This window comes from Cupriavidus sp. (assembly GCF_057315035.1).
Genome location: NZ_DBHKYV010000031.1, coordinates 57,672 through 99,545, shown reverse-complemented (window position 1 = coordinate 99,545; position 41,874 = coordinate 57,672). Strand labels below are relative to the sequence as shown.

The window sequence follows — 41,874 nt, the reverse complement described above, 5'->3', positions numbered from 1 at the left end:
ACCCGTGTGAAAGTAGGTCATCGCCAGGCTCTTATACCCAGAACCCCCAAGCCCAAAAGCTTGGGGGTTTTGCTTTTGCGCGAACGTTTTATCACGATGGTTTGCGGATTCTGCTGAAAACGCATCAGCGAAAGCGCTTTAAACGCGAATCGGAAACTTTCACTTCCGCCAGTTCGAGCTACAAGCCTACCCTGCGGTTGACGTCACGTTGCAGACCTTCCGTGACGCTACACCAACCCTGGAGAGCGGCGATGCCAGCACGGCTGGCGAAGGGGCCGATGCCATGATTCGATCTTCGCCAGGTGCTGCCCAGGACGGATCAGCCGATTTCCAGGGCTTTTCGCTCGTACGCAATGATCTGCTGTTTCGCCTGCAGCGCCGGCTCGGGCTGATTCCGGCGGCGGGGCTGGGCGTCGTCCGCCGGGCGGTGTTCTACAGCATGCTGTGCTGGCTTCCGCTGGTGATCTGGGCATGGTGGGCAGGGCGCATGATGCCCGGCGGGCCCGCTGAGCCGCTGCTCGGGCATTTCGGGGTTCATGTGCGATGCCTGGTTGCCATTCCGCTGATGATCATCGGCGAGGCGCTGGCACAGCGGCTGGTGCCGATCTGCTTCGCGCAGTTCATGCGCACCGGCACCGTCGACGAGGCGCTGATCCCCCGCTTTCGCGAAGTGATCGAGGCCGGTACGCGCCTGCGCGACCGCGTCTATCCCTGGGTCGTGATCGGCGGACTGGTGGTGGCCTGGACCGCCACCGTACTGGTATCGCCGAACCCTGACGAGATCTCCTGGGCCGGAGACGCTACTGGGCGCACGTTTGGTACCTGGTGGCTCCTGCTGGTGGTGCGGCCGCTGTTTTCCGTGCTGTTGCTGGCATGGATCTGGCGCCTGGCGCTGGCGGCCGTGGTGCTGGGCCGCATCGCGCGATTGCCGCTGCGACTGGTGCCAACGCATCCTGACCGCGTGGGCGGGCTCGGATTCCTGGCGCGGCTGCCGGTGGTCTTCGCACCGTTCACGCTCGCGGTGTCGTCGGTGGTGGCGGCGTCGTGGGCGCATCAGGTGGCCTACCACGACACGCCGGTGCCATCACTCTATATCCAGATGGCGGTGTTGGCCGTGGTGCTGATCTTGCTGGTGGCGATGCCCTTGCTCTGTTTCACACCGCTGCTGCTGCGTACCAAGAAGTTGGCCATGCTCGACTATGGCGTGCTGTTGTCCGAGCATGGACGGAAGGTGCAACGGCGCTGGCTGGCGGGTGAGCCCGGGCTCGATGACGACGCCATGCTCAACGCGCCCGAGTTGGGTGCCACGGCCGACACCCAGACGCTTTACGAGTCGGTGACGAGGATCCGTCCCGTCATCGTGAACAAAGGCGTGCTGCTGGCAATTGCAGTGCCCGCCGCGCTACCGATGCTGCTGCTTGTGGCCGCGCAGTATCCGGTCAAGGCCACGCTGCTCAAACTGCTTACGGTGCTGTTGTAGGGCAAGCATCGACCACGCAGCAAGCAATGGCAATGGCGGTGGCGGTGGCAACTTACCTGTGGCCGGTCGTCAGCATTCTCACTTTCACCTTGCGGCCCTTCACCTTGCCTTCGTTCAGTCGCTTCACCGCCTCGCGGCCAATGGCGCGGTCCACGGCGATATAGGTCGACATCTCCATCACGCTGATCTTGCCGATCTGCTCCTTCGTGAAGCCAGCTTCGCCGGTCAGCGCACCGAGGATGTCGCCGGGCCGGATCTTCTCCTTGCGCCCGCCCAGCATCTGCAGCGTGACCATCGGCGGTAGCAACCGCGCATCGCCTGACGGCGTCAGTTCGCCAAGCGCGTGCCACTCGAATTCGCCACCATGGTGTTGTTCGATGTTGCCCACGCGACCCATTTCGTCGAGGCTGACAAGGCTGAAGGCCCAGCCCGCCTCGCCGGCACGCCCGGTGCGGCCGATGCGATGGACATGGACTTCGGGGTCGGGTGTGACGTCGACGTTGATCACCGCTTCCAGTTGCGCGATGTCGAGCCCGCGCGCGGCCACGTCAGTGGCCACCAGTACCGAGCAGCTCCGGTTGGCAAACTGCACCAGTACCTGATCGCGCTCACGCTGGTCGAGATCGCCGTGAAGCTCAAGCGCGGCATAGCCCTGAGCGTGCAGCAGGTCGGCCAGATCGCGGCAACGCGCCTTTGTATTGCAGAAGGCGAGGGTGGTGCCCGGACGGAAATGGTCGAGCAATCGGCCGACAGCATTGAGCCGTTCGCCTTCCTCCACCTCGTAGAAGCGCTGGGTGATGGAGGCGGCGTCGTGCGTCTCCTCCACCTTCACCGTCTTCGGCTGGCGCAGGAAGCGTTGGGCGAGCTTGTCGATGGCAGCCGGATAGGTGGCCGAGAACAGCAGCGTCTGCCGGTCTTTCGGCGCGTGGCTGGCAATGAAGGAGATGTCGTCATGAAAGCCCATGTCGAGCATCCGGTCGGCTTCATCGAGTACCAGCGTATTGATAGTGTCGATATTCAGGCTGCCGCGATCAAGGTGATCGATGATACGACCCGGCGTTCCGACAATAACGTGCGCACCATGGACAAGGCTGTCCACTTGCGGCCGGATCGGCGAGCCTCCGCAAAGCGTCAGCACCTTGACGTTATCCTCGGCGCGGGCGAGACGACGGATCTCCTGCGTAACCTGATCGGCCAGTTCACGCGTGGGGCAGAGCACCAGCGCCTGTACGTCGAACTGACGCGCATCGAGGCGGTGCAGCAGCGCGAGCGCAAACGCGGCGGTCTTGCCGCTGCCGGTGCGTGCCTGGGCGATCAGGTCATGGCCAGCCAGCGCGAGCGGCAGGCTGGCAGCCTGGATCGGCGTCATGGCGTCGTAGCCGAGTTGGTCGAGGGTAGCCTGCATGGCCGCGGACAGCGGCAATGTGGCGAATGAGGTGGGGGAGGCGGAAGTCATGCCGGATTATAGATGCGCGGCCGCGTTTTGCCTGCTTCCCGGCAGCAAGGCAGTGGCGAAGGGTGGGCAGTCGCTGAAGGCGCGTCGGTTCTGTCAGCCCGAAGCGCGCGGATTGCGACTGCCTCATCATTCCTAGACCTGCGCCTGTCCACCGTCGACAAACAATTCCGCGCCGTTCACAAAGCTCGAATCGTCGGACGCCAGGAAGAGGGCTGCACCGGCAATTTCGTCGGGCTCCCCTACGCGCCCCATCGGGATGCGTGACGCGAGATAGTCCAGCAGGCCCTGCTGTTGGGTGGCATCCGGGCCGGCCAGTTCGACCAGGCCAGGCGTACGCGTGGCACCGGGGCTAATCGTGTTGACGCGAATGCCGCGGTCCTTCAGGTCAAGAATCCAGCTTCGCGCGAACGCGCGGATGGCGGCCTTCGACGCGGAATAGACGCTGAAGGCAGCGGTCCCCTCGATCGTCGTGGTCGAGCCGGCCAGAATCACCGAAGCACCCCTGGCGAGCAGCGGCAACGCTTTCTGCACGGTGAACAGCGTTCCCTTGACGTTGCGGTCGAAGGTGTCGTGATAGTGCGCCTCGGTGATGTCGCCAAGCGGCACCATCGTGCCGCCGCCGGCATTGGCAAACAGCACATCGAGCTGGCCCTTCTCGGCGCGGATCTGCTTGTAGAGCAGATCCAGCTCTTCTGGTTTCGACGAGTCCACACGAACGCCGGTGGCATTGCCAATGGCTGCGACAGCCTGGTCGAGCTCGGCCTGCCGGCGACCGGTGACAAACACATGGGCACCTTCGGCGGCAAAGCGCTTGGCCGTGGCCAGTCCGATGCCGCTGGTGCCACCGGTAACGAGTGCGATCTTGTTTTCGAGTCTGCGGGTCATGGTGATTCTCCTTGCCTGATTTCGGTCGATTGCGAATCGCGAGAAGCGATGGAGGAATAATATCGACCGGCGCGCCTTTTCGAAATAGAATTGATCGAAAACCATCGTTGCAAAAATGAAATGATCAGATTTCCGGATTTCGAAGGGTTGGCGATGTTCGCCAAGGTGGCGGAAGAAGGGTCATTTGCCGCCGCGGCCCGGGCCATGGGCGTGTCCGTGGCGACGGTGTCGCGCGGTGTTGCCCGGCTGGAGGAGAGACTTGGCGCGCGGCTTTTCAATCGCACCTCCCGGCAACTGGCACTGACGGAATTCGGGGCGACGATTGCCGAGAAAGCCGGCGACATCTATCGGCAGGCAGAAGAGGCCGAGAACGCCGCCAGGGAGATGTCGATTCAGCCTCGGGGGCTCGTCAGGCTTGCGGTGCCGATGTCCTTCGGGCTGCGCTGGGTCGCGCCGCTGCTACCGGCTTTCTTCCAGGCCTATCCAGAGGTCTCGATCGATCTGCACCTGTCCGATGCAACCGTGGATATCGTCGCCCAAGGGTTCGACGCGGCGTTGCGGATCGCCGCGTTGCCGGACTCGTCGCTGATTGCCAGACGCCTGTGCCCGATCTCCCAGATCGTTGTGGCATCGCCAGCGTACCTGGAACGCTTCGGCTACCCAGCCCACCCCCGCGATCTTGTCGGCAGACCGTGCCTGTCCTATGCCTACCGGGCGCGCAGCGATGTCTGGCGCTTCGTCAATGACGCGGGCGAGGAACACCCGGTCACCCCGGTCGGTCCGCTGCGCGTGACCAACTCGGAAGCGCTGTTGCCCATGCTGCTAGCTGGGCAGGCGATCGCCGAACTGCCGGAATTCATGGCCGGCGAGTATCTGGCCGATGGGCGGCTGGAGACGATCCTGACCGGCTGGAACCTGACGCGCGGCGGACTGTACTTCGTCACGCCATCGGCGCGAGCCCGGCCAGCCAAGGTCGCCGCGCTGGCCGACTACTTTGCGGAACACCTGTCATCGCCTGCATGGCTGGAGCGGCGGTGATCGATCCGGACTACTCGTCGCGTCCCCGCCCAACGCTACGTTGTGGCTTGCCGCCGCGATAGCAGCGGGGTTTCGAACGGGTCGCCGCCATCATTCAATCTCGACGACCACCTTGGCGCGCGCGGTACCTGCGGCAACGAGTTCATATGCCTGCTCCGCCTGCGCCATCGTAAAGCGGCGCGGATCGACCACCGGCCGTAACAGTCCGCTTTCCGCCAGCCGAGTGGCCTCGCGCATGATCTCGCCGTGATGGGCGCGCAGCTTGCCGCTGAGGAGCGGATACAGTGTGAATACGCCGGAGTAGGTGGCTTCCCGGAACGACAGCGGCGCCAGCGCATGTGTTCCCCAACCGAGCGCGCTGACCACGTGGCCGAAGTGCTTTACCGCGGCAAACGAGGCATCCAGCGTTGGTCCGCCGACCGTGTCGACGACCAGATCGAAGCCTTCACCCTGCGTGTGCGCGGCGACGTACGCTTCAACGGACTGCGCTCGGTAGTCAATGGGCGTTGCGCCAAGTTCGCTCACCAGGTCAAGATTCTTCTCGCTGGCCGTGGCGAAAACCGTGGCGCCCAGCGCGCTGGCCAGTTGCACCGCGATATGGCCGACGCCACCAGCACCGCCCTGGACGAGCACGGTCTGCCCGGCTCGCAGGTGGGCCCGATCGACGATACCGGCATAGGCCGTGATGAACGCCAGCGGCAGGGCCGCGGCTTCACGCATGGACAGATTCGACGGCTTGCGTGCCAGCAGATCGGCGTCGACGGCGGCGTACTGCGCGAGCGAACCTTGCATGCCGGCCACGCCGCCGGTCATGCCGTAGACTTCGTCGCCGGCGCGAAAAGCGCTAACGCCCGCACCAACCGCTTCCACTGTGCCGGCCATGTCAATGCCAAGCACGAGCGGCAGCGGATGCCGCGCATGCGCGGCGGCGCCCGCCCGAATCTTGGTGTCGAGCGGATTGAGGCCGCTGGCGGCAATGCGTACCAGCACCTGTCCAGGGCCGGGGTTGGGCTTGGCCAGCGTGGTTGGTTCGAGGGGGCCGTTGTAGTGGTTCAGCATCAGCGCTTGCATGGACATTGTCATCTCCTGAGTCTCCGTTTGGTCATCACGCCTGGAAATCTTGCTTTCCGCGTGTCGTTGGATTCATGATGGTTCATGCGGAATCGCATGGAAATCAACAATCCTGAATGGCAGTCAGTCAAAAATGCATGACCACAGACTTCAATGGAGCGATGTCCGGATCTTCCTCGCGATCGCGCGGGCCGGGACGCTCGGCGGCGCAGCGCGAGTGATCGGCCAGACGCAACCGACCATGGGCCGGCGCCTCAGGGCGCTGGAGGAAGCAGTGGGGCAGGCCTTGTTCCATCGAACCAGCGACGGCCTGGTGCTGACCGACGAAGGCAGCGCCGTCCTGGTCTATGCAGAGCGTATGGAGGAGGAAGCGCTCGGGCTCTCCCGGGCGCTGGCCGGGCAGGGCAATACGCTGACAGGTTCGCTGCGTGTCACGTCATCCGACTGGTTTGGCATGCATGTGCTGACCCCGGTCTTTGCCGCCTTCCTCAGGCAGCATCCGGACGTGTCGCTGGAACTGGTGACGGACTCCCGCCAGTACAGCCTTGCGCGCCGCGAGGCCGACCTGGCGTTTCGCATCACACCGTTCGAGGAGCCAGACGTCATCCAGCGCAAGCTGATGCACATGCAGTACGCGCTGTACGGACACCGGGATCTGGTGGCGCCCCATGCCGGCGACGGGCAGGGCGTTGCGCTCATCAGCATGGACACCGCCTTTGGCACGCTTCCCGACGTGACCTGGGCCGGGCGAATGCTACCCAGGGCACGCATCGCTTATCGCAGCAACAACCGCGGCGTGCAGGCACGGATGTGCGCCGAGGGCGGTGGCTTCGCAGTGCTGCCGTGCGCGCTGGGCGACGCGACGCCCGACCTGCGGCGCATCGATCTGGGCGAAGCACCGCCAGGGCGAGACGTCTGGTTTGGAATTCACCGCGACCTGCGCCGGCTTGCACGCTTGCGGGCGCTAGTGGATTTGACCGTGGCGCGGCTGGCGGATACCCGGTAGCTAACCAGGTTCGTGCGTCAAAAGCCGCGGTTCCGTAGCTGCTGGCTGCCTTCGCCGGGCGACCTCAAGGCATCACCGGAGGATGGTAGGAAAGCGTCGCGGCGAAAGCCCATAGCATGAACAGAACCAGCGGCGTATGCACCAGCAACTGGGTGAAGGTGAAGCCGACCACGTCCTTGGCCCGGATGCCGAGCACACCGAGCAATGGCAGCATCCAGAAAGGATTGATCAGGTTTGGCAGCGCTTCAGCGGCGTTGTAGACCTGCACGGCCCAGCCAAGGTGCACCTTCAGTTCGTTGGCGGCCTGCATCACGTAAGGTGCCTCGATGATCCACTTGCCGCCGCCGGACGGTACGAAGAAGCCCAGCACGGCGGAATACACGCCCATGACCGCCGAGAACGACTCCCTGGTCGCCATGGAAACAAAGGCCGACGCCAAGTGGTGCGACAGCGGGGCGCCGTCGCCGCCGGTTGCCTTGGTCAGGATATAGGCAATGCCGCCATACAGCGGAAACTGGATCAGGACGCCGGCCGTGGACGGCACCGCCCTGGCTACGGCACGCAGGAAGCGTTTCGGGCGCCAGTTCAGCAGCATGCCCAGCAGCAGGAACAGGAAGTTGTAGGTGTTCAGGTTGGAGATGGCGAGAATCGGATTCTTGGCGGAAAACTCCTGGTAGAGCCAACTCGCGCCCATGGCGACCAGAATCAACGTCAGGATCGGACTGTATTCCAGCCATTCGCCCGGCCGGGACGGCCGCGCGGCAAGTTCATCGGCATCGTTCAGGTCAACCCCCATATCGGCCGCCGTGCGGGCCCGCGCCTCGGTAGGAGCCGAGAAGTACGCCACCGCCAGGGACACTACGATCAGCACGGCCGTCATCGCCATTGATTGCCAGAGAAAGATCGTATCGGAGAATGGAATGACCCCGGTGATATCCAATAGCGATTTGGGCAGGCTGGCGGGATTGGCCTGTAGCTGCGCGGCGGAGGAGCTGAGTCCTAGTGCCCAGGTAGCCCCCATGCCGAGGTAGGCTGCCGCGCTGGCTGCCCTGTAGTCGACACGGAAGCCGCGGCGTCTGGCGATCGCGCGTACCAGCAAGCCACTGAAGATCAGGCTGATCGCCCAGTTGAGCAGCGACGTCGACAGGCTTACGAGTGCCACGAAGGCCACGGCGCCGCGCGCGGTGCGCGGCAAGGCTGCCAGGCGGTTGATCAGCATGGCTGCCGGCGGCGACACCGCCACCACATAGCCGGCGATCGCGACCACGGCCATCTGCATGGTGAAAGGGATCAGGCTCCAGAAGCCGTCGCCAAAGGCCTTCGCCACGGCCGGCGCTGGCGCGCCCACCATCATGGCGCCCAACGCCACCACGACCACGGCGATGGCCGCGAAGATATACGCGTCCGGGAACCACCGCTCGGACCAGTCGGTCACCCGTATCGCCAGGCGTTCCAGTGCGCCTTGCTGTCGCTTCCCGGCATCCGCGAATGCCATGCTTGTCTCTTTCATGCTGAACTCCTTGGCAGTTTCCGTCATCGTTCTAATCAATGGTTTGCCACGGCCTCGAAACACATGGCGGCCGCGGCCAGGTCTTCCAGCGCGGTTCCCACCGCCTTGAACACCGTGATCTCCTGCGCCGAGCACCTGCCCGCATGTCCGGCCCGGCACAGGACGGCCAGGTCGCCGCGGATGTCGTCGGCGCCGATCACGCCGTTGGCGATGGGCGACAGCAGGTCTCCGGCCTTGTGCAAGGCCTCGTTGGTATCGACAAACACCGAGGTGCCGTCGAAACACGCGTCATCGGCCTCTCGCATGGCAGGCGTGAAGCCCCCGATCAGGTCGACGTGGGTGCCGGGCCGGAGAAATGCCCTTCGGATCAGCGGCTCGGTGGACAGCGTTGCCGCACTGACGATATCGACTGCGCAGGTGTCGGCATCGATCCGGTCGACCACATGGGCATCGAAGCCGTCGGCGCACAGGCATGCAACCAGTCGATGGGCCTGGTCCGGGTCGATATCCCATACGGCGACGCGCCGGATCTGGCGCACGGTGCGATAGGCATGGGGAAGCAGGCTGGCCACGCGGCCGGCGCCCAGCACCAGCATCGAACTTGCATCCTTGCGGCTCAGGAAGGAGGCGGCAAGCGCCGACGCCGCGGCTGTGCGCCGGGAGGTGATCTCATTGCCGTCGATCAACGCCAGCGGCTTGCCTGTCTCCGCGCGGTACAGGATGTAGGTGGAGTAGAGTCCCGGCAGCTTGCGTCGGTGGTTACCGGGATAGACGCACACGGTCTTGACGCCCAGGTACCCGCTCGCCGCGTTCCACGCTGGCATCAGCAACAGCGTGCCGGGCTCGCCCGGCGCAGCGGTGACCGTATGGTTGTGCCGCAGCGGCACCTCGCAACCAGTCGCGAACGCGTCCTTCAGGACTGTGACAAGGCGGTCGAATGGCAGGGACGCCCGCGTGGTGGGCGCATCGATATTCAGCATGGAGATAGCTCTTTGAAAGAATGGGAATGGCGATTCATGCGTCAATGACGAGGTCGCTTGCAGGTACTGCCTGGCATGCCAGGCATACGCCGGGGTCATCGGGCGCCTCGCCATGCAGGTGGAGTACTGACCCGGATACGATCCGGACCGCACAGCTCTCGCACTGGCCGACCCGGCAGCCGCTGGGCAGCGCAATGCCCTGGCCCTCGGCGAAGCCAAGCAGGGGACCATCTTCGGAGCGCCAGGGATGCGTGATGTCTGACCTGCGGAACCGTACCTGGAAGGTTTGACCTGCCTCGATCCGTGGCGCCGTCGGCGAGCGAAAAATCTCCTTCTGGATATCGAAGCGCGGCACGCCCCTGGCGGCCAGCCCGGCGGCAAATGCCGTCATCATGGCGTCAGGCCCGCACATGTACACCAGCGGGCGCGAGGCCAGCAGCGCATCCGGCACAGCCGCCGCAGTGACACGCCCTTGCACCTGGAAGTCGCTCCCGAGGATGTCGCCATCCGCGGGAGCGGCATAGAAATTGATCACCGTGAGTGCCGGGATCAGTCCTTCCAGTTCGCGCAGCCGGTCCCTGAAGGCGTGCGTGGCGCCGCTCTGGTTCGCATACAGCAGCAGCATCCGGGGCGGTTCCTGTTGATCGACTAGCGATTCCAGCAGGTTGATGAACGGCGTGATGCCGATGCCGCCGGCGAGCAGGACCAGCGGTCTTGCCGTACGCGTCGGCATGACGAAGGTGCCGGAGGGCGCGCGCAGTTCGATGGTGTCGCCGACCGCCAGTTGTGTGTTGATGAAGGCCGAAGCTAAGCCAGACACCACCTCGCCGCTGGCCAGCCTGGCCCTCGCATGCCGCACGGCAATGGCATAGCTGCGGCGGTCCGTGACGGTCGCGGGTCCGGTCAGCGAGTAGGAGCGGACCACCTCCAGCCTGCCGGTGCCGACAAAGAACTTGATGGTCGCATGCTGACCCGGCAGGTAGTCCGGCAGCTTGCCCCCGTCGGCAGGCGCCATCTGGACCGCTGTTACGTCAGCGGTTTCCTTGACAAGGGCGACAATGCGGAACGGGCGATAACCCTCCCAGCGCCTGCGCGCTATATCGAACGCCGCGTCGCGTTCCACGTTGCAGCGGCAGGATCGCAGCGGAGAGGAACCGCTGACCGGATCCTGGCGGGTCGCATCGATCAGTGCGTTGAAGTTCGCGCTGTCCGGACCGAGCGCGGCGGTGGGCTGCTGCCCCATGGGATCGCATCCTTGCCACCATCCATACTCGCCCACCAGCACGGCCGGATGCAGCCCCGGCTGGATGCGTGCGGTAAATCTTGCGCTGCCGGCAGGCGTCGACACCCGGACAGGATCTCCCGTGCGGATATTCCTGGCCGCGGCGATTTCGCCGGACATATCGAGCTGCGGCAGCATTGCCTTGCGACGCAAGGACGTAACGGCGCGCTGCTGGCTGTGGCAGTAGTAGCCGTTCTTTGCCGACGTCATCAGATAGGGAAACGATCCACTTGTCTGTGCTGCGTCGTTCCATGCCGATTCCGGCAGGCCGGGCAGCGGCGGGTAGCCATGTCGGAGCAGTCGTTCGGAGTAGAGCTCGACCAGCCCGGTCGGTGTGTTGAAAGGCCGGGCGTCGGTGCCGACCGCGTACTTCATTTCCATGTCCTCGACCGGCACGCGTATCCCTTCCGGGGCGTTGCGCAGCGCCGCCACGGTCAGCCCGGTCGGCGCCAGCATGTGGTTCCAGCCTGCTTCAAGGCTGCCGCCGAAAAAAGCCTTGCCGAGCCCGATGCGCGTGGCCAGTGCGAACACGATGTCGTTGTCAGAGCGGGATTCGCCGCGTGGCGCGACCATGCGTTGGCGCAACTGCACGAGTTGCTCGGCTGCGGCGGACACCTCGAAGCCGATTCGCAGCCCCTCGCGCTCCCAGGGCGTATTCACCGGCAGCAGGATGTCCGCGTACCTGGCGCTAGGGTTTTCGAACAGGTCGCAATGCACGTAGAACTCCAGGTCGCGCAGGGCCTGCACTCCGTCGGCCACATCGGGCTGAGACAACAGCGTATTGGTCCCGAACGCAATCAGTGACGTGACCGCATAAGGGGCCTTGTTGGTGATCGCACGGTAGAGGTCCCGTGCCGTGACCCAGCCTTGCGCCGGCGGACCGAGCGGACGCGAATCGAGTCCCAGCGCCTTGCGCGCCTGATCCGGGCTCAGTAAGTCGAACCGGCTTACCGCATTGAACGGCGGCTTGCGATAGACGCGGTTGCCGCCGCGGCGGTCGAAGCTGCCCGTCAGCGCATACAGGCAGGCAATGGCGCGCTCCGTCTGCGTGGCGTTCTCATGCTGTCCGACGCCGGACCAGGCGTGGTACGCGATGCTGCCGGCCGCGCCGATCAGGCTTGCCGCGCGCCGGATATCGCCCTCCGCGATCCACGTCAATGCCGCCGCGCGCTCGACCGGATAGCGCGCGCACTCAGCCGCATATAAATCGAAGACCGGCTGGCACAGCAGGGTTTGCCCCTCGCACAGCAGGGTTTGCCCCTCGCCGCCGCTCATCGGCGGGATGGCATAGGTACCGCGCAGCGCGATGTGCCGTGCATCATCGACGGCTTTGCCGGCCGGCACCGCCATGCGTTGACGGGCGTCCCAGACCAGCAGGCTGTCCGCATCCGCCAGGCCGATGTCGCCCCCGCGCAGGAAGGCACCGTTGTCCTGGCGCACAAGTAGCGGGCCATTGGTCCAGCGTCTGACAAAATCGATATCGAATGCATTGGCTTCGATCATCAGGTTGGCCAGTGCCATGGCCAACGCAACATCACTGCCGGGCTTGACGCGCAGCCACTGGTCGGCGTCGTCCGCCAAGGCTGTCTGCCGCGGGTCCACCACGATGAGCCTTGCGCCGCTCGCTCGCCCGGCGCCGATTGCCTCGGCTTGCGACAGCCACGTATTGGTCGGGTTGTGACCCCACAGCAGGATCAGTCCGGCATTGCGGTAGTCCGCCGTCGGCATCCCGCAGCCAAAGGTGAAAGCGTGCGCGAAGTCCTTGTGCCAGTTGCAGATCTCGGTGGCGTAACAGATGTTCGGGCTGCCATAGAGGCGGACAAAGCGTTCGATCCAGTCGATGCTGTCCGACAGCGGTGTGCCGCTGGGTGTCGTCACTGCGAACGCGACGGACTCGGCGCCGCGCGTAGCGCGCGCGTGCACCAGGCGCGCGGCGATTTCATCGAGCGCCTCGTCCCAGGAAATGCGCACCCAGCCCGGATCGTCCGCCCCTTTCGGATTGGTCCGGCGCATGGGGTAGAGGACCCGATCGGCGCTGTGCACCAGTTCCGGAGCAGCCTTGCCCTTCAGGCACATGGCCTTGCCGGTGGGGTGGTCGCTGTCGGGGCGTACCGCGACCAGTGTGTCGCCGTCGATGACGTTGATCGTGCCGCAACGGGAACGGCACAACGTACAAAACCCCTTCTTTTCCACTTCGCTCATCGCCAAATCCCAGCAACTTGTCTTCGAGCTGGATGCTAGCTAGCATGGGGCGTTATAGCTAATTCATAGTTTTGACATTGCAATATCGGAAAAATCGATGCTGCCCACCCTGAAACAGATACAGCACTTCGTTGCAATAGCCGAAACCGGACAGGTGTCGCGGGCCGCACAGCGCTGCCACGTTTCGCAGTCTTCGATGACGGCATCGCTCAAGGCGCTGGAGGACGCAGTCGGCGCGCCGCTGTTCTCGCGGCACGCCGCAGGCGTAAGGCTGACAGCCGCGGGCATCCGCTTCCTGCGTCATGCGCAGCAGATCGACGTGGCCGTGCGCGAGGCAGTCAGTGCGGCCGCGGTTACTCCCGCGACGCTGACGGGCGTCGTCCGCCTGGGCGTTACCGAGACGATCACGGCGTATGTCCTGCCTAAGCTATTGCCTGCACTGGAGCAAAAATTTCCCCAGCTGGAATTGCAGGTTCTGGAGCGGCCGCGCGGCGATATCGAGGCGCATATTCAGGCCGGCAAGCTCGACCTGGCCTTGCTACTGGTTTCCAACCTGCCCGAGATGGATCACGTTGGCTGCGAAGCGCTGCTGCGGTCGGGGCGTCAGCTCTGGGGGCATCCGGATCATCCGTTGATGCAGCAGGAAGAGATCAGCCTGGCCGACGTAGCGCGGCACGACTACATCCTGCTCGACATGGACGAGCATATTGCCACCGTGATCAAGTACTGGGGGCAGTACGGGCTCTCGCCCAACGTGCGGCTGCAAAGCTGTTCGATCGAGGCCGTGCGCAGTCTGGTGGCATCGGGCCGCGGCGTGTCTATCCTGTCCGATCTCGTTTATCGACCCTGGTCGCTGGAAGGGCAGCGCATCCTGCGGCGCAGCCTCTCTGACAAGGTGCCATCCATGGATGTCGGATTGATCTGGCGACTCGATGCCGAAGCAGATCGGCAGACGCAGAGCTTGCGGGAATTCCTGCGGGTTGCGTTGAGGGAGACGCTGCGTTAGCAGCCTTTACGGCGCCACCATCTACTGGCTGAACGTTGCGACTACCAGCCATGCAGGCGGCTCCATTCGGAGATCTCACCTTGTTCGTCGAGCGCGTGGTAAGCAGGGAACTGCGCGCCGGTGGCGCAGGCGTGATTGGGCAGGATGCGCAGCAGCGAGCCGATCGGGAAGCGCTTGGCAATGTCCTCGTCCGCGGCACCATCGCGCGAGAGGATGCCATGTTCCTGATTTGCGCCACTGAGGATGTAGCCGGGAATCACCGTGCCGTCGAGTCCGCACACCTGACCGTAACCGAAGTCGTGTTGCTGTTTCTGCGTGCCACGATCGCGGCTCATGGCCATCCAGCCGGCGTCGACGATGGCCCAGCCTTTTTCGGCCTGATGTCCGATCACGGTGGTTAGCACGCTGAGCGCGATGTCCTCGGTCGAACAGACGCCCACGTTGCGCATCACGAGGTCAAAGAACACATAGACGCCGGCGCGAACTTCGGTCACGCCTTGCAGGTTGGTTGCCGAGAGGGCCGTAGGCGTCGAGCCTACGCTGACCACGGGGCAGGGCAGGCCGGCTTGCCGCAGGCGCTCGGCGGCGCGCACGCATCCGGTGCGCTCTTGCTCGGCCATCGCGGCCAGCGCCTCGGGAGTATTGAGCTCGTAGCTCGACCCCGCATGCGTCATCACGCCGCCCAGACGCGCGCCGCCTTCATGCAATACGGAGGCGACGTCGAGCAATGCCGGCTCATCCGGACGTATGCCCGAGCGATGGCCATCGGTATCGATCTCGATCCAGACTTCGAACGCTTCACCATGCGCCGCGCCAAAGGCGACGATGGCGCGCGCGGATTCCACGCTGTCAGTCAGGATCTTGAGGTCACAGCCCCGGTGACGCATCGCCAACGCTTGTGGCAGCTTGTTGGCCACCATTCCCACGCCGTAGAGGATGTCTGTCATGCCTTCGTCAAAGAAATGCGCGGCTTCCTTGAGCGTGGAGACGGTGATACCGCTGGCGCCTGCAGCGACCTGCGCGTGCACGACAGGCGAACACTTGCTGGTCTTGACATGCGGGCGGAAACGCACGCCGAGCGCCTCCATGCGTGCCTGCATGCGGTGGATATTCTGGTGCATGCGGTGCGTGTCGATGACTGCCGCGGGCGTTTCCAGGCTTGCCAGCGAAGCGGGGGAGTTGTTCATGTCTGCCTTCATATCTTCGGTCCAGAAATTGGCTGGCGCAGGTTGTCAGAGGCTCTCAATGTAGAGGCGATAGGGTGACCTGTGGTTAAATTTCAGAATATCAATCGTTAAGCTGAAGTGAATGATCCAGATCGAGGATTTGCGCCTGGTCGAGGCGCTGGCTCAGTCGCCTTCGCTCAGCGCTGCGGCACGCGCGCTGAATGTCACGCCGCCGGCCTTGTCTACGCGTCTGCGCAAGCTGGAGTCGACCCTGGGCCTCGCGCTCGCCACCCGCACTGCCCGCCGGCTGAGCCTGACGCCCGAAGGCGAACGCTTCGCGCGCGAGGGCGCGGCGCTACTGGCTCAGCTCAATGCGTTGCCTGAGTCGTTCCGCCGCGAGGACAGCCGGCTCACGGGCACGCTACGCATTGCCGCCCCCTTCGGCTACGGACGGCAACATATTGCGCCGCTGATGGCGCGCTTTGCGAAGGCCCATACGGGTTTGCGCCTGCAACTCGACCTGCGCGAAACCCCCTGGCCTGACCGGCACGACTCGGATGCCGTGATCCACATCGGCGCCGTGCGCGACTCATCGTGGATCGCTCGCACGCTGGCTCCGAATGCGCGCTGGCTGTGCGCCAGTCCGGCCTACTTGCGCCAACACGGCACACCCAAGGAGCCGCGTGACCTGCTCGCGCACTCCTGCATCTGCATCCGTGAGAACGACGAGGACGTGACGCTGTGGCGCTTTCGCCGGCGCGGTGCCGGCGCAGGACGGCGACCCTCGGCGCGGGAGACGGTGCGCGTCGTGCCCGCCTACACCAGCAATGACGGCAGCATTGCGCGCCAGTGGGCGGAGCAGGGTTTGGGGCTGGTGCTGCGTTCGGAATGGGACACGGCCGATGCTGTTGCGAAAGGCAGGTTGGTGCGCGTGCTGGCCGACTGGGAATTCGACAGCGCACCGGTGACATTGCTGGTGCCGACGCGACGCGGGCGTACGGCCCGCGTGCAGGCGCTGATGCAATTCCTGGAGGATCAAATATGCAAGAGGGGGTGAGAATTGAAAGTCAAACGTGTAGTTGCCAATTTTGAAGCCGTCGACTTGGCGCGTGCTCGCGCCTTTTATCAGGATGTTCTTGGCCTTGAACTCTTGATGGACCTCGGCTGGATTCGGACCTACGGCTTACACTCGGAAATGACCATTCAAGTAAGCTTCGCAGCAGAGGGCGGATCCGGGACGCCTGTGCCGGACCTGTCGATCGAAGTGGATGATGTAGACGAAGCGCACCGGCGTATGAGAGATGCGGGATTTTCCGTTGAGTATGGGCCGGTCGATGAACCGTGGGGCGTGCGCAGGTTCTTCGTCCGAGACCCATTTGGAAAGCTGGTCAACATCCTTGCTCATACGTGAGTGCCATACGCTGCTGTCCGCCCCGCGCCCGTAGTTATTGCGCGCTGATGCCCGCACGGCGGGCAATGGCGCGCATCTTCGGCAGTTCGGTTTCGATCTGCGCCTCGGCCTGCGCCGGCGTGCCGTAACGCGGCTCAAAGCCGGCGTCCAGCAGGTGCTTGCGCGTACCTGCGTCGGCCAGCGTATCGGCCAGCGCCTTGGTCAGCTTTTGCTTGACGTCGGCAGGCAGACCGCGCGGCGCGGTCAGTATCGACCATGCGTCGATATCCACGCCGGCGATGCCGGCTTCCGCAGCCGTTGGCACATCTGGTAGTTGTGCGGAGCGGCGCGCGGTAGTAACGGCGAGTGCCTTCACCTTGCCAGCCTTGATCTGCGGCGCGGCGGCGGTCACGGTGTCGATGGCCAGCGGAATCTGGCCACCGATCAGGTCGTTCATGGCCGGCGCGCTGCCTTTGTACGGCACGTGCACAAGCTTGATCCCGGCGTTGTACCAGAGCAGTTCGCCCGCGAAATGCGCGGTGCTGCCTTCGCCGAACGTTCCATAGCTGTATTTGCCCGGCTCGGCCTTGGCCTTGGCTACGAGCTGTTTCAGGTCGTTGATCTGCGCCTTGGGGTTGGCGATCAGTACCAGCGGCAGGCGCGTGGCAAAGCCAATCGGCTCAAAACTCTTGATCGGGTCGTAGGGCAGGTTGTTCTGCAGCGCCGGATTGATCGTGAAGGTTGTGGTACCCGCCGTGAGCAGAAGCGTATAACCATCGGGCGCGGCCTTGGCGACGTAACTGGCGCCGACGATGGTGCCGGCGCCTGCACGGTTTTCCACGACCACGGGTTGACCCAGACGCTCGCTCAGTTGCTTGCCCAGCAGTCGCGCGAGAACATCGGTAGCGCCGCCGGGCGGGAACGGTGCCACCAGGCGGATCGGGCGGCTGGGATAGGTGTCAGCCGCAGCGCTGCTGGTGGCGGCGACGGCCGCCACGCCAAAGGTAAGGGCCAGTGCCACGCGGGATGTAATCGGGAATGCCATGAAAACGCGTCAATGCAGTCTAGAAAGAGGGTGCCTAGTCTAACTGCGTGAACGCTGAAGCCAAACGACCGATTTGGCATATGAGTATGGGAGGGCTCCCGGGCGAAGCATGGTACCGGCTGCGCCTACGCGGCGACCGACCGCGTCATCCGCCTGGCGATCCAGGGCCCGCAGAGCACCACGGAAAACAGTCTCAGCGTCTGGCTCGCCACCACGAAATTCATGTCGGCGTCCGTGCCAAGCGCGATGGCAACAATAGACTCGACCCCGCCTGGGGAGGTTGCAAGATAGGCGGTCAGGAAGCTGACGCCACTGATCGCCGAGATCAGCCACGCTGTGGCAGAGCACAGCGTCATCATGGCAACGATGGCGGCAAGCATGATCGGCAGTGATACCACCAGCGGCCGCAACAGGTCGCGCCGGAACTGCAGGCCGATGGTCCAGCCCAGGATCGCAAAGCAGGCGCCAAGCAGGGGAGAGGGCACGACCACCGGGATCGGAACGGCTGTCACCCAGATGGCGCCCAGGGCCATCGGAACCAGGAACGCGCCGGCCAGTATGCGCAAGCGCGTGCCCAACCAGCAGCCGACTGCGGCAATGCCAATCGCGGTCAGCGTGCCCAGCAGCCAAGGGGAGGTCGATGTGTGCGTGGCGGCCGCAATGGCGGAAGGGGCCACAGGATGGGCATCTACAATGGCGTGCGCCACCAACGGACCGGTCACCACGACAAGCACGACCCGCAGATACTGCATCAGCGATACCAGAATGCCGTTACCGCCGTTCTCGCTTGCTAGAGCGCCCATGATCGATGCCGCGCCAGGCAGGCTGCCCCATGCGCCAGTGGTGCCGGGCAGCGACGAATAACGGACCAGCAGCCAACCGACGGTGGTTGCGCTGCCGATTGTCAGCGCAACTCCCAGCACGACGAGCCCATCCGATACCGCGTCGAACAGCTCCGCAAGATGCAGCGTACTGGCAATGGCCGTGCCGGTTATTGCTTGCGCAATCCTCGTCAATGCGGGCCTGACGCGCAGCGGCAAGGCCATGAACCCGACGACCATGCCGCAGATCATCGCGGCTACCAGCACGCTGGCTGCGGAAATTACTGGCTGCAGCGCATAGCCCAGCCCCAGCGTACAGGCAAGGACCAGGGGCCAATGCAGAATCCAGCTTTTGTTTGCCATCCGGGGTCGTGGCGTTGCGCGAAGAGTGGCCAGAGGAAGGGAATTCTACCGGCCATGCCGCAAAGGTGCCAATTTGTGGCGCGTCTCCACAAGGCCTGCACCGCTTGAATCGCTCTTTCCGGAAGACGCGACATGATTGGAACTGCTGGCTAGAATGCGTTCTTCCTCGAAAGGTGTCCGCTCATGACTACGTTACTCGACCGCCCAAACACCGCACTTGTCGTTATCGACCTGCAGAACGAAGTTGTTGTGAATGCCTGTCGACGTCATGAAGTACTTGGCGCCGTCAACCTGCTTATCGAGCGGGCGCGCAGCGCCCGCATACCCGTTGTATGGGTCCGCCACACCGACGAAGAACTGAAAGTGGGCAGCGAGGCGTGGCAGATTGTCGCCGAACTTGCGCCGGCGTCGGGAGAAGCGATCGTTGAAAAACAATATCGCGACGCCTTTGAAGACACCGAACTGGAGCGCGTGCTATCGGAGTTGCGCGTTGGCAAGCTTCTTGTGGCCGGCGCGCAGACAGACATGTGCATCCGCTCGACGCTGCATGGTGCATTGGTGCGCGGCTATGACGCGATTCTGGTCAGCGACGCACATACGACAGTAGACCGGACGAGCAAGGGCGCGCCACCAGCGGATGCCGTGATTCGACACACCAATCTGTACTGGAGCAATCAACGCGCCCCAGGCCGAGTGGGCGGAATTGTTAGCAGTGAGGAAGTCGACTTCACGCCGTGCAATAGATTCTGAACTCTGAAGCCACCCCTATGAACTATGGGTGGCTTGTCATTCGCTCAACCAGGCGGCGAATGAAGGGGGTGGCAGACATGACAACTGGCAGCATGGTCAGCCAGGAAACACTCCAGGACCTTAGCCAGTGCTGAAAGAACAGGCCTTCGTCTGCAAATGGAATGTTTGCGATGGCAGCAGCGATGGAGCAGGTCAATCCGGACTGGATAGCGCCATAGGCGAAGTAGCTGTAGCGCGAAGGAATCTTAGGCATGTGACTTGCCCCTATGCATTTCTTGAACCGGACATTTATGCACCCCGCCGTTGCCGCGCCAAGGGGCCGTCGCCCCTGGCGCATGACGGGCCCTATGCGGTTGCTCCAATCTTTCCTGCCAACCGCCGCACGGTTTCGTCGGTATCCCAGAGGGCATTGGCTATATAGCGGAAGTTGATGAGCGCGGACAGATAGCCGTCGCCTTCCGGCACCTTCGGGCCCGCCACGGCGTCGCGCACCACGGCAACCTCAAAGCCCTGTTCGAGCAGATCGCGCAGATGGGATTCGACGCATAGATTTGCGGCCATGCCTGCCAGGATGACCTGATCGACGCGCTGCTTGCGCAACTGAAGGACCAGGTCGTTGGCCTGCGGGCCGTACAGCTTGTGCGGCGAACAGATGATGGTCTTGCCGTCCTCGATGTACGGCTTGAGCTCGGGCATGAAATCGGCCCCGGAGTCGCGAAAGCCTTCCAAGGTCAGCGCGCCCGGACGGTCGAACATGCCGAGGGCATGCTGGAAGATTTCGGCCGGACCCTGAGCTTTCCAGGTGTGGTCATGGGGAAAGTAGTAGTGCGGAGAGATGGCAACGGTGATATCAGCCTGTTTGGCAGCCTGAAACAGACGAACCAGGTTGGGCACCAGGTTCTGCTCTGTCACGCTCTCTCCGACAACGCCCCAGCTACGGCCTGCGGGACTCATGAAATCGATTTGCGGATCAATGACCACGAGCGCTGTGCGAGGCAGGTCCAGCTCGATATCGGACTTTGGGAGCGCCGCGTCAACGGGATCGGCATAGGGAGTAGGGGGATTGGACATGGAAAGTACCTTTGTGGTGAATTAACCGCTTAACGCTGGACGCCGCTGGGGTGTCCATTGATGACGGCCACGGATTCGACTCCGTTCCCCTTTAAATAGTTGAGCGGTCGTCTATTTAAAACAGTAAAAAATTTTCAGTACAGCAACCGCTTTAACGTGACTTCCAAAAATCGGCGGCAGGCATCGCCATCGCGCTCGACCTTGCTACGCAGAACAGCTCCCTCCCAGGCCTCAACGATCACGGCCGCGAGTTGTGCGGAATCGCAATCCCCAGGAAGCTCCTGGCGCACCTTCGCCTCATCAAGGCAGACCGCAATCATGCTTTCCCAGCGCGCCAGTATGCCCTCGAGGGCCTTTCGGACGTCGCCACTGGCATTGGATAATTCGAGGGAAAGGTTGCCAACCAGACAACCGAGCTTGAAGTCCAATGCCCTGTGGTCTTCCATCAGCATTTCGAACAGCCTCTCGATCCTTGCCAGGGGCTTGATGCGGGCGTCGTACATGACAGTGCCATGACGGCGCTCGATGGATGCCCAATAGGCTTCAAGCACTTCGGCGACAAAAGTCTCCTTGCTCTCGAAGTAGCTGTAGAAGGATCCCTTCGGAATGTCCGCGGCAGCCACGATGTCCTGAACACCGGCACCATTGAAGCCGAGATTGTGAATGACACGACCACCATTGGTCAGCAGTCGGTTGCGGATCTCGGGGTTGGCGGGCCGTGGCATGGTTGATTCATTCGAGGGTAGACGGCGGAATAATAGACGACTGGTTGTTTATGGTCAATCAATTCTTGCGCATGTAGGCCCGATCCACCATGGCCCAAGTACGACATCAGAAAAATGGCGCCAACAGCTGTTGTTGTCCAGGCTTGGCTCAAGAGTCGCTGTGCGGAGAACGTTCAAGATAGCGAAACAGGTATCGCAGGCGCAGAAGAGGGGTTGCTAGTGTGATGGCATCGACAACCTGATGGCCCAGACGCCTCCGCCCATGACGACAAGTCCTGCGTTCGATACCCTCCAATACAGCGTGGCGGACGGAATCGCCACCATCACGTTGCATCGCCCCGAGAAGATGAACGCCTTCAATTTTCAGATGGCGGAGGAATTGATCTCGGCATTCGACGCCACCGATGCAGACGACGCGGTGCGCGTGGTCATCGTGACCGGCGCCGGCAAGGCCTTTTGTGCCGGCGCCGATCTCTCGGCAGGCGGTGCGACGTTCGACTACGAGAAGCGCTACGGCACCGAGGCCGGCACAGTGCGGCGCGACAACGGGGGCCGCGTTACCACCCGAATCTTCCGCAGCCTGAAGCCGGTCATCGGGGCCATCAACGGCGCAGCCGTGGGCGTGGGTGTGACGATGCAACTACCGATGGATATCCGCATGGCGTCGACCACGGCGAAGTTCGGCCTGGTCTTCGCGCGCCGCGGCATTACGCCCGAGGCCGCGTCGTCATGGTTCCTGCCTCGCGTGGTGGGTATCTCCACCGCGCTCGAATGGTGTTTCTCGGGGCGCGTGTTTTCCGCCGAAGAGGCGCTGGAGCGCGGCCTGGTGCGATCCCTGCACGCGCCGGACGAACTGCTGCCGGCCGCGCAAGCCCTGGCGCGGGAAATCGCCGACAACGCGGCGCCGGTTTCGGTTGCGATGGCGCGTCAGATGATCTGGCGAATGGCAGGCGCTGCCCATCCGATGGACGCGCACAAGCTCGACAGCCGGGCACTGCAATCGCGCGGTCGCTCGGACGACGCGAAGGAGGGCATCGCGAGCTTTCTGGACAAGCGACCGGCGATGTTCGTGGACCGCGTATCGGCCATGCCGGATTTCTTCGACTGGCACGGCGAACCACCCTTCGAATAAGCGCTCCCGCCTCAAACCACAGCAAGTACCTCAGACACAAGTCAACAAGACTAGACAGGAGACAGAGGATGAACGGCAATCGTAGACATGGATTGGGCGCCATGGTGGCGCTGACACTGGCATCGACGGTTTCATCGCTGTCCTGGGCACAGGAGCCGGCAGCCTGGCCAAACCGGCCGGTGCGACTGGTGGTCGCTAGCGCGGCGGCCGGCGGCACCGATGCGCTGGCACGCGTGCTTGCCGAACAGCTCGGCACCGCGTTTGGCAAGCCATTCGTGGTCGAAAACAAACCGGGTGCCAATGGCTTGATTGCCAGCGAATCCGTCGCTGCCGCCGCACCTGACGGCTACACGCTGCTGCTTACATATGCCGGCGCCATGGTCGTCAATCCGTCCCTGTACACGCGCGCCCCGGACCCGCTGAAGCGCTTTGAAGCCATCGCCCAGATTGGCAGTTTCGGCAACCTGCTTGTGGCTTCGCCCAAGGTGCCGGTTCATAACCTCAAGGAGCTGGTGGACTATGCAAAGCAGCGGCCGGGCCAGATGAGCTATGGGTCATGGGGTATGGGTTCGGGCGGCCATCTCACGATGGAAACCTTCCTGAAGAAGGCGAACATCAGCATGACCCATGCGCCCTACAAGGGTACGGCCGCCGTGGCAACCGACGTGCAAGCCGGCACGTTGCCGGTGGGCTGGGTCGATGTGAGCTCGCAGATCGGACTGGTCAGGGCCGGCCGGCTGGTCCCGCTCGCGGTCAGCGGCACCAGTCGGCTGCCCCAGTTTCCCGATGTGCCGACCATGGGCGAGCAGGGCTACCCGTTTCCGACTACTAGTTGGTACGGCTTGTTCGCGCCCGCCGGCACGCCCAAGGCACTTGTGGACCGGCTTAATCAGGAGGTGCTGCGGGCTATCGCCACCCCGGCCTTTCGCGAACGGCTGACGGCGCTGAATGTGCCGGTGTCCCCGTCGCTTACGCCGGCACAGTTCCGCAAGGTGGTCGCGGACGACACGCTGGCATGGCATCACATCGCCGAGACAGCCGGCGTGAAGCCGGAGTAAGTAAAAAAGGGAAGCGGACAATATGCAAATTTCGAAGACTGGTGGTGAGGAGCCTGCCGCGCTGGCGGGGCTGCGCGTGATCGACTTTGGCCAGTTCATCGCGGCGCCATCGGCCGGGCAGATCCTGGCTGACCTCGGGGCGGACGTGATAAAGGTGGAGCCGCCGGGCGGCGATGCAAGCCGCCGCTCCGGTTGGCAGAAGCATGAGTGCGGACCGATGTTCTCGGCCTACAACCGTGGAAAGCGCTCCATCGTGCTAGATCTGCGAGATGCTGAGGATCGTGGCGTAGCACTGGCGCTCGTGCAAGGCGCGGATGTCCTGCTGCAGAACGCACGCCCCGGCGTCATGCAAAAGTACGGGCTTGGTGCCAGCCAGTTGCGTGAGCAGTTTCCCAAACTGATCTACGCATCGGTGAACGGCTTTGGGCACAGCGGCCCGGCGGCTTCCCGGCCCGGACTCGATATCGCGGCTCAGGCGGAAAGCGGCATGATGAGCATGAATGGCGACGCTCACGCAGATCCCACGCGGGTCGGTTTCACGATCGTCGACGTCCTGGCCGGCCGAACTTTGGCTACCGGCGTGCTGGCTGCATTGGTGCGGCGTAGCGTGAGCGGGCGTGGCGCACATGTCATGGTGTCGCTGATCGACGTGGCGACCGACGCCATGAGCCAGCAGTGGGCCGAATACCAACTCTACGAAACCCCGCCGTCGCGGTGTGGCAATGGGCAGCCGACACTGGCGCCTGCGGCTGACGTGGTTGGTACCGCGGAAGGCAAGATCGTGCTGTCGGCCTACCTGCAGGAGCACTTCGCACGCCTCTGTCAGTGCATCGGAAAGCCGGAACTTGCCCAGGACGCGCGCTTCCGCGACAACGCCGCGCGCGTGGCGAACCGGGCGGCGTTACGGCAGGTGCTAGCCGACGCGCTGTCGAAGGTGAGTGCCGAACAGGCGTGTGTCATGTTGAATGAGGCCGGCGTCGTCAGCGGCGTCGTGCGCGATCTGGGCGATGCGATGCGCCATGCCGAAACGCACACGCCGGAGCGGCTGGTCAGCGTATCGAGCCCGGGAAATCGAAAGCTGCGCATGCCGGCGCTGCCCGTGACGATCGGGCAGGCGTTGCGCGCCGACGCAACGCTTCCTGACCTGGACCAGCACGGTGCTGCGATCCGTGCGGAGCTTTCCCTCCGGGACGGTCAAGCCCGGGAGCGGCTGCGCGGTTGATGGCGGTCAGCTTGGCATGATTCGGGATGGGGTGCGACATTTCAATTCATCCCAAATACGACATTAGGAAAACGGCCAACAATCACACATTCATTCAATGTCCAGGGCGTTCTGAAATGTTTCACCGCCCGCTACATTCAAATGTCCGTCCGGGCGTGCTTTTTGTGCGGGGTCGGATGTTTTTTTGGGGGTGGCTGTCGGGCGGTGGTGCTGGCCGGTGGCACCTGAGGCGGGAGCAGGGTGGGGCCGTCGGGTCCCGCCATCGCCCGCTCCAGATCGAGCCGATTGATCAGCCGCTGGCGCTTGACGTTCAGGGGCACCTTGGCCGGACATGGCGGCTCGCCCGAGAGCGTGCGCGACGGGCCCACCTGATGCCGGTTATCGCGCAGCGCCTGCACCCGCGCCGCAATCGCCAGCACGTGGCCGAGCCGCTTGTTCTCGACGATCGCGCCCTGGTCGATCTCCGAGAGCCGGTGATAGGTGGTGTAGGGCAGGGACGCGCCCTCGGCCCACAACTCGACGCGCCCGTCCGGATACTCGGCCACCTCGATGTAGCGGTGGATCAGGTGGCGGTGCTCCGGACGGTCTTCCAGCAGGTACATGGTCCGGTCGTACTGCAGCGTGAGGCTCTGCGAGACCTTGCGCCACTCGCGCCAACTGAAGATCCGTGCCAGATCCTCGTCGCCGCGCAGCGCCCGGTGCGCATCGAAATCGCTGCGCGGCACCTTGCCAAAGCGCCCGTTGAAGTCCGCGATAAACGCCGGCGCATAGGCGTTGGCTGCGGCCATGCTGGAGATCTCCCGCAGCCGCAACTCCTTCACGAGCCGGTCCTGCAGCGTGCCATTCATCCGCTCCACGCGCCCCTTGGCCTGGCTCGTATTGGCACACAGGATATCGATGTTCAGCTCGAACAGCGCCCGCCCAAACTGCGTATAACCGCGTTCCTCGGGCGACGGCCGCCGGTTCGAGCGGAAGATGCCAGCCTTGTCCGAGTAGAACGCCATCGGCTTGCCGTGCCGCTCCAAGTAGGCGCGCGTCGCCGTAAAGTACGCCAGCGTCGATTCGGTCGGCACGAACAGCAACTGCATCAGGCGGCTGGTGGCGTCGTCGACGTAGACCAGCAGCGTGCAGGCCGGCGCCCGATCCTCGAACCACGCGTGATCGCTGCCGTCGATCTGCACCAGTTCGCCCAGACAGGCCCGGCGGTTGCGCGGCTGATGGACCTTGGGCGGGCGCAGCTTCCGAGGGACCCAGAACCCAGCGTCGATCATGATCCGGCGCACCGTCTCCGTCGCCAGATCGATGCCATGGCGCTCGCGCAGCTTCTCACAGGCGAGTGTCGGGCCGAAGTCCGCGTAGCTGTCGCGGATCAGGCCGCGCACGCGCGATTCCAGGCCGGGAGGAAGCTGGTTGTTGCCCGGCTTACCTTGGTGCTGGTTGCAAAGTCCGGTCGCGCCTTGAACCTGGTAGCGCTTTAGCAGCCGCCGCGTCTGCCTTGGCGTCAGTCCGAGACGTGCCGCGGCAATCCCGGTCTTCAGGTGCCCATCCGCCAGCGCCTGGATGATCTTGAGTCGGTCGAGTTGCCGCATCGTCAGGGTAACCGTGTCGGGGCGCATGACGGCTCCTCACCAGACCAGGAGCCGCCTAGGGTACGCGCATCAACTCGGACATTTGAACTTGGCTATAAGCGGACATTACAACTTGGTGCCAACAGGCAAAAAATATAGAACACATATTATGTTAAATGAATTATCGCCCGAATATTGGTCCAGGCAGTGACCCAACCCCCGACAGCACGAACGGACGGTTGACCGTTTCCTGAACCTTTGCATTGCCGGGCACTAGTTATCCGGGAAATGGGCATCAACCCACGCTCTCGCCCACGACAACCCTTGAGCAGCCGCCGTCTCCGACGAGGGATAGCAACCAATTTCGCCTGACTCGTTGATGCGGCGGCTGTTCTTGTCGACGCCTCCGGACGCGATAAAGCTGCCGTTGCCTATCGGACTTGCGAATCCTCTGATGGTGTGGCCCTTATAGAACGCAGCTTGCATGGCAATCTCCTGAGGATGGGCGGATCTCGTGGACTGGCTTCAGTAGCATTCAGCAATCACGTCGGCGACGGATCGCCCATGATGCAGCGCTGCTTGCTCTGCCGCTTCACGCGTAAAGTAATCGCTATGGTCTCCGCTATCGGGCCCAGACTGCATATCTGAAGTGGGCGCCTTGCTACGACCTACGCCCATCAGGTATCCCCATTTGGGACCAGGAGAAGCACTGGACATCTCATCTTCCACAAGCTCAAACGCGAGGACGTGAATGTAGAGGCCTCGGTACGTGGCAGAAATCCAGCGGAGTGGTCGTTGGCCCATATCGACTCCATAGTGTTTAACTGCCTCGCGGCGCTTCTACTGGCAGCGCATTGCCGAACTGTAAAATTTACAGAGGCATTCCGTCGACAAGCCTGCCTACCTTGCCGCCAGCGTAGAGATCGGGATGACCTTGGGCAATCGTCCAGACGGATGACGACAGGCATGTCATGCCGTGATGTATAAGACGTCGCATGAAGTTCGCGTAGTCAAATGACTAGATTTTGACGGTGCGCAACGCCAGGAATTCTGATCCTGTGCAAAATCGCGCGCATGAAATCTATCCAAATTTCCCCTTCGGCACGTGGTGTTGCAAGCCTGATCGTACTGGCATTGAACACGGCTTTCTGGTGTTGCCTGCTGTTTCCGCTCGCATTGCTCAAACTGATATCACCGGCACTTCTGCGCCGGCGAATCGACCCGCTGCTCAACGCGCTTGCGGTGGCCTGGGTGTCGGTTAACAACGTCTGGTTTGGCTGGATCCAGCAGCGTGCGTGGGATGTCGAAGGTATTGATGGTTTGTCGTCCGTGGACTGGTATCTGGTCAATTGCAACCATCAGTCGTGGGTCGATATCTTCGTATTGCAGCGGGCACTAGGCGGGCGCATCCCGCTTCTGAAATTTTTTCTGAAGCGCGAGTTGATATATGTGCCATTGATCGGACTGGCGTGGTGGGCGCTGGACTTTCCCTTCATGAAGCGCCAGGGCAAGACGCAACTGCGCCGCCGCGCGGACTCGCGACGCCAGGATCAGGACGCGGCACGCAAGGCATGCGAGAAGTTCTCGCAGGTTCCAACCAGCGTGATGGTGTTTTCGGAAGGCACCCGTTTCACGCAGGAAAAACACGCATCCCAAGGTTCGCCATACCGCAATCTGCTCAAGCCACGGGCCGGCGGGCTGGCCGTGACCCTGAACACCATGGGCGCAAAGTTTCGCTCGGTACTCGATGTCACCATCGTCTATTCGGACGGTGCGCCGAGCTTCTGGCAGTTTGCCTGCGGCCAGACCGGTATCGTGCAGATCCGTGTGCGAGAGGTCCCGGTTCCGGCAAGTTTTTGTACGAGCGACTACGGCACCGATGCCTCTTTCCGCAGGGAGTTTCACCGCTGGCTGGCTCGGCAATGGGAAGAAAAGGATCTGCTGATCTCGCAACTGACCGGTGTCAGCAACATCGGCGAAATCGACGGCACCAGCGGGCCGGGTCCGAAGGCGTCAGCAAGCTGAGAGCGTCGCCGCCCTGCTCTGCCATCACGCGTCGGCCAGCGGATCGGCACGTCTTCGCACCCACTCGGCAAACGCTTCATCCTCGATGCGATAGTCGCCAATCGCCAGGCGGGTGATGATGTTCCCGGCCAGCAATCGACTCAGTGCGTGTGCGGTGGTGTTCCGGGTCGCTGGCTTGCCGAGCATGGATCCAAGTTGTTCCAGTGTGGCACCTGTGTGCAGATCCGACACGCCGCGTGCCAACAGGTACAGGATTGCCCGATCAGCAGGTTTGAGCTCGCGCCACTGCGCCAGTGAGTGTTCATCGGAGAACACCGATGACTTTGTATGGTCAAGCGCCGCGATGGGTCCCTGAGGTTGATAAAGCATGTAACGCTCGATAAACCGCTTGAAGAATTCCGGTGTCCGATGCAATTCCTCAAAGGCACGCAAGCCGTCCTGCTGACCAAGCTTTTGTCGCGCCATGCTGTTTAGCAGTTTGATGGTGAACGCCACAAATTCGTCGCCAAGCAACGGAAACGGCTCAAGCGGCGCCCAGTTGTAGAAGGGCTCCGACGCTCGCGCGAACATGGTCCGAAGCGTGGTCTCAGAACTACCGGCAAAGATCACCTTTACGCGTTCCTTGCGAATGTCGAGAGCCGCCCGCAAGGCATGGGCAAAGTCGCTATGGTTGGCGCCGGCCAGGACTTGTGCCTCGTCGATGACAAGCAGCAAGGGCTTTTTCGATCTGTCGAGCTGCTTCAGTACCTCGTGCAGCGCGGCAGTCCGGTCTGCCCCGGCCTTCCCTAGCTCGGCTTCGACTGCCCCTTCCACGCCGCCCGGCAGCTTTGCGCTGGCCTTGATCTTCTTGATGGGGGTGCGAAACCGCGCCAGCACTGCAGACGCCCCCTTTGGTGCAAGCGCTTCCGCCAACGCCATCACTAGCGCTGTTTCAGGCGAGCTGCGATTGTCCCAGAGGTTGGTGTAGGCAGTCAGATAGCCTTGCTCGACCGCGGCAGGCATCAGATCCTGGCGCAGGAACTCTGTCTTGCCCATGCGTCTACGCGCAAACAGTCCGCGTGCGGCGGACAACTTCAGATCGAAGGCTCGCAGATACATGGCCGCAAGATCCGGGCGGGGAAAGTGCCACGGGTCCGTCTGGCTTGTCTCGTCAATTCTCATGCGTTTTGAGAATTCTCAAAAATGATGAGAAGACATGATACAAGCGCCGCGAACAACCGTAAAGACGCCTTGCGCGCGGCCGCCGATGGCGCAGCCCTCCCGCCCTTACATTTGCGACGCAATACCTGTATAAGTCGGATTCATTTGATTTCAAATCAAGAATGAAAACGACAATCGACGAACTGCTGGCGTTTGCCGCAGTGGTGGATACCGGCTCGATTACCGCGGCAGCCGAGCAGCTCGAGCTAACGGTGTCGGCCACCAGTCGCACGCTGAGCCGGCTCGAAGAAAAGCTGCAGACCACGCTGCTGCGGCGAACCACGCGGCGGCTGGAATTGACCGAGGAAGGCGCGGCATTCCTGACGCAGGCCCGAGCCATTCTGGCGCTGGTCGACGAAGCCGAGGAACAGATGGCGGCGCGGCGCATGCGTCCGGTCGGACGGCTGCGCGTCGATGCCGCGACACCATTCATGCTGCATGTGATCGTGCCGCTCGTGGAAGGCTTCCGAGCCCGCTACCCGGAAGTGGAGCTGGAACTGAACTCGAACGAAGGCATCATCGACCTGATCGAGAAACGCACCGATGTGGCATTCCGCATTGGCGCGCTGAAAGACTCCACCCTGCACGCGCGGCCGATCGGCACCAGCCGCATTCGCGTGTTGGCCAGTCCGGAATACCTGAAACGGCACGGCACGCCGACCAGGCCAGCACAACTCGCAGAGCATGCGCTGCTGGGCTTTACCCAGCCCGACTCGCTGAATGACTGGCCGTTGCGTAACGACGATGGAACAATCCTGCATATCAAGCCGACCATCGCCTCGTCGAGTGGCGAAACGCTGAGGAGTTTGGCGCTCGCCGGCCAGGGCATTGTCTGCCTGTCGGACTTCATGACGCACGACGACCGCCTCAGCGGTCGCCTGGTGCAGCTGTTTGCAAAACAGACGGTCGATGTCCGCCAGTCGATCAGCGCGGTCTACTACCGCAATACCGCGCTTGCTTCCCGCATCACCTGCTTCGTCGAGCATGTGGTCACTGTGCTGGGCAAACAACCGTTCGACGAATAGAACTGGTCGAGTCCCCTGTGCTATCCGCAATGCTTGCGCACAAAGTGTTCGCGGATGATTGCCGTCACGGACATCCGGCGCGTGCTCTCCAGCATGCCGACGCGCCGTGCCAGCGGTTTGCCGGGCAGCGGTAGCAGGCATAGCGCCGGGTCACGCTCCCAGCCGAAATGGTGCAGCACCGGCACGATCGACACCCCCGCGTGCTGCCGCACCAGTTCCACGATGGCCGGCAAGGAATTCATCTCGACGAGTTCGATGGGCTCGATGGCGCAGCGACGCAGCAACTGCTCGATCCGCGCACCCGTGGTGATCGCGCGATCGAAGCGGATGAACGGCTGGCTGCGCAGCAATTCCAGTGCATCCATGCCAGGCGAAGCCACACGGGCGCTGGCAAGCAGCATCAGCGGCTCGCTGTACAGGTGCGACCAGATTGCCTCACGCCCGTCCGGCCTGGTGGTCTCGACCAGGATCGCGGCATCGAGATCGCCGGTCAGCACTCTCGCGTACAACTCGGGTTGCCGGCCATTCTCGATCCGGATATCCAGCGACGGGTACGGTATCTTGAGGTCGACCACGCTGGTCGCCAAGGCTCCCATTGCCGACACGATGGCGCCAATGGTGACCGTGCCAGCAATCTCGTCGCCGGCCGGTGCGTCGGCCAGCATGTCCTCATAGTCGTCAATCAATCGTCGCGCCCTTGTCACCAGCGCCAGGCCTGCCGGGGTGAAGGTCACCGACCGCCCGGCCCGGTCGAACAGGGCGCGCTTGAACTCATCCTCCATCGCTTTCATTTGGGCGCCGACGGCGGCCGGGGTCAACGCCACGCGGTCGGCCGCCGCCGCGAACGAGCCATGATCGGCCACGGCGACGAAGGTCTTGAGCATGCGAATAGTGCTCATGGGGAGCGGAGTAAAGGGGAAACAGTAAAAACCAGTAAAAACGGCACGGGATCAGCTCGCATCATAAAACATTCCTTTATGGAGACTAAAAGAGAATCCATTTTTCTTTTAGTAAGGAGTCGTCAAGAATGGATGCGCCCTTCCCTGCGCTTCTGTCCATTCCCCCATTACAAGAAACCACCGAGACAACCCCCGATGCCCGCGAAAACCAGTTTCCTGAAACCATGTCTGCCAGCCGCGGCCGTGCTCGCAAGCGTGCTGATGCATGCACCGTCGGCACATGCGGCCACTGCCTGCGAGTCGCTCAAGGACACGAGCCTGCCCGGCGTGACGCTGACGGCCGCGTCAGACCAGCCAGCGGGTGCGCTGGCGCTGCCAAATGGCCACAAGATTGAAAATCTGCCTGCGTTCTGCCGGGTTTCCGGTCGGCTGACACCGACGCCGGACTCCGATATCGGCTTCGAGCTCTGGATGCCGCCTGCCGACACATGGAATGGCAAGACGCTCGTCGTCGGCAACGGGGGGTATGTCGGGGCAATCCGCTACGACGAACTCGAACCTGCCGTCCGACGCGGCTACGCCGTGATTTCCAGCGACAGCGGTCATGCCGACAAGGCCGGCTATCGCAATGAAAACCTGAACTGGGGCGTGGGTCATCCCGAGAAGATCGCCGACTGGGCCTACCGTTCGGTCCATGCGGCGGCCGTCGCATCGCGGGCGCTGGTCAAGGTCTATGAACAACGCGATGCTTCACACGCCTACTATTTCGGCTGCTCGACCGGCGGGGGCCAGGGACTGGCTGCCGCGCAACGGTATCCCGAAGATTTCGACGGCATCATCGCCGGTGCGCCTGGCAACAATCGTACGGCGCTCAATGAGGGTTTCCTGTGGATGGCTACGCAGAACCTGAAGACCCAGGCTGGCTATATCCCGCCCGCGAAGCTGCCAGCGATCAATCGTGCCGCGATTGCCGCCTGCGATGCCAAGGACGGTCTTGTGGACGGGTTGATCGGTGACCCCGCCCAGTGCCACTTCGACCCGAAGGTGCTTCAGTGCAAAGGAACGGCGGACGGCGATGCCTGCCTGACCGGCCCGCAAGTCGCGACGCTCAGGCGCCTCTACGCGGGCGCTCGCAACCCGCGCACCAAGGCTCAGATCTACCCTGGCTGGCCGGTCGGCAGTGAATCCGGCTATCTGGGCGGATGGGGCTATGCCATCGAAGGCCCCCAGGCGTTCCGTACCGAATTCTTCCGCGACTGGGTCTTCAAGGATGCCGCGTGGGACTGGCGCAGCTTTGACTGGGATCGCGATGTCGCCACCGTCAAAGAACGCATTGGCGCGTTCGTCGACTCGGTCGATCCGGACCTCAACGCATTCAGGCAGCGTGGCGGCAAGCTGATTGTCTATCACGGCCTGGCCGACCCGATCGGCAATGCCTATGACACGGTCCAGTACTACACCGCGGTAAGCCGGAAGGTTAGCCATACGCCTGACTTTGCCCGATTGTTCCTGGCGCCCGGCATGGGGCACTGCCGCGGGGGCGTCGGCCCGAACACCTTCGACGCCATCGGTGCACTGGAGCAATGGGTGGAGCACGGGCAGGCGCCCGACCAGATCCTGGCCTCGGCCAAGGGGCTGGAGAGCAAGACCGGCGGTCTGGCTACGGCCGCACAGGTTGCCGATGGCGCAAGCCGTACGCGTCCGCTATGCGCCTATCCGAAGCAGGCCAAGTACAAGGGCACTGGCAGCATCGACGATGCACGCAACTTCGTCTGCACCACGGCTTCGCGCTAGGACGCCTTGCCCGGCCGCATCATTGCGCTCTCCAGCAGTTGCTCATGGATAAAGGAGTGCAGCAGCAGGGCTTCGCGTTCGCCATAGGCATCGAACGCGACGCCGACGTGGTGGAACGGCTGGCTGGTGTCGGCATCGGGATCCTCGCGGGTCCAGCCCTGGACCGCGAATTTCGTCTTGAGGCCCGCGGCACGCAGCGTGAACTCCAGCTTTACCTCCAGGCCGGGCGTGCCAAGCTGGCTCGATGCGGTGGAAACCGAGGCGCCGCCCAGGCTCAGGTCGGTGATCAGTACCGTTTGCGGCGACGACTGGCCATCGGCCAGCGACAACGACCCGACCAGCCGCACCGGCACCCGGATGCTGCCGCGCATCTCCCGGGCTTCCAGATGCTTGATGTCGTCGAGCATCCAGTACGGGAATGGCGTACGCGAGGTGGCCTGGACCCGGGCCGAGAAACTATGGATATTGGTGCCCGAGAACCCGCGGAACAGCACCGTCTCGCCATCAACGACGTCCGCGGCAGCGCCCGCCAGGCTCGGCCAGCCGATAAATGCCGCGCCTTCGTTAAAGCCGATCAGGCGGCTGACCGCCGCGCGGTGGGCATCGCCGGGCCGCTTGACATGCAGCAGCGTGCCGACCAGCAGGCCATAGCGGTCGTGCCACGCGGCGTTGGGCGCGTCGGCCCGCAACGGCGCCATATCATCGGCCCAGAAGCAGCGGCCGCCCTGCAGCGCCAGCGTTCGTTCCTCAGCCGTATGAAATACGGTGCCCTCGTCGGCCACGGGGAAACCCAGTTCATCAACCAGCGCTGATTTCAGCGGATTACCCAGTTCGATATCGTCAGCCTGTACTTCCCTGCGCATTGGTAGCACCTTTCTAACATGCGGTTCAAGTCACTACTCTAAATTCTCTTGGCGCCTTGGACAATCGGGAAGCGGCGCTGCTATATTGCGTGAACCGATTCCGCCACCCTGTCCCATGACACGCTCGCTTGCGTTGGTCGTGCTGGTCGTGTTAGCCGCTTCGCTCCAAGGTTGTGCCGGCGCGCCGTCCTTTGGCCTGTTCGGGGCCTATTTTCCGCTCTGGTTGCTGAGCGCGCTGGTTGGCATTCTGGGTGCCGTCATTGCCTGGCGGGTGTTTGTGGCCACCGGCTGGGCGGAAACGGTCCGCTTCCAGTTGCTGGTCAACACTGCGATTGGCCTGATGATTGCCGAGATCGTCTGGCTGGTTGGTTCTGGGCAAATCCTATGAAGATGGCCGGCGTCAAGCATGGCCCGCTACGCGGGAAACTGATTGCGCTGGTCATCGTGCTGCTGGCGGTCCTGCTCTCCGTCTACGCCTGGCAACGCACGGTCCGCTATCCATCGTCCGACGATGCATCGCTCGATGCCGACCTGGTCCATGTGGCCTCGCCCGTTGGTGGGCGAATCGCCCGCATCCTGGTCACCGACAACCAGCGGGTGTCAAAAGGCGATGTGCTGTTCGAAATCGACCCGGTGCCCTACCGGCTGGCCGTAGCCCAGGCGCAGGCGGACCTGGCGCTTGCACAGGCCACGCTGGGTACGCGGCGCCGGACGATTGGCAGCGAACAGGCCACGGCCTCGGTGGCATCCGAGCAGATTGCACGCGCCGAGCAGAACTACGCACTGACCGCGCGCACCGTGGAACGGCTGCGTCCGCTGGCCGCCGACGGCTATGTACCCAAACAACAGCTCGACCAGGCCGAGGTGGCAAAGCGCGACGCGGCGGTATCGCTGAAGCAGGCACAAGCGCAGCGCGCCGGTACGGCGCAGGCCGTGGGCAAGGACGACGATGCCATGGCTACCGTGCAAGCCCGCGAGGCGGCGCTGGCCATCGTGCAGCGCGCCCTCGACGATACCGTGGTCCGCGCGCCGCATGACGGCCGCGTCAGCGGGCTCAGGGTGCTGTCCGGTGAAGTCGTGATTCCCAACCAGTCGCTATTCCTGCTGGTGCATACCGGCGAGTGGTTCGCGGTGGCCAACTTCCGCGAAACCCAGTTGGCCGATATCCGTATTGGGGACTGCGCCACGGTCTATTCGATGATTGACCGGCGCCATGCGCTGCGTGGCACCGTGGACGGCATCGGGGTGGGCATTACCGATACCGACCGGATCAACCTGCCGCGCGCGCTGCCCTATGTCCAGCCGTCGGTGAACTGGGTACGCGTGGCGCGCCGTTTCCCAGTGCGGATCAAGCTGGAGGCGCCACCGGAGACCCTCGCCCGGGTGGGCGCCAGTGCAACCGTCGAGGTACGGCATGGCGCGGCCTGCCGCTGACGGGCTTCGTTACTGGCCGCGTACCATTGGCGCGTTGCTGGCGCCGTTCCCGGGGCGCGCCGCTGCAACCACGCGCATCGCGGTAGCCAGTACGCTGACAGTACTTGTCACGGCAATCTATGGCACGCCCGAAGCCGCCATATCCGCCTATGTGATTTTCTTTATCAACCGCCCTGACCGCACCAGCAGTATCGTGATGAGCGTGGCGGCGCTGATACTGATCAGCTTCATCATCGGGCTGGTGATCGTGCTGGCCGACTTAAGTGTCGACAATCCCATGTTGCGTGTGGCCTGCATGGCCGTGGTGTCCACCGCACTGCTGTTCCTGACTTCCGCCAGCAAGTTGCGCCCGGTTGGTGCGATCGTCGCCATGATCATCGGCTTTGCGCTGGACGAACTGGGGCTGGTCCCGGCCGGCGAACTTGCCACGCGCGCGCTGCTGTATGCGTGGCTGATGGTGGCGATTCCGATCGGTGCGAATGTAGTGACCAACCTTGCCATTGGGCCGTCACCGCGCAGGCTGGCCGGAGACCGCCTGGCACACTGCCTGAACGTCGCTGCGCAAAGCCTGCGTACGGACAAGCCGGACGGCACCGCGCTTGCCGCCATATTGCGCGATGGGGTGCAGCCCGTGGATGGCTGGCTGAAGCTGGCCAAGTTCGAAGGCAGCGCGAATGCCGCGGATGTGTTGGCGCTACGGCAGGCGGCTGCGTCGACCATGGCCATCCTGCTGGCTGCGGACGTGGCCGGCCGGGAACCGGCAGCGCGGCTGCCTGCGGCTTGTGCCGCACCAATTGCCGATACGCTCGAAGCCATGGCGGCCATGCTCGCCGCCGGCGGGTATCCGGTGGACATCGTGTTGCCGCTGCCCGATATCGGCTCACTGACACCGGTGCAGCAATCCGTGGCAACGGCACTGCGCACTGCCATCGAGGGCTATGCGGAAGTCATCGGGGCCGGTGCTGACAGCGAGGACGTCGCGCCGCCGGCAAAGGGCGGTGGCTTCCTCGATGCCGATGCCTTTACCAATCGCAGCCACATTCACTATGCGCTGAAGACCACGGGCGCAGCAATGTTCTGCTATCTGCTCTACCAGCAACTGAACTGGCCGGGCATTCACACCTGCTTTATCACCTGCTATCTGGTATCGCTTGGCACGGCGGCTGAAACCGTCGAGAAACTGACCCTGCGCCTGGCCGGATGCCTGGTGGGCGCGGCCATCGGCACAGCGGCCATCGTCTACGTGGTGCCTTGGTTGTCTTCGGTTGGTGGCTTGCTGGGGCTGGTCTTCGTGGGGACGTGGCTCTCGGCATGGGTGGCGCAGGGTTCGCCACGGATTGCGTATGCGGGATTCCAGATTGCGTTCGCGCTCTATCTCTGCGTGATCCAGGGCGCCGGGCCCGGCTTCGACCTGACCATTGCGCGTGACCGTGTGATCGGCATCATCATTGGCAATCTGGTGGTGTACCTGGTGTTCACGCGGATCTGGCCGGTCAGCATCGCCGCGCGCATCGAGGCGGCGATGGGCGCATTGTCGCGCCAGTGGCAGCAACTGATCGATGCGCCCCGGCCCACATTGCAGCGCACGCATGCGGCGGCGGCCCTGGCATTGCAGGGGAATATCGCTCAGGACCTGGATCTCGCGCGCTATGAACCGGCGTCGGTCGCGCCCCAATCATCCTGGGTCGACCATCAGCGCGCAAGGCTGGGCGCGCTCGATAGCGTTGCCGGCCCCCTGTTCCTGCTGGCGGAACGGTTTCCGGGCGATGCAGCGGTGGCCGAGCGGCTGCGTGTCCTGGAGGCCGTCGACGTAGTATCCCCAGCCGCAGCAGAGGTCCATCCGCCGGCCGGGCTGGATATCCGCACCGCCCTGCTGGCGGTCGTTGACCAGCGGCTGGCCGGAACTTCATCGGGCGGCGCGAACCCCTCTTCTTCTTATGCGCAAACCTGACCTACTGGCGCTGTCCATATGCTGCATGGCGCTGACCGGCTGCGCGACGTCGGCGCTCGACCTTGCCCCACCGCAAGCGGATCGCCCCTGGCAGCCACCGACCACGACTTCCGGCGAAATCGTGGCTGGCGCACCCAGCAAGGCAACACCGCCGGACCGGCCGTCGAACTACACGCTGCCAGCCAACACTGCGCTGGCTACACTGGCGCCGCCTCCGCTGCTTGACCCGGCCCACGACTATTCGCTGCCCGAACTGATCGATCTGGCGGAGTCATCGAATCCGCTGACACGCATCGCATGGAACGACGCACGCAATGCGGCGCTGGCCGCCGGCATTGCGCGCAGCAGTTACCTGCCGCATATCTCCGCCGCGGCCATGGGTGGCTATCAGAATGGGCACCTGTCCACGTCAACCGCACTGGGCCAGGCCGGCGCCGATGTGTCGCACCATGGGGCGGTCTCGGTACTGTCCTTGCAGTGGCTGCTGTTCGATTTCGGCGAACGCGCGGGTATCGTGGAAGCGGCGGAACAGACCACGGTGGCAGCCAATATTGCGTTTACGGCATTGCACCAGCGCATCATCCATGATGTCAGCGTGGCGTTCTACCGGTTCCAGGCGGCCCGTTCGCGTTCGGCCACGGTCGCGCAGGCGATGACCAATGCCGATGCGGTACAGGCGGCGGCCAAGGCGCGCTTCGAGCGCGGCATCGGCACCGTGGTCGAGGTTGCGCAGGCTAACCAGAACCGGGCGCAAACCAACCTCGCCATGGTGCAGGCGCAAGGCGCGCAGACCGATGCCTATCTGGCATTGATCACGGCCATCGGTATCTCGCCGCTATCGAAACCGCGTATCGCCGAGATGCCCGTACGCCCGCTGTCTCCTGCGCTGCGCAGTTCGGTCGAGCAGATTGTCGAGAATGCCATCGCGCAAAGGCCTGATGTGCTTGGCGCGTATGCCGTGGAGCGCGCCAACCAGGCTCGGGTCAGGGCTGCCGAGGCGGCCTTCATGCCGAAGGTGTTTATGTCGGCGTTTGCCTCGTACGCATCGGGCGGGTCGGCAATTACCGCGATTCCGCCGGTTGGCCAACAGCCGCCTACCGTCAACCTGAATGGCTATCGCTATGGCAACAGTGTGTTTTTGGGCGTGACGGTACCGATCTACGACGGCGGCATGCGCTCGGCGGTGCTGGCGCAGGCGCGCAACGACGTGGACAGTGCGTCAGCCAGGCTGACCCGCGCCAAGGAGGAATCGGTGCGGCAGGTGGTGGTCAGCCAGAGCGCGCTGGAATCGAGCCTCGCTGCCTATGATGCCGCCAGGGCGTTGGCCGATGCCGCGCAAACCACCTATGACGCGGCATTCGCGGCCTATCGCAAGGGTGTGGGAACGGTGACCGAGGCCAATCTGGCGCAGAACCAGCTGCTGCTGGCGCGCAATGCCTCGGCCGATGCCTACAGCGGCGCGCTGGCCGCCGCAGCCGGACTGGCCCTGGCGACCGGTGCGATTGGCGCGGCGCGCTAGCTGAAGGCCGATTCCATCTGCCGGGCCCGCTTCACACTGTCCCCGTGCAGATAGAGCGAGGTCGTGGATACCGACGCGTGGCGCAGGTTGTCGCGCACGGTAGTCAATTCCGCGCCGCGTGCCAGCGCATGGGTGGCGTGGGTATGGCGCAGCCAGTGCGGGCTGGCGCGACGCAGCTTTTCCGCGGTGGCGGGACGCTCTGCTTCGAGCTGGTCCGCAGCCGTGGCGAAGAAGCGCTTCATGACCATCCAGAGCCTTGCGCCGGTGATGCCGCCGCTTTCATCAGGCCCGAGATTGCCGACGATCGGCACACCCGGGTCCCACTGGGCTCGCGTTACAGGCAAGCCGCGCTCGACGAGGTAGCGATCGAGCGCATTGCGGGCCATAGGCGGTAGTGCCACCCTGCCCGCTTTGGCGCCCTTGCCCACGAGGTGCAGCCAGTGATCGCCATGCAGGTCGGTTTCGATATTGCGTAGCGTGGCCCCTACCAGTTCGCTGGCACGCAACCCCGTGGCATAGGTGAAATCGAGGATAAATCGCAGTCGCTGCGCGGGGGGCGCTTCCCAGCCATACGACCACTCCAGTCCGTCGGCAATGGTGCGCGTGATCATCCATTCGCCTTCCGAGAACGCATGCGATACGTCGAGCGCGGCGGTCTTGCTGCCACCGCGCACCTTGAGACCGGCAAACGGATTGGCCAGAACGTAGCGTTGCTGCACCAGCCAGCGAAACAGCGCACCCAGCACCTGCAGCGTGTAGGCGGCCGAGCGTGGGGACAGTGCATCGGTGAACGGCTTCCAGTCAGCCGCGCTGCGCGGCCGGGCCGGTCCCACCCAGCGCTCGCGCGGTATCGGTTGGCGCAGGAAATTGCGGTAGGCCGTAGCGTCCTCGGTAGTCAGCGACGACAGCGGCCGGCCTTTCTCGATAATCGCCCACAGGATCAGCCGCTCGGCCTCCTTGCGATATGCGCGCAGCGTAGCCGGGGATTCATGCAGTGCCAGCCAGGCCTGCACGGCCGCGTAATCATTGTCCGCATCGAGCGGACACGTCTCGCGCGGCGCGCGAAACTGGCCCAGCGAACCGTCCACTTCATGTGGCAAGCGCCCCATCTGTTCCCACGGCACGATCATCCCGCGCGGTTCGGCGGCGATCAGTGCGCGGGCCCGGGCGGTCAGTTCGGGATACTCGGCGAAGAACGCCTCGATACGCCGCGCGCCAGTCATGCCAAGGCCAGGTACGTTGGCCCACCACTGACGGCGGCGCGGAATACGGACGGTCAGGTCGGCCAGTGTGTGAATGTCCTGCGCGCGCAAGGCAGCCACGGCCGACGGCGCCAGCCACATGCCGATATCGTCGCCAATCGCCGGCATTGGCGGCGGCAACTTGCGCAACGTCTCGATGGCCTGGTCCGCGGCCCTGCCCTGCTGCAACCGGGCTTCCGCCTCGAATTCAAACAGCGCCGCCAGGTCTTCGCGCAGCCGATAGCGCGCGTAGGCGGCCAGTTGGCGCCGGATACCACCAATGATGCCGCGCGATGACTGCCCTTGCGCCCGCTCATCGTCGAGATACTGCGCTACCGCCGCACGTGTTGACAGACCCGCGTGCCACGCGCGCAGCGCTGCCAGCGATGCCGCATCCGGGAAACTGAATAACGAGGTGGTCTGGCGGTTTTTCATGCGACGAAGTTTAGCACTGCCATCTGTCTATTGCGATAAGAAAAGTTATCGTAATGGCATTGAGATTTCGCGAGACCGCTTGTTATGCGCTCCCCTCTCCCGCGCCGCGGGAGAGGGGAGAAAACCGCGGGCATGGGTCGATCTCAACGCCATAGGGAAACTCCGTAGCGCTTCAAAGCCACTTTCCCGTGCTTCCCCACTCCTCAGGAAGGGGGCTTGCCTTCTCCGGCCCGGCTCTAATGCGATCACCCCACAGCAACATCTGATCAAAAAAACCTATACGGAGAAGACAGAGCATGAGGAAGCAGCTTTTCGCGCTGGCGGCATTGGCCGCGGCCAGTGCCGGGTCGCACGCGCAGTCAAGTGTCACGTTGTATGGCGTGATCGACGGGTCCGTCGAATACGTCAATCGGGTGGCCGCCTCGGCTACCACACCCACGCAGGGTGGCAGCCGGGTTGGCATGCCAAGTGTTGGCGGCCTGTCTGCCTCGCGTTGGGGTTTGCGTGGCGTGGAAGACCTAGGTGGCGGTAACCAGGCGCTGTTTGTGTTGGAAAGCGGTTTCCAGTGGGATACGGGCGCGCTGCAAAGCGCACCGCTGTTCAACCGGCAGTCTTTCATCGGGCTGCAGAACAACCCCTACGGCAAGATCACGTTTGGCCGCCAGTACACGTCGTTCTTCGACGGCATGGCCAACTTTGCGCCGATGCGCTTCGCCGCCACCTACGAGCCGGGCATCTGGTGGATGGGGCTGAACTACCGCGAAGACAACATGATCAAGTACACGGGCCAGTTCGGTCCGCTGCAGGCCGTGGCCCACTACTCGTTTGGCACCGGCGTGGCGGTACAGAACGCCGCGATCGTGCTGGCCAATGGCGGCGCGGGCGAAGTGCCGGGGCACTTCAGCGACAACACCGCCTATGGCGGTTCGCTGATGTACCTCAATGGCAGCAACTTCGGCGTCTCGGTTGGTGCCGACGTCTGGCGCCCTGCTGCCGTGACGGGCCAGCCGGGCAAGATCGCCAAGTATGGCGCGGCCGGCCTGTACAAGACCGATACGCTCAAGCTGAGTGCCGGCTACCGGTACAGCCAGAGCGAATTCTCGAATGGCGCCTCGCTGCTGCGCGACGACTACTGGTGGGCCGGTGTGAACTACCAGGCCACACCGGCGCTGGGGCTTTCCCTTGCCTACTACTTCGCCGACGTCAAGACCGCCCGGAGCGCGGCCAGCAGCCCTGCCACCAATCCGCCCAACATGCACCA

General features: G+C 63.6%; 36 protein-coding genes (1 of these 36 cut by a window edge). 18 read left to right on the top strand and 18 right to left on the bottom strand.

Annotation, left to right across the window (positions count from 1 at the left end):
• Positions 1-208: 208 nt before the first annotated feature.
• Positions 209-1,480: a hypothetical protein gene (locus ACO550_RS28605; RefSeq protein WP_485995043.1), complete on the top strand. Its 1,272-nt coding sequence runs from the start codon at positions 209-211 to the stop codon at positions 1,478-1,480.
• 52 nt (positions 1,481-1,532) lie between these two features.
• Here the strand turns inward: ACO550_RS28605 and dbpA are convergent, their stop codons facing one another.
• The gene (gene dbpA / locus ACO550_RS28600; protein WP_315597787.1) at positions 1,533-2,936 is read right to left on the bottom strand and encodes an ATP-dependent RNA helicase DbpA; all 1,404 of its coding nucleotides are present in this window, start codon (positions 2,934-2,936) and stop codon (positions 1,533-1,535) included.
• Positions 2,937-3,068: 132 nt separating this feature from the next.
• Complete coding sequence (locus tag ACO550_RS28595; RefSeq protein ID WP_315597786.1) at positions 3,069-3,821, bottom strand: SDR family NAD(P)-dependent oxidoreductase; 753 nt, start codon at positions 3,819-3,821, stop codon at positions 3,069-3,071.
• Between the two features lie 120 nt (positions 3,822-3,941).
• On the opposite strand from ACO550_RS28595, the gene ACO550_RS28590 reads away from it, so the two are divergent.
• Positions 3,942-4,859 (top strand): LysR substrate-binding domain-containing protein, encoded by a 918-nt coding sequence (locus ACO550_RS28590; protein WP_315597785.1) that lies wholly within the window; start codon positions 3,942-3,944, stop codon positions 4,857-4,859.
• Positions 4,860-4,949: 90 nt separating this feature from the next.
• Here ACO550_RS28590 and ACO550_RS28585 read toward each other — a convergent pair whose 3' ends face one another.
• Entirely contained in the window at positions 4,950-5,936 is a 987-nt protein-coding gene (locus ACO550_RS28585; RefSeq protein ID WP_315597784.1) for a zinc-binding dehydrogenase, read from the bottom strand.
• A 127-nt stretch (positions 5,937-6,063) separates the two neighbouring features.
• On the opposite strand from ACO550_RS28585, the gene ACO550_RS28580 reads away from it, so the two are divergent.
• Entirely contained in the window at positions 6,064-6,936 is an 873-nt protein-coding gene (locus tag ACO550_RS28580) for a LysR substrate-binding domain-containing protein (protein WP_315597783.1), read from the top strand.
• A gap of 64 nt (positions 6,937-7,000) precedes the next feature.
• Here ACO550_RS28580 and ACO550_RS28575 read toward each other — a convergent pair whose 3' ends face one another.
• The 3 genes from ACO550_RS28575 to ACO550_RS28565 are packed head-to-tail and all read right to left on the bottom strand — an operon-like array spanning position 7,001 to position 12,910.
• On the bottom strand, positions 7,001-8,446 hold the full coding sequence (locus ACO550_RS28575; RefSeq protein ID WP_315597782.1) for a short-chain fatty acid transporter: 1,446 nt from the start codon (positions 8,444-8,446) through the stop codon (positions 7,001-7,003).
• A gap of 35 nt (positions 8,447-8,481) precedes the next feature.
• A complete protein-coding gene (gene lhpI / locus ACO550_RS28570) occupies positions 8,482-9,426 on the bottom strand; it encodes a bifunctional Delta(1)-pyrroline-2-carboxylate/Delta(1)-piperideine-2-carboxylate reductase (RefSeq protein ID WP_315597781.1) in 945 nt (314 codons plus the stop codon).
• A gap of 34 nt (positions 9,427-9,460) precedes the next feature.
• The gene (locus ACO550_RS28565; RefSeq protein ID WP_315597780.1) at positions 9,461-12,910 is read right to left on the bottom strand and encodes a molybdopterin-dependent oxidoreductase; all 3,450 of its coding nucleotides are present in this window, start codon (positions 12,908-12,910) and stop codon (positions 9,461-9,463) included.
• A 97-nt stretch (positions 12,911-13,007) separates the two neighbouring features.
• On the opposite strand from ACO550_RS28565, the gene ACO550_RS28560 reads away from it, so the two are divergent.
• Positions 13,008-13,916, top strand: coding sequence for a LysR family transcriptional regulator (locus ACO550_RS28560; RefSeq protein WP_315597779.1), 909 nt, complete (start codon positions 13,008-13,010; stop codon positions 13,914-13,916).
• Positions 13,917-13,957: 41 nt separating this feature from the next.
• Here ACO550_RS28560 and ACO550_RS28555 read toward each other — a convergent pair whose 3' ends face one another.
• On the bottom strand, positions 13,958-15,103 hold the full coding sequence (locus ACO550_RS28555) for an alanine racemase (RefSeq protein WP_315597778.1): 1,146 nt from the start codon (positions 15,101-15,103) through the stop codon (positions 13,958-13,960).
• A 121-nt stretch (positions 15,104-15,224) separates the two neighbouring features.
• Here ACO550_RS28555 and ACO550_RS28550 point away from each other — a divergent pair, with 121 nt between their 5' ends.
• Together ACO550_RS28550 and ACO550_RS28545 are read left to right on the top strand one after the other, a co-directional pair.
• The gene (locus ACO550_RS28550) at positions 15,225-16,139 is read left to right on the top strand and encodes a LysR family transcriptional regulator (protein ID WP_315597777.1); all 915 of its coding nucleotides are present in this window, start codon (positions 15,225-15,227) and stop codon (positions 16,137-16,139) included.
• Positions 16,140-16,142: 3 nt separating this feature from the next.
• Entirely contained in the window at positions 16,143-16,493 is a 351-nt protein-coding gene (locus tag ACO550_RS28545; protein WP_315597776.1) for a glyoxalase superfamily protein, read from the top strand.
• Positions 16,494-16,527: 34 nt separating this feature from the next.
• Here the strand turns inward: ACO550_RS28545 and ACO550_RS28540 are convergent, their stop codons facing one another.
• Positions 16,528-17,517: a tripartite tricarboxylate transporter substrate-binding protein gene (locus ACO550_RS28540; RefSeq protein WP_315597775.1), complete on the bottom strand. Its 990-nt coding sequence runs from the start codon at positions 17,515-17,517 to the stop codon at positions 16,528-16,530.
• Positions 17,518-17,642: 125 nt separating this feature from the next.
• A complete protein-coding gene (locus tag ACO550_RS28535; RefSeq protein ID WP_315597774.1) occupies positions 17,643-18,701 on the bottom strand; it encodes an AbrB family transcriptional regulator in 1,059 nt (352 codons plus the stop codon).
• A 183-nt stretch (positions 18,702-18,884) separates the two neighbouring features.
• Here ACO550_RS28535 and ACO550_RS28530 point away from each other — a divergent pair, with 183 nt between their 5' ends.
• Positions 18,885-19,451, top strand: a complete 567-nt coding sequence (locus ACO550_RS28530) for an isochorismatase family protein (protein ID WP_315597773.1) — start codon at positions 18,885-18,887, stop codon at positions 19,449-19,451.
• Between the two features lie 22 nt (positions 19,452-19,473).
• Here the strand turns inward: ACO550_RS28530 and ACO550_RS28525 are convergent, their stop codons facing one another.
• The 3 genes from ACO550_RS28525 to ACO550_RS28515 form a co-directional block, all read right to left on the bottom strand.
• Entirely contained in the window at positions 19,474-19,704 is a 231-nt protein-coding gene (locus tag ACO550_RS28525; protein WP_315597772.1) for a DUF2798 domain-containing protein, read from the bottom strand.
• Positions 19,705-19,796: 92 nt separating this feature from the next.
• On the bottom strand, positions 19,797-20,522 hold the full coding sequence (locus ACO550_RS28520) for an isochorismatase family protein (protein ID WP_315597771.1): 726 nt from the start codon (positions 20,520-20,522) through the stop codon (positions 19,797-19,799).
• A gap of 134 nt (positions 20,523-20,656) precedes the next feature.
• Positions 20,657-21,247, bottom strand: coding sequence for a TetR/AcrR family transcriptional regulator (locus ACO550_RS28515; protein WP_315597770.1), 591 nt, complete (start codon positions 21,245-21,247; stop codon positions 20,657-20,659).
• A 262-nt stretch (positions 21,248-21,509) separates the two neighbouring features.
• Here ACO550_RS28515 and ACO550_RS28510 point away from each other — a divergent pair, with 262 nt between their 5' ends.
• The 3 genes from ACO550_RS28510 (at position 21,510) to ACO550_RS28500 (ending at position 24,659) form a co-directional block, all read left to right on the top strand.
• Positions 21,510-22,379, top strand: a complete 870-nt coding sequence (locus tag ACO550_RS28510; RefSeq protein ID WP_315597769.1) for an enoyl-CoA hydratase-related protein — start codon at positions 21,510-21,512, stop codon at positions 22,377-22,379.
• A gap of 68 nt (positions 22,380-22,447) precedes the next feature.
• A complete protein-coding gene (locus ACO550_RS28505) occupies positions 22,448-23,437 on the top strand; it encodes a tripartite tricarboxylate transporter substrate-binding protein (RefSeq protein ID WP_315597768.1) in 990 nt (329 codons plus the stop codon).
• A 22-nt stretch (positions 23,438-23,459) separates the two neighbouring features.
• Positions 23,460-24,659, top strand: a complete 1,200-nt coding sequence (locus ACO550_RS28500; RefSeq protein WP_315597767.1) for a CoA transferase — start codon at positions 23,460-23,462, stop codon at positions 24,657-24,659.
• A 137-nt stretch (positions 24,660-24,796) separates the two neighbouring features.
• On the opposite strand, the gene ACO550_RS28495 is transcribed toward ACO550_RS28500, so the two are convergent.
• Together ACO550_RS28495 and ACO550_RS28490 are read right to left on the bottom strand one after the other, a co-directional pair.
• Positions 24,797-26,275 (bottom strand): ISNCY family transposase, encoded by a 1,479-nt coding sequence (locus ACO550_RS28495; protein ID WP_315597766.1) that lies wholly within the window; start codon positions 26,273-26,275, stop codon positions 24,797-24,799.
• 225 nt (positions 26,276-26,500) lie between these two features.
• Positions 26,501-26,713, bottom strand: a complete 213-nt coding sequence (locus ACO550_RS28490; RefSeq protein WP_315597765.1) for a hypothetical protein — start codon at positions 26,711-26,713, stop codon at positions 26,501-26,503.
• Positions 26,714-27,301: 588 nt separating this feature from the next.
• Between ACO550_RS28490 and ACO550_RS28485 the strand changes: the two genes are divergently transcribed.
• The gene (locus ACO550_RS28485; RefSeq protein WP_315597764.1) at positions 27,302-28,252 is read left to right on the top strand and encodes an acetyltransferase; all 951 of its coding nucleotides are present in this window, start codon (positions 27,302-27,304) and stop codon (positions 28,250-28,252) included.
• A 24-nt stretch (positions 28,253-28,276) separates the two neighbouring features.
• Here the strand turns inward: ACO550_RS28485 and ACO550_RS28480 are convergent, their stop codons facing one another.
• Positions 28,277-29,350 (bottom strand): hypothetical protein, encoded by a 1,074-nt coding sequence (locus tag ACO550_RS28480; RefSeq protein ID WP_315597763.1) that lies wholly within the window; start codon positions 29,348-29,350, stop codon positions 28,277-28,279.
• A gap of 224 nt (positions 29,351-29,574) precedes the next feature.
• Between ACO550_RS28480 and ACO550_RS28475 the strand changes: the two genes are divergently transcribed.
• Positions 29,575-30,477: a LysR substrate-binding domain-containing protein gene (locus ACO550_RS28475; RefSeq protein ID WP_315597762.1), complete on the top strand. Its 903-nt coding sequence runs from the start codon at positions 29,575-29,577 to the stop codon at positions 30,475-30,477.
• Between the two features lie 20 nt (positions 30,478-30,497).
• Here ACO550_RS28475 and ACO550_RS28470 read toward each other — a convergent pair whose 3' ends face one another.
• Positions 30,498-31,376 (bottom strand): LysR substrate-binding domain-containing protein, encoded by an 879-nt coding sequence (locus ACO550_RS28470; RefSeq protein ID WP_315597761.1) that lies wholly within the window; start codon positions 31,374-31,376, stop codon positions 30,498-30,500.
• A 195-nt stretch (positions 31,377-31,571) separates the two neighbouring features.
• On the opposite strand from ACO550_RS28470, the gene ACO550_RS28465 reads away from it, so the two are divergent.
• Positions 31,572-33,170 carry a tannase/feruloyl esterase family alpha/beta hydrolase gene (locus tag ACO550_RS28465; RefSeq protein WP_315597760.1) on the top strand — a complete coding sequence of 533 codons (1,599 nt, stop codon included), beginning with the start codon at positions 31,572-31,574 and terminating at the stop codon, positions 33,168-33,170.
• On the opposite strand, the gene ACO550_RS28460 is transcribed toward ACO550_RS28465, so the two are convergent.
• Positions 33,167-34,033: a flagellar brake domain-containing protein gene (locus ACO550_RS28460; RefSeq protein ID WP_315597759.1), complete on the bottom strand. Its 867-nt coding sequence runs from the start codon at positions 34,031-34,033 to the stop codon at positions 33,167-33,169. The two genes, ACO550_RS28465 and ACO550_RS28460, sit on opposite strands and share 4 nt — an antisense overlap.
• Positions 34,034-34,148: 115 nt before the next feature.
• Between ACO550_RS28460 and ACO550_RS28455 the strand changes: the two genes are divergently transcribed.
• The 4 genes from ACO550_RS28455 to ACO550_RS28440 are packed head-to-tail and all read left to right on the top strand — an operon-like array spanning position 34,149 to position 38,937.
• A complete protein-coding gene (locus ACO550_RS28455) occupies positions 34,149-34,421 on the top strand; it encodes a hypothetical protein (RefSeq protein WP_315597758.1) in 273 nt (90 codons plus the stop codon).
• Positions 34,418-35,467: a multidrug transporter subunit MdtN gene (gene mdtN / locus ACO550_RS28450; protein ID WP_315597757.1), complete on the top strand. Its 1,050-nt coding sequence runs from the start codon at positions 34,418-34,420 to the stop codon at positions 35,465-35,467. The genes ACO550_RS28455 and mdtN overlap by 4 nt, the downstream gene beginning before the upstream one ends.
• Positions 35,448-37,418, top strand: coding sequence for an FUSC family protein (locus ACO550_RS28445; protein ID WP_315597756.1), 1,971 nt, complete (start codon positions 35,448-35,450; stop codon positions 37,416-37,418). Before mdtN ends, ACO550_RS28445 begins: the two co-directional genes overlap by 20 nt.
• Positions 37,405-38,937 carry a TolC family protein gene (locus ACO550_RS28440; RefSeq protein WP_485995042.1) on the top strand — a complete coding sequence of 511 codons (1,533 nt, stop codon included), beginning with the start codon at positions 37,405-37,407 and terminating at the stop codon, positions 38,935-38,937. Before ACO550_RS28445 ends, ACO550_RS28440 begins: the two co-directional genes overlap by 14 nt.
• Here ACO550_RS28440 and ACO550_RS28435 read toward each other — a convergent pair.
• On the bottom strand, positions 38,934-40,613 hold the full coding sequence (locus ACO550_RS28435) for a site-specific integrase (protein ID WP_315598921.1): 1,680 nt from the start codon (positions 40,611-40,613) through the stop codon (positions 38,934-38,936). The two genes, ACO550_RS28440 and ACO550_RS28435, sit on opposite strands and share 4 nt — an antisense overlap.
• 296 nt (positions 40,614-40,909) lie before the next feature.
• Here ACO550_RS28435 and ACO550_RS28430 point away from each other — a divergent pair, with 296 nt between their 5' ends.
• A protein-coding gene (locus ACO550_RS28430; RefSeq protein ID WP_485995041.1) for a porin crosses the window boundary here: on the top strand, positions 40,910-41,874 show its 5' portion. Its footprint extends 184 nt past the window's final position; only the first 965 of its 1,149 coding nucleotides appear in the window; its start codon is at positions 40,910-40,912; its stop codon lies beyond the right edge, outside the window.

Excerpts from the sequence above, each read along its gene's own strand:
- dbpA (WP_315597787.1), bottom strand. The coding sequence starts at position 2,936 with ATGACTTCCGCCTCCCCCACCTCATTCGCCACATTGCCGCTGTCCGCG.
- ACO550_RS28595 (WP_315597786.1), bottom strand. The coding sequence starts at position 3,821 with ATGACCCGCAGACTCGAAAACAAGATCGCACTCGTTACCGGTGGCACC.
- ACO550_RS28590 (WP_315597785.1), top strand. The coding sequence starts at position 3,942 with ATGATCAGATTTCCGGATTTCGAAGGGTTGGCGATGTTCGCCAAGGTG.
- ACO550_RS28585 (WP_315597784.1), bottom strand. The coding sequence starts at position 5,936 with ATGTCCATGCAAGCGCTGATGCTGAACCACTACAACGGCCCCCTCGAA.
- ACO550_RS28580 (WP_315597783.1), top strand. The coding sequence starts at position 6,064 with ATGCATGACCACAGACTTCAATGGAGCGATGTCCGGATCTTCCTCGCG.
- ACO550_RS28575 (WP_315597782.1), bottom strand. The coding sequence starts at position 8,446 with ATGAAAGAGACAAGCATGGCATTCGCGGATGCCGGGAAGCGACAGCAA.
- lhpI (WP_315597781.1), bottom strand. The coding sequence starts at position 9,426 with ATGCTGAATATCGATGCGCCCACCACGCGGGCGTCCCTGCCATTCGAC.
- ACO550_RS28565 (WP_315597780.1), bottom strand. The coding sequence starts at position 12,910 with ATGAGCGAAGTGGAAAAGAAGGGGTTTTGTACGTTGTGCCGTTCCCGT.
- ACO550_RS28560 (WP_315597779.1), top strand. The coding sequence starts at position 13,008 with ATGCTGCCCACCCTGAAACAGATACAGCACTTCGTTGCAATAGCCGAA.
- ACO550_RS28555 (WP_315597778.1), bottom strand. The coding sequence starts at position 15,103 with ATGAACAACTCCCCCGCTTCGCTGGCAAGCCTGGAAACGCCCGCGGCA.
- ACO550_RS28550 (WP_315597777.1), top strand. The coding sequence starts at position 15,225 with ATGATCCAGATCGAGGATTTGCGCCTGGTCGAGGCGCTGGCTCAGTCG.
- ACO550_RS28540 (WP_315597775.1), bottom strand. The coding sequence starts at position 17,517 with ATGGCATTCCCGATTACATCCCGCGTGGCACTGGCCCTTACCTTTGGC.
- ACO550_RS28535 (WP_315597774.1), bottom strand. The coding sequence starts at position 18,701 with ATGGCAAACAAAAGCTGGATTCTGCATTGGCCCCTGGTCCTTGCCTGT.
- ACO550_RS28530 (WP_315597773.1), top strand. The coding sequence starts at position 18,885 with ATGACTACGTTACTCGACCGCCCAAACACCGCACTTGTCGTTATCGAC.
- ACO550_RS28525 (WP_315597772.1), bottom strand. The coding sequence starts at position 19,704 with ATGCCTAAGATTCCTTCGCGCTACAGCTACTTCGCCTATGGCGCTATC.
- ACO550_RS28520 (WP_315597771.1), bottom strand. The coding sequence starts at position 20,522 with ATGTCCAATCCCCCTACTCCCTATGCCGATCCCGTTGACGCGGCGCTC.
- ACO550_RS28515 (WP_315597770.1), bottom strand. The coding sequence starts at position 21,247 with ATGCCACGGCCCGCCAACCCCGAGATCCGCAACCGACTGCTGACCAAT.
- ACO550_RS28510 (WP_315597769.1), top strand. The coding sequence starts at position 21,510 with ATGACGACAAGTCCTGCGTTCGATACCCTCCAATACAGCGTGGCGGAC.
- ACO550_RS28505 (WP_315597768.1), top strand. The coding sequence starts at position 22,448 with ATGAACGGCAATCGTAGACATGGATTGGGCGCCATGGTGGCGCTGACA.
- ACO550_RS28500 (WP_315597767.1), top strand. The coding sequence starts at position 23,460 with ATGCAAATTTCGAAGACTGGTGGTGAGGAGCCTGCCGCGCTGGCGGGG.
- ACO550_RS28495 (WP_315597766.1), bottom strand. The coding sequence starts at position 26,275 with ATGCGCCCCGACACGGTTACCCTGACGATGCGGCAACTCGACCGACTC.
- ACO550_RS28490 (WP_315597765.1), bottom strand. The coding sequence starts at position 26,713 with ATGCAAGCTGCGTTCTATAAGGGCCACACCATCAGAGGATTCGCAAGT.
- ACO550_RS28485 (WP_315597764.1), top strand. The coding sequence starts at position 27,302 with ATGAAATCTATCCAAATTTCCCCTTCGGCACGTGGTGTTGCAAGCCTG.
- ACO550_RS28480 (WP_315597763.1), bottom strand. The coding sequence starts at position 29,350 with ATGTATCTGCGAGCCTTCGATCTGAAGTTGTCCGCCGCACGCGGACTG.
- ACO550_RS28475 (WP_315597762.1), top strand. The coding sequence starts at position 29,575 with ATGAAAACGACAATCGACGAACTGCTGGCGTTTGCCGCAGTGGTGGAT.
- ACO550_RS28470 (WP_315597761.1), bottom strand. The coding sequence starts at position 31,376 with ATGAGCACTATTCGCATGCTCAAGACCTTCGTCGCCGTGGCCGATCAT.
- ACO550_RS28465 (WP_315597760.1), top strand. The coding sequence starts at position 31,572 with ATGCCCGCGAAAACCAGTTTCCTGAAACCATGTCTGCCAGCCGCGGCC.
- ACO550_RS28460 (WP_315597759.1), bottom strand. The coding sequence starts at position 34,033 with ATGCGCAGGGAAGTACAGGCTGACGATATCGAACTGGGTAATCCGCTG.
- ACO550_RS28455 (WP_315597758.1), top strand. The coding sequence starts at position 34,149 with ATGACACGCTCGCTTGCGTTGGTCGTGCTGGTCGTGTTAGCCGCTTCG.
- mdtN (WP_315597757.1), top strand. The coding sequence starts at position 34,418 with ATGAAGATGGCCGGCGTCAAGCATGGCCCGCTACGCGGGAAACTGATT.
- ACO550_RS28445 (WP_315597756.1), top strand. The coding sequence starts at position 35,448 with ATGGCGCGGCCTGCCGCTGACGGGCTTCGTTACTGGCCGCGTACCATT.
- ACO550_RS28440 (WP_485995042.1), top strand. The coding sequence starts at position 37,405 with ATGCGCAAACCTGACCTACTGGCGCTGTCCATATGCTGCATGGCGCTG.
- ACO550_RS28435 (WP_315598921.1), bottom strand. The coding sequence starts at position 40,613 with ATGAAAAACCGCCAGACCACCTCGTTATTCAGTTTCCCGGATGCGGCA.